Origin of the sequence: Variovorax sp. PvP013 (assembly GCF_050435945.1) — a bacterium.
In the GTDB taxonomy this organism is placed as follows: Bacteria; Pseudomonadota; Gammaproteobacteria; order Burkholderiales; family Burkholderiaceae_C; genus Variovorax.
Genome location: NZ_JBNDLF010000013.1, coordinates 57,672 through 98,725, shown reverse-complemented (window position 1 = coordinate 98,725; position 41,054 = coordinate 57,672). Strand labels below are relative to the sequence as shown.

Genomic DNA, 41,054 nt, shown 5'->3' with positions numbered 1-41,054 from the left:
GGCGTGGCGACGATGGCCCCGGGGGTGGCGGGGGTGGACGCGCTGCTCCAGCGCGCCGACGCGGCCATGTACGCGGCCAAGGCCGCCGGGCGCGATCGCGTCGAGCGCTGGGCGCCGGGCCTGCGCGACGGCCGGGCGACGCGCGGCTGAAGACCGCGCGCACCGCGCACGCCTCGCCCACTCCCATCGCCATGCCCGACACCGCCGCCACCGCCACCGCGTACGAAGCACTGATCCAGTTCCTCTACCGCGCCCCGATCGGCCTGGTGCAGACCTCGCTCGCGGGCGACATCGCCATGATCAATCCCATGGCGGCGCAGCTGCTCATGCCGCTGGTCCCCGACGGCAACCTGTTCAACCTGTTCGACGTGCTGGCGCCGCTCGCGCCCCAGCTGCGCGAACTGGCGCGGCAGCCGGTCGAGGCCGGCGGGACGATCTGCGACGCGCTGCACCTCACGATGCCCGCGTCCGCCGCCCCGGCCTTCGACACCGCGCCGCGCACGCTGGCGCTGCAGCTGCTGCGGCTGGACGACACGACGCTCATGGGCACCCTGAGCGACGCCACGGCCGCCGTCCAGCGCGAGCAGCAGCGCCTCGCCGCCCGCGTGCACGCCGCCACCCGCACCGACGGCCTGACCGCCCTGCCCAACCGCCTGGCGTTGCTCGAGGCCGTCGACGCCGCGCTGGAGCGCCGGACGCACGACCCCGGCGCCCGCTGGGCCGTGCTGCTCGTCGACGCCGACCGCTTCGAACGCATCAACGTCACGCTGGGACCGGCCATGGGCGACGCCGTGCTGCGGATCATGGCCGAGCGCATCCGCGCGGTCGCCGGCGAGCGGTCCACCCCGACATCCCCGCCCACGCCCGGCGGCGCGGAGACCGTCAAGGCGCCCGGCGGCATCGTCGCGCGCTTCGGCAGCGACGAGTTCGCCGTGCTGCTGCGGCTGGATTCCGATGCCGCCCGGGACGACACGGGCGACGGCGACCACGACCGCGAAGGCGCATCGCGGATCGCCGACCTCGTCGCCTGCGAGGCGCTGGCCCGGCGGCTTGTCGAGGCCCTGGGCGCGCCCTGCGCCGTCGGCGGTACCGACGTGCATGCGAGCGCCAGCGTCGGCGTGGTGCGCATCGACGACTCGCACGCGCACGCCGTGGCCGTGATGCAGGACGCCGACCTGGCCCTGCGCGAGGCCAAGCGCGAAGGCGGCGCCCGCCACGGCGTGTTCACCCCCGTGCTGCGGGACCGGGCCTGGCAGCGCGGCAGCCTGGAGGCCGACCTGCGCCGCGCGCTGGACGACGGGACGCAGCTCTTCGTCGTCTACCAGCCGATCGTCGCGCTCGCCGACGGCGCGATCGCCGGCATGGAGGCGCTGGTGCGCTGGCGGCATCCGCTGCACGGCGTCGTGCCGCCGGATCGCTTCATCGGCATCGCCGAGGAGACCGGCCTGATCGTGGCGCTGGGCGAGTGGGTGCTGCGCCAGGCCTGCGACCGGCTGGCCGACTGGCGGCGCGCGCTGGGGCCGCTCGCGCCGCGCTCGATGTCGGTCAACCTCTCGCGCGCGCAGGTCCTGGAGCCCTCGATCGTCGGCACCGTGGCGCGCGCGCTGGCCGCGAGCGGCCTGCCCGCCGACGCGCTGCAGCTGGAGGTCACCGAGAGCCTGGCGGCCCAGGACGCCATCGTCGGCCAGCGCCTGGGCGACCTCAAGGCCCTGGGCCTGAGTCTGGCGCTCGACGACTTCGGCACCGGCTACTCCTCGCTGGCGAGCCTGCACCTGCTGCCGGTGGACGTCGTGAAGATCGACCGCTCCTTCGTCGGCCAGTCGGTCACCAGCGCCCACCACCGCGTGCTGATCGAGGCCGTCGTCAAGGTCGCGCGCAGCCTGGGCATGACCACCGTCGCCGAAGGCGTGGAGACCGCCGCCCAGGACGCGTTGCTGGCCGTGCTGGACTGCGACAAGGTGCAGGGGTACTTCCATGCGCGGCCGATGGCGGCGGACGACGCGTCGGCCTGGTTGAGGGCGCGGTCTCGCGCTCCCGCGAAGGCCGGTCGGCCCATGGCCGCGCGGGAGGAAGACGCCCCGGGCCGGACAGCAATGCCGACGGGCCGCGACCCCCATCGGACAGGTTCTTGAATTCCATCCTCGCTTCGAGCGCCGGCGCACGGTAGCGCGCGGCGTCGACGACCGGGCACCGTGACCGTGTCTCGCGCATCGGCGCGCGCGAAGACCGCTCGGAGACGGTCTCCGCGAACCCGCTTCTTGGAAGATCGGGACGCGACGACGGCGCCGCACATGGATCGCCGGGTGCCGAAACGGTCGGCCCGGAAGATCCGACGTCGTCAGTCCGACATCGGCCCGCGCCAGGCCGCCAGCACGGCCGGCAGTTCGGCCATGTCCGCGAAGATCCGCGCGACGCCGACGGCGCGCAAGGCCTCGGCCCCGCTGTGGCCCGGGCCGCCCGGGCTGTAGCCGAACACGGTGGCGCCGGCGGCGACGCCGGCCGTGGCGCCGGTCACGGTGTCCTCGATCACGGCGCAGCGCGCCGGGTCGACGCCCAGGGCCGCCGCCGCCGCCAGGTAGACGTCGGGAAAGGGCTTGGAGCGCGGCGTCTCGTGGCCGCTGAAGATGCGGCCCTCGAAGGCGTCGAGGATGCCGATCTTGGCCAGCTGCAGTTCGATCTTGCCGCGGTCGGCGCCCGAGGCGCAGGCGATGCGTCCCCCCAGCGCCGCGTGCAGGGCGCGCACCGCCGACGGCGCGCCGGGCACCTCGACGAGTTCGCGCTCGAGCGCCTCGTTGCGCCGGGCCCAGAAGCCGCGCAGCCACTCGGGCGTGACCGGCCGGCCGGTGCGCGACGCGATCAGCGCGGCCTCGTCCTTGACGGCCTTGCCGACGAAGATGCGCATGCACTCGGCCTTGGTCAGCGTCCAGCCGGCCTCCTCGAGCATGTCGCGCAACACGCCGTTGGTGATGGGCTCGGAGTCGACCAGCACGCCGTCGCAGTCGAACAGCACGGCGTCGAAGGGGAGCGTCGGGGCGGCGGGGGCGTCGGGAGAAGGGGTGGACAGGGTCATGCGGCCATCGTAGCAAGCGACCTGCGGACGCCCCGCCCCGCCCCCCTCCCCCGTTCAGGGCCGTTCGCTGCGGATCGGGATGTACATCTCGCCGCCGGCGGCGCGGAACTCGGCGGACTTGCCGGCCATGCCGTCGGAGACGGCCGCCGCCTCGTCGATCCCGCGCTGGGCGGCGTACTCGCGCACCTCCTGCGTGATCTTCATGGAGCAGAACTTCGGCCCGCACATGGAGCAGAAGTGCGCGCTCTTGCTGGCGTCCTTGGGCAGGGTCTCGTCGTGGAAGTCGCGCGCGGTGTCGGGGTCGAGGCCGAGGTTGAACTGGTCCTGCCAGCGGAACTCGAAGCGCGCCTTGCTCAACGCGTCGTCGCGCGAGCGCGCGCCCGGATGGCCCTTGGCGACGTCGGCGGCGTGCGCCGCGATCTTGTACGCGACGATGCCCTGCTTGACGTCGTCGCGGTCGGGCAGGCCCAGGTGCTCCTTGGGCGTGACGTAGCACAGCATGGCGGTGCCGGCCCAGCCGATCATGGCCGCGCCGATGGCGCTGGAGATGTGGTCGTAGCCCGGCGCGATGTCGATGGTCAGGGGCCCCAGCGTGTAGAACGGCGCCTCGTGGCAGTGCTTCAACTGCTCGTCCATGTTGGCCTGGATCATGTGCATGGGCACGTGGCCGGGGCCCTCGATCATGGTCTGCACGTCGTGCTTCCAGGCCACCTTCGTGAGCTCGCCCAGGGTGCGCAGCTCGGCGAACTGGGCCTCGTCGTTGGCGTCGGCGCCGCTGCCCGGGCGCAGGCCGTCGCCGAGCGAGAAGCTGACGTCGTAGGCCTTCATGATGTCGCAGATGTCCTCGAAGCGCTCGTACAGGAAGCTCTCCCTGTGGTGGGCGATGCACCATTTGGCCATGATCGAGCCGCCGCGCGAGACGATGCCCGTCATGCGGTCGGCCGTCAGGTGGATGAAGGGCAGGCGCACGCCGGCGTGGATGGTGAAGTAGTCGACGCCCTGCTCGGCCTGCTCGATCAACGTGTCGCGGTAGATCTCCCAGGTCAGGTCCTCGGCCACGCCGCCGACCTTCTCCAGCGCCTGGTAGATCGGCACCGTGCCGATGGGCACGGGCGCGTTGCGCACGATCCAGTCGCGCGTGGTGTGGATGTTGCGGCCGGTGGACAGGTCCATCACGTTGTCGGCGCCCCAGCGGATCGCCCATACCAGCTTCTCCACCTCCTCCTCGATGCTCGAGGTGACGGCCGAGTTGCCGATGTTGGCGTTGATCTTGACCTTGAAGTTGCGTCCGATGGCCATCGGTTCGACCTCGGGGTGGTTGATGTTGGCCGGGATGATGGCGCGCCCGCGCGCCACCTCGTCGCGCACGAACTCGGGCGTGACGATGCGCGGGATCGAGGCGCCCATCGGGTCGCCCCTCACGCGCTTCGCGCGGGCCTCGTCGGCGAGGTACTCGGCCATCCATTCGCGCCTGCCGTTCTCGCGCAGGGCGACGTACTCCATCTCGGGCGTGACGATGCCGCGCCGGGCGTAGTGCATCTGCGTGACATTGGCGCCGGATCGGGCGCGGCGCGGCGTGCGCTGCAGGCCGGCGGCGTCGCCGCGCAGGCGCTCGATGCGCTCGCGCTCCTGGCGCGTCTGGGCGTCGCCGTCGTGGCGGGCGCCGTCGTCGAGCGCGCGGTGCGCCCGGCCCTCGTAGGACTCGGTGTCGCCGCGCTCGGCGATCCAGGCGCCGCGCACGTCGGGCAGGCCCCGGCGCACGTCGATGTCGGCGGTCGGGTCGGTGTAGGGGCCGGAGGTGTCGTAGAGCGAGACGACCTCGCCGTTGGTCAGCGCCACGTCGCGCACGGGCACGCGCAGGTCGGCGCGGCTGCCGACGATGGCGGACTTGGTGGAGGCGGGAAAGGGCTCGCGGGTCAGCGCGAGCAGCGGGGCGAACTTGTCGATGGCGTTCATGGGGCGGGGCACTCCGTCGTCCGGTTGGATGGGGTGCTCCGCGATCGCTCGACGGACCCGCGGCCCCGCGCAAAACAGGGGGACCACCGGATCAGGGGAACTGCAGCTCTTCTTCCGCCGGTACTAACCGGTTCAAGTTCGCGGGTTCGGCGTCGTCTGTCGCCATCTCAGCACGCTGTTCGCGCGTGCACCCCGGAGCGCTGCGGATTCTAGGGGGCGACCGGCGCCCGGCCAAGCATTTCGACCCCCGGGGAAGCCCCGAGGCGCAGGACGTGCGTGCCCACCGCGTCGGCGAGGTCGTCGTCGTGCGTGACCAGCAGCAGCGCCGTGGCGCCGCCGGGGCCGCCGTCGGCCGCGTCCTCCTCCAGCGCGTCGAGCAGCACCGCCAGCGCCTCCTGCTGCGTCACCGGGTCGAGCCGCGAGGTCGGCTCGTCGGCGAACAGCAGCGCCGGACGGGCGATCAGCACGCGCGCCAGGGCGATGCGCTGCAGCTCGCCGCCCGAGACCGCCGCCGGCCGGCGCGCCAGCAGGTCCTCCGGCACGCCCAGGCGCCGCAGCCGCTCCACCACCGACGGCCACGGCCGGCCGTGGCGCCGCGCCGCGTCGCGCAATGCGCATTCCAGGCTGACGCGGGGCGCGAACGAGGCGACCGGGTCCTGGTAGAGCTTCTGCAGCGCGGTCGGCGCCAGCCCGTCGGCGCGCCGCACCGTGCCCCGGTCGGGCGGCAGCAGGCCGAGCAGCACGTTGCCCAGCGTGCTCTTGCCGCTGCCGCTGGCGCCGCGCACCGTCCAGCGCTCGCCGCGCCGGATGTCGAGGTCGAGCCCGTCGAAGAGCGCGCCGCCGCCCCCGGCACCGGCACCCGCGTCGCCGAAGCCCTTGGCCAGCCCGCGCGCGCTCAGCACCGGGGCGCCGACGGCCGGCGCAGTGCGGCGCGGCCAGCGCGCCGGATCGGCCTCGACCAGCCGGCGCGTGAACGCGTGGGCCGGCCGCGCCAGCACGGCGTGCGTGTCGCCCTGCTCCACCACCTCGCCCGCGCGCAGCACGATCAGCCGGCCGCCGAGCGCGCGCGCCACGCGCAGGTCGTGCGTGATGACGACGACGCAGCCACCGGCGCGCTGGATCGCGCGCATCAGTTCCACCGTGCGGTCGCGCGAGTGCGCGTCGAGGCCCTTGGTCGGCTCGTCGGCCAGCAGCACCGGCGCGCCGCCGGCCAATGCCACGGCGGCGGCGGCGCGCTGCGCCATGCCGCCGGAGAGCTGCCACGGATGGCGCCGCGCCGACGCCGCCAGCCCGGCGGCCGCGAGGTCGCGCCGGGCCGCCTCGACCGCCTCGCGCGCGCCGGCGCCGCGCACCAGCGCGTGGGATTCGGCCAGCTGCGGCAGCACGCGCATGAGCGGGTCGAGCGCCAGCGACGGCTCCTGCGGCAGCAGCGCCAGCGTGCGGCCCCACAGCGGCCGGCGCGCGCGCGCGTCCTCGGCCCGGGTGCGCGCGCCGGCCACCGTGACCATGCCGCCGGCGCGCAAGGCGGCCGGCAGGTTGCCCATCACGGCCTGCGCCAGCAGCGACTTGCCCGCGCCGCTCTCGCCCAGCAGCGTCAGCGCCTCGCCGGGGCGCAATGCGAAGGAGACGCCCTGCACCAGCGCGCGCGCGCCGACGCGCACCGTCAGGTCGTCGACGCCCAGCAGGACGGGATCGGTGGTGCTCATGCGCCCTCCCCGTCGCCGGCCAGCAGCATCATCCCCAGCACCAGCAGCATCAGCAGCGCCACGGGCGCGCCGACGAGCCACGGCGCCTCCTCGTAGTGCGGCAGGGACTCGGTCATCATCGATCCGAGCTCGGGCGTGGGCGGCGGCAGGCCGACGCCGACGAAGCCCAGGGCGGCCAGCGCCAGCACCGCCTGCGCCGCGCTGAAGGCCAGCAGCGTGCCCAGCACCGGCGCCAGCGCCGGCAGCAGGTGGCGCCGCAGCACGTACCCCGGCCCGAAGCCCAGCAGGCGCGAGGCCTGCACGGCGTCGCCGGCCAGCACCGGCCGGCTGGCGGCGCGGGCGACGCGGAAGTACTCGACCCACAGCGACAGCGCCAGGCCGACGTAGAGCGCCTCGCCGCGCCCCGGCGCCAGCGCGGAGAACAGCAGCACCAGCAGCAGGCCGGGCAGCGCCAGCACGGTGTCGGCCAGCATCACCAGCGCGCGCTCCAGGCGCCCGCCGTGCCAGCTCGCGGCGATGCCCAGCAGGACGCCGGGCACCGCCGCCGTCGCGGCCGCCACCAGCGCCAGGCCGAGCGACAGCCGCGCCGCGTGCGCCAGGCGCGCGAGCACGTCGCGCCCGAGCACGTCGGTGCCCAGCCAGTGCGCGGCGCCGGGCGCGGCCAGGCTGTCGGCCAGCACCTGCCGCGCCGGGTCGACGCCCGGCAGCAGCGGGCCGAGCAGCGCGAACGCCGCCACCGCCGCCAGCACGCCCAGTCCGGCCCGGCGGCGCCGGGCGGCACGGCGCGACGCCAGCGCCGCCAGCGCGGGAATCCCGAAGGCGCCGCCGCTCATCGCGCACCTCCCGCCCGCCGGCGCGGATCGAGCGCCAGGCAGGCCGCGTCGACGCCCAGGTTGAACACCACGAACAGCACGCCCATGCACAGCGCCGCGCCCTGGATCATCGGCACGTCGCGCCCGAAGACCGCGTGCACCAGCTCGTGGCCGATGCCGGGCCAGGCGAACAGGGTCTCGACCACCAGCGCGCCCTCGGCCAGGAACACCGCCTGCACGCCCAGGTAGGTGACCACCGGCACCGCCGCCTGACGCAGGCCGTGGCGCACCAGCGCCTGCCCGTCCGACAGCCCCTTGGTGCGCGCGAACTCGTACGACGGCGACAGCGCCACCTCGCGCATGGCGCCGCGCACGACGCGCGCCAGGCCCGCCGCCAGCCCCAGGCCGAGCGTGAGCGCCGGCAGCGCCAGACTGCCCGCCTCGTGGCCGCCGGCCACCGGCAGCGCGCCCAGGCGCACCGCCACGCCCACCATCAGCAGCACGGCCAGCAGGAACGGCGGCAATGCCCGCAGCACCACCGCCACGGCCAGCGTGAAGCGGTCGACCCAGCCGCCCGCGTGCAGGCCCGACCACAGGCCCAGCGGCAATCCCAGCGCCGCGCCGATGGCCAGCGCCGCCGCCGCCAGCGCCAGCGTGCCGCCGAGCGCGTGCGCGATCTCCGCCCACACCGGCTCGCCGGTGACCAGCGACACGCCCAGGTCCAGCCGCGCGAGGTCGCCCCACCAGTGCAGCAGGGCCAGGCCGACCGGGCGGTCGAGCCCGAGCTCGGCGCGCACGGCCGCCGCCGCCGCGTTGCTGACCATGTCGTAGCCATAGCGGCCGGCGGCGATGCGCATGGCCATGTCGCCGGGCAGTGCGCGCGCCATGAAGAAGCACAGCGTGCCCACCCCCAGCGCCAGTGCGACGACCTGGAAGGCGCGGCGCAGCAGCAGGCCGGCCCAGGGGGAGCGGCGCGTCGTCGTCGAAGTCGTCGGGGTCGTCGGATTCATCGGGGTCGGTGTCGGGGAAGTCGTCGGTGTCGCCGTCATGCGCGCCACCTCATGCGCGTGAGCCGGTAGGAGCGCTCCAGCGGATCGAGGCTCACGCCGTCGAGGCGATCGCCCACCGCCACCTGCTGGCGGTACCAGGCGACCGGGATCACCGGCAGGCCGTCCTGCAGCGTCGCGGCCACCCGCGCGCGCAGCGCGGCCGCGCGCGCGGGCGTCGGCGTGCCGCGCTGCAGTTCGGCCAGCGCCGCCACCAGGGCGTCGTCGTGCCAGCCCATGGCGCCCCAGTCGCCGCCGCGCGGGCCGAAGTCCTGCGCCAGCGTGCCGGTCGGATCGGGCACGGTGGCGTAGTTGCGTGCCGCCAGCGCCAACCGCAGGCTGCCGTCGCGGTGGCCGATCGGCACGTCGCCGGAGTTGCCGATCACCACCCGCACGGCGATGCCGGCCTCGCGCCACTGGGCCTGCAGGGCGGTCGCGATGACGGGCAGTTCCGGCCGGTCGACGAAGGTGCGCAGCGACAGGCCCAGCGGCCGGCCGTCGGGGTCGCGCAGGCCGTCGCTCGCCGCGCGCCAGCCGGCCTCGGCCAGCAGGCGCGCGGCGGCGGCGGGGTCGTGGCCGAGCGGCGCCAGCGCCGGGTCGTGCCACAGCCCGAGCGTCGGCGGGAAGAGCTGCGTGGCCGCCAGCTCGGGATCGCGCAGCAGGGCTTTGGCGATGCCGGCGCGGTCGATCGCCAGGCTCAGCGCGCGCCGCACCCGCACGTCGGCGAGCGGCCCCGGGCCGGCATTGACCTTCACGATCACGGTGCGCGGCAGGGTGACCGAGGCGATGCGCAACGCGCCGCGCCGGCGCAGCCGCGCGAGGCTGACCGGGTCGAGCCCGTAGGCCAGGTCGGCCTGGCCGCCCTCGGCCATCAGGGCGCGCGTCTCGGGCCGGCTCGCGCACAGGTAGGCAACGCGCTCGACGGCCGGGCGCGGACCGTCCCAGGACTCCGACAGCGCCGTCTCCACGCGCTGCGGCGCCTCGACCGCCACCGCGCGGTACGGCCCGCTGCCGACGATGGCGCGCACGGCGCCGTCGGCGGCGTAGCTCGACGGCGCCAGCACCATCGTGCTGCTGTGGGCGAGCAATGCGGGCAGTCCGGCGTACGGCGCGGACAGGCGGATCGTCACGGCACCGGCGCCGTCGTCGGGCTCGATCGCCGCGACCGGCGCCAGGCTCAGCAGCGCCGGCGGCGTGCGCGCCGCGCGCAGGCCATGCGCGACGGCCCCGGCCGTGACCGGCGTGCCGTCGTGGAAGCGCGCGCCGGGGCGCAGCTCGAAATGCCACGTCAGGCGATCGTCCGACACGCGCCAGCGCACAGCCAGGCCGGGCAGCGGCGTGCCGTCGTCGTGCGCGTCCATCAGGGTCTCGGCGACCTGCAGGCGCGTGAAGACGAAGCCGCTGCTCGCGGGCGCGAGGCCGGCGATCTCCCACGGGCCGACGATGCGCAGCGGCGCGCGATCGGCCTGGGCGAAGGCGTCCGGCGGCACGGCCGCGACCGCGCCGGCGGCCAGCGAGAGCCGCAGCGCCGCGCGCCGCGTGAGCGCCGGGGCCGTGTCCGGACCGGCGTCGGCGGCCGCACCGGCGCCCACGGGCATGTCCACGCGCGCGGGCTCGGCGCCGACGGCGCGGGGGGGTCCGTTCGCCATCCTCAGAACCTCGCCTGCACGCCGAGCGTGACGGTGCGCGGCGTGCCGGGCGTGACCCAGACGCGGCTGAAGGCGCTGGTGTAGTAGGTGCGGTCGAACACGTTGTCGACGTCCAGCGTCAGGCGCAGCGTCGGGTTGATGCGCCAGTAGCCCACCAGCTTGGCCGTGGTGTAGGCCGGCAGGTCGAAGGCGGGCGTGCCGGCGTCGGCCTCGGCCTGGGTGCGCGCCTGGCCCAGGCGCCGGCCGGTGTGCGTGAGGCCGCCGCCGACGCCGTAGCGCTGGCCGTTGGCCAGGGCGTCCTCGTACATCGCCAGCACGCTGCCGTTGACCCTGGGCACGTTGAGCAGGCGGCCGCCGGTCTCCAGCGTGTTGTCGCGCACGACCTCGACGTCGTTGAGCGACAGGCTGGCGTTGACGCGCCAGTGGCGGTTCAGCTGGCCCGCGAGGTCGAACTCCGCGCCCCGGCTGCGGACCTCGCCCGCCGCCACCGAGAAGCCGGCGTTGGCCGCGTCGGCGGTCAGCACGTTGCGCTTGGTGATCTCGAACAGCGCCGCCGTCGCGCCCATGCGCCGGTCCGCGCTCTCCCACTTGGCGCCCAGCTCCAGCGCCCGGCCGGACTCCGGCGCGAAGGCCCGCGAGGCGACGTCCGAACCGGTGTTGGGCCGGAACGAGCGCCCGGTGTTGGCGTACACCGTCCATTGCGCGTCGGGCAGCCAGCTCAGGCCGATGCGCGGCGAGGTCGACGACGGGGTCTGCGCCGTCGTCGCGCCGGTGCGCCGATTGAGCAGCGACTGGTCGTAGGCGTCGGTGCGCAGGCCGGCGACCAGGCGCCACTGCGGCGCGAGGCGGATCGCGTCCTGCACGTACAGCGCCGTGTTGCGCTGGCGCTCCCGCGTGTCGGTGTTGGGCAGCGGCGTCGGCCGGGCCTGGCCGTAGACCGGGTCGTAGATGTTGATGGCGTAGGGCGCGGCGGCCGTCGGATTCGCGCGCAGCAGCAGCGTGTCCATGTCGAAGCGGTAGCTCTCCAGGCCCAGCAGCAGCTCGTGCTCGACGGCGCCGGTCTTCACCACGCCCTGCAGCTCGGCCTGCAGCGCGACGTCGTCGGAGGTGTAGTCGCGGAAACGCCGCTGGCGCGTGAGGCTGCCGTCGGCGCGCAGCGCGGTCGCCTCGGTCGAGAAGCCCTCGATCGACGACGCGCGGTACGACAGGCCGACGCGGCTGCGCCACGCCGGGCTCCATTCGTGCGAGAGCACGAACTGGTGCGTCTGGTTGGTCACCGTCGTGGGGCCGTCGCCCGGCTCGCCCAGGAAGGTGCGGCGCGAGATGGCGCCCAGCCGGCCGTTCACCGCCACCACGCCGCGGTCGAGCGGCGTCTCGTGGCGCAGGTACTCGCCGACGTAGTCGAGCACGGTGTCGCGCCCGAGCTTCCAGGTGAAGGCCGGCGCGACCACCTGGCGCCGGGCGGTGACGGTGTCGCGGAAGCTGTCGCGGTCCTCCACCGCCACGTTCAGGCGGTAGGCGAAGCGCTCGCCCAGCGGGCCGGTGCTGTCGAAGGCGCCGCGCTTGAGCCCGTAACTGCCGAGGTAGCCCTCGACGGCGTGGGCGGGCGTCCACTGCGGCCGCTTGGAGACGATGTTGAGCGTGCCGCCGGGCTCGCTGCTGCCGTAGAGCGCGGCGGCCGGGCCCTTGAGGAACTCGATGCGCTCGACGCCCGCCAGGTCGCGCGGCGCGTTGAAGCCCCGGTTGGACGAGAAGCCGTTGAACAGCGTCGCCATGCCGGTGCTGTCGTTGCCCGGCAGGCCGCGGATGGCGACGTTGTCCCAGAGCCCGCCGAAGTTGTTCTGGCGCGAGACGCCGCCGACGTAGTCGAGCACGTCGTCGAGCTTGGTCGCGCCCAGGTCGTCGATGGCTTGGCGGGTGACGACGCGCACCGACTGCGGCAGCTCGCGCAACGGCAGGTCGGTCTTGGCGCCGGCCGCCTCGTCGGCCTGGTAGGCGCCGGACTCGGTGCGGCCGACGACCTCGACGGTGGAGAGGTCGGCGGTGGCTTCGGTGGCGGGATCGGCGGCGGCGGGCACGCCGGCCGGCGCGGCGGCGGTCTGGGCCGTCGCCGGCAGCGCGAACAGCGCCGCGACGGCCAGCGCGAGCGGCGTCGCGCGGGCGCGCAGGGAGATTCCCGGAAGTTGGATGGAAGTCATGGAAACGGGCACTCGAAGGGTCGGGTGCCGGCCGTGCGACGGACGCGGCCGGCACCCCGGGAAACGGACGGGCCGCTCCGCGCGAGACGGTCGGCGGGCGGCGGGACGGGACGTGCGGACACGTCCGGGATCGTTCGACGGAACGACCGGCTGCGTCGCGCCGCGCATGTCACTTCAGGACGATGGCGGCGACGACGACGGCCGGTCGGCGGGTGCCCGGGGCGGATCGCGCGAAGCGAAGCGCCAGCGCTCGGGCCGGGGGACGAAGGCGGCGGCGGGCCGTGGGAACGCGGGACCGGCGGCATCGGCGGTCGCCAGCGGCGCGGGCGGGGGCGACGCGAGCGCCGACGCCAGCTGGCCGAAGGCCGCGCACCAGGCGCACAGGGTGTCGAGCGCCGCGCCGCCATGGCCACCGCCGGTGGCCGGGACGTCGGCCTCGCCGTCGACGGCGTCCAGGAGGCCGGGCCGCGCCTCGGCGTCGAAGAAGAAGGCGGCCGGGACGCCGAGGGCCGTCGCCACCGATCCCGGCACGGGCCCCCGCGCGCCGTCGGCCAGCGCCGCCGCCGCCCGCGCGACGCGCTGCTGGATGTGCGACGCCTCGTGCGCGGGCAGGCCCACCACCGTGTGGAAGCACACGGCGAGCAGCAGGAGACGGATCAGGGCGCGGCGCAGGAACATGGGGAGGGGGCGAATCTTACGGGCACGACATGTCGGGCGCGGGTCACGGCCCGGCGCTGCGGCATTCCGGGCGGGCGATCGGAGCGGCCGGGGCCGTGTCTTCCCCAGCTTGAACGCGAGCGCCACGGGCACAAGAATTGCTCGCTGGCGAGGGCCGGTCTTCCCGCTCGCGCTTTCCCATGCCATCGGCGCCTCTGGCCTCGTCCACGCGCCCGGAATCGCCCGCCGACCCGCCCCTCTCCCCGTCGCCCTTCCTCTTTCCTGCTTGCCCTCACGCCTTTTTGGAGCCACCGACATGACGACCACGACCATCACCACCACGACGACCCCGACGCGGGCGACCCGCCGCCGCCTCGCGACCCTGGCCCTGGGCACGCTGCTGACGGCGAGCACGGTCGCGCTGCTGAATGCTCCGGCCCGCGCCGCCGATGTCAAGTACCCCGACCACCCCGTGAAGGTCATGGTGGCGCTGCCCGCCGGCGGCGGCGTCGACATGATCGCGCGCCTGGTCGGCCAGAAGCTGGCGGCCGAGACCGGCCAGCCCTTCGTGGTCGACAACCGCGCCGGCGCCTCGGGCCGCATCGGCCTGCCGGTGGTGGCCAAGGCGCCGCCGGACGGCTACACGCTGATGGCCTCGCCGGCCTCCTTCCTGACCACCAACGTCAGCATCTTCAAGGCGCTGCCCTACGACCCGCAGACCGACTTCGCCCCCATCACCAAGCTGGCCGACCAGTCGATGGTGCTGGTCATCAAGGACCGCCTGAAGTTCCCGACCGCCGGCGCCGTGCTCGCCGCCGCCAAGGCCAAGCCCGAAGCGCTGACGTACGCGTCGTCCGGCGACGGCAGCCCGCAGCACCTCGCCGGCCTCATGTTCGAGTCGCGCCAGAAGGTCAAGATGGTCCACGTCCCCTACAAGGGCGGCGCGCTGGCCATCAACGACCTGCTCGGCGGCAACGTCGACCTGCTCTTCGCCCCCCTGCCCGAGGCCCTGCCGCACATCAAGTCCGGCAAGCTGACCGCGCTGGCGATCATGAACGACAAGCGCTCGCCCCTCATCGCCGAGACGCCCACCATGAAGGAGGCCGGCATCGACAACATGACCATGGTCACCTGGATCGGCCTGCTCGCCCCCGCCAAGACGCCCAAGCCGCTGATCGACCAGCTCAACCGCCAGGTCCACGCCATCCTGAAGAGCCCCGAGGTCACGGCCCAGCTGCGCGACGCCGGCATGGACGTCATGCCCACCACGCCCGAGCAGTTCCAGAAGACGATCGCGCAGGAGATCAAGCTGCACGCGGAGCTGGTGAAGGCGTCGGGGCTGGTGCCGCAGTGAGGGGCGTCGGCTTCGGCTTTTGAGAAAACCCGGTGCGACATCGACCGCCGCCGTTCGCGCCTTGCACACCCCGATCGAAAGGAAACCCACCATGCCCGCTCCCACCTCGCCACCGCCACGCCCGGCCTCGCGCCGAACCTTGCTCACGGTGATCTGCACCGTCTGCGCGCTGCTGCCCGGCCTGGCCGCCGCACAAGGCAGCACCGCCTCGGCCGCGAACCGGTACATCGTGCTGATCAATCCGAACTCGAACGCGACCACCACGCAGTCGATGGCCGAGATCGCCTCGACGAAGACCGATGGCATCCAGGTCAAGGGCAAGAGCAACGAGGGCGTCCCGCCGCTGCTGACGACGCCGAAGGACCTGGCCGATGCGCTGCCGGGCGTCGTCAGGATCGGCGTCGAGGCCGCCCGGGATCCGAAGGTCGGCGCGATCATCGTCTCCGCCTTCGGCGATCCGGGATTGCCGGAGCTGCGTGCCAAGGTCGGCGTGCCGGTGTTCGGCATCCGCGAGCAGGCTTTCCACGAGGCCGCCAAGGGGGGTCGCCCGTTCGGCGTCGCCACGACGACGCCCGATCCGGGCCTGCTCGAAGGATTCCGCCAGACGGCGGCGGCGCTCGGCTACGGCGCGCAGTTCCGCGGCACGCGCGCGACGCCCGGCGACCCGAACGCGCTGATGAGCAAGTCGCCCGAGGAACTTGACGCCGCGCTGGCCGAGGCCGTGCGCGCGTCGGTCGCGGACGGCGCGAAAGCGGTGATCATCGGCGGCGGGCCGCTGACGGCTTCGGCGCTCCGGCTTCAGCCGAAGTTCGACATACCGCTCGTGGTGCCGGTGATCGCGGCCGCGCAGGCTGCGGCGGACAGCATCCGCAAGGGCAGGTAGGCAGCGCTCGCGTCCGCTGGCGCGGTCGCGCTGCGTGCCGTCGCATGGACGTCATGCCCACCACGTCCGAGCCGTTCCAGAAGACGATCGCGCAGGAGATCAAGCTGCACGCGGAGCTGGTGAAGGCGTCGGGGCTGGTGCCGCAGTGAAGGGACGGAGCAGTCTCCGGGCGGGTGTCCGGCCCTGGAAATTTGCCGTTTCTGGATAACGAGCCCATGGCGGCGGGTGCTTCAATCCGATGAACACAGGAGCACCGATGACCGACCCCGCATCCTCCCTCGGCGATGAAACCACCGTTCTCGGGGCCTGTCCCCACGATTGCCCGGACACCTGCTCGATGCGGGTCAAGGTCAGGGCCGGCAAGGTCGTGTCGGTCCAGGGCAACCCGGACCATCCGTTCACCCAGGGCCGGTTGTGCGCCAAGACCAACCACTACCAGGAACGGGTCTACCACCCGGACCGGGTGCTCCACCCGATGCGCCGCAGCGGCCCCAAGGGCTCGGGCCGGTTCGAGCGCATCACCTGGGACGAGGCGCTGCGGGAGATCACCGGACGCTGGCGCGCGACCATCGCCGCGTCGGGGCCGCGCGCAATCCTGCCCTACAGCTACCTGGGCACCCAGGGCCTGATCAACGGCCTCACCGTGGGCGACCCGTTCTTCAACAAGCTGGGCGCCACGGTGTCGGAGCGCACCTTCTGCGACTCGGGCGCCAGCACCGCCTACATCATGACCGTCGGCCCCACGCCCGGCATGGACCCGGAGAGCTTCCAGCACTCGAAGCTCATCATCCTGTGGGCCTGCAACATGCTCAGCACGAACGCCCACATGTGGCCCTTCGTGGAGAAGGCGCAGCGCAACGGCGCCAAGCTGATCGTGATCGATCCGGTGCGCACCCGCGGCGCGCAGCAGGCCGACCAGCACATCCGCATCCGGCCCGGCACCGACACCGCGCTGGCCCTGGCGATGATGAACGTCATCATCGGCGAGGACCTGATCGACCGCGACTACGTCGAGCGCCACACCGTCGGCTTCGACGAGCTCGCGGCGCACGTGCGCGCCTGCACGCCCGAGTTCGCGGCCGAGGTGACCGGCGTGGACGCCGAGGTGATCCGCACGCTGGCGCGCGAGTACGCCTCGATCCGCCCCGCCGCCATCCGCATCGGCGTGGGCATCGAGCGCTCGGCCGGAGGCGGCCAGCTGGTGCGCGCCCTCGCCAGCCTGCCCGCGCTGGTGGGCGCCTGGCGCCAGCCGGGCGGCGGGCTGCTGCAGCTGCCGCTGTGGGCCTTCCCGATCAACTGGACGGGGCTGCACCGCGCCGACCTGATCCCCGAAGGCACGCCGGTCGTCAACCAGTGGCACCTGGGCCGCGCGCTGACGGGCGACCTGCCGCTGGAGACGCCCATCGAGTCCCTGTTCATCTACAACAGCAACCCGCTGGTGGTCGCGCCCGACCAGGTCCGGCTGATCGAAGGGCTGTCGCGCGAGGACCTGTTCACCGTGGTGAGCGAGCATTTCATGACCGACACGGCCCGCTACGCCGACATCCTGCTGCCGGCCACCACGCAGGTCGAGCAGGCCGACCTGATGTTCTCCTGGGGCCATTTCTACCTGACCTACAACCACGCGTCGGTCGCCCCCGTCGGCGAGGCGGTGAGCAACTCGGAGCTGTTCCGCCGGCTCGCCCGCGCCATGGATTTCGACGATCCCTTCTTCCATCGCGACGACGCGCAGTTGATCCAGGACGCGATGCTGTGGAACGACCCGGCCATGCAGGGCATCACGCTGGAGGGCCTGCGCGCCACCGGCTACGCGCGGCTCAACCTGCCCGCCGCCGACGTCTACGCGCCGCATGCCGAGGGCGGCTTCCCCACGCCCTCGGGCAAGGTCGAGCTCAAGGCCTCGATGGCGGCGGGCGGCAACTTCGTGCTGCCGGTGTTCCGCCAGGGCTACGACGGCTTCCAGGACGGCGGCACGGTCGACGCCCTGCCGACGTTCAAGCCGCGCCACGAATCGCCCGCCCGCGGCGGCGCGACGGCGGACCGCTTCCCGCTCTCGATGATGTCGCCCAAGAGCCACGCCTTCCTCAACTCCAACTACGGCAACATGCGCCGGCAGGTGGCGCACCAGGGCGAGCAGTACGTGCTCATCAACCCGGCCGACGCCTCGGCGCGCGGCATCGCGCAGGATGCGGTCGTCACCGTGCGCAACGGGCGCGGCGCCTTCAAGGCCCTGGCACGCGTCACCGACGACGCCATGGCCGGCGTGGTGGTCACGCCATTGGGCTACTGGGTCGACCGGTCGATCGCCGGCGCGACACCCGCGGCCCTCAACCCCACGGCGTTCGCCGACCTCGGCCGGGCGCCGACCTTCTCCGACAACCTGGTCGAAGTCACCCTCGACTGACCGTCCTTCCTCCACGACAAGAAACATCCCGCCATGACCCATGTCGTCACCGAGAACTGCGAGCTCTGCCGCTACACCGAATGCGTCACGGTCTGTCCAGTCGCCTGCTTCCGGGGCGACGGCCAGCGGCTCTTCATCGACCCCGACCTGTGCGTGGACTGCGGCGCCTGCGTGCCGATGTGTCCGGTGCATGCCATCGCCGACAGCTTCGACCTGGCGGACGACCAGCAGATCTGGATCGACGTGAACGAGCGGCGCGCCAAGGAACTGCCCGTCGTGCGCGAGCGCGGCGCCGCGCTGCCCACGGCCGCCGTACGCCGCGCCGCCCTCGGCCACTGACGCCATGGCCCTGGACGACATCGCCGCGCCGGCGGCGCCGGTCATCGCCGTCGTCGGCGCCGGCCCGGCGGGCTTCTATGCCGCCGAGGCCCTGCTGCAGGCGCTGCCCGACGCGCGGGTGCATCTGTTCGAACGCACCGCCGCGCCGCACGGCCTGGTGCGCTACGGCGTCGCGCCCGACCACCAGAAACTCAAGCAGGTCGCCGCCGTCTTCAGGACATCGCCAGCCATCCGCGCGTGCGGCTGCATGCCGGCGTCGACATCGGCCGCGACCTGGACATCGCGCAGCTGCATGCGCGCAGCCATGCCGTCGTGTTGACGCATGGCGCCGCCCTGGGACGCAGCCTGGGCGTGCCGGGCGAGTCGCTCGCGCAGGTGTGGAGCTCCGCCTCCTTCGTCGGCTGGTACAACGGCCATGCCGACCACGCCGGCGCCGCGCCGGACCTGGCGGTGGACGATGCCGTCATCGTCGGCAACGGCAACGTCGCGCTCGACGTGGCCCGGCTGCTGGCGCGCGACTTCGACGACCTCGCGGCCACGGACATTCCCCAGGCCATGCTGGCGCACTTCCGGCGGCGCGGCATCCGGCAGGTCCACCTGCTGGGGCGGGGCGCGCCGGGCCGCGTCAAGTTCACCTTCAGGGAGTTCCGGCAGCTGGCCGACCTGCCCGGCGTGCGGATCCGGCTGCCGCAGGCCGGGCAGTTCACCGAGGCGACGTGGAGCGCGGCCGCCACGCCCGACGCCGCGCGCACGCTGGCCTGGCTGCGCGCCGATCAGGCACGGCCCCATGACGCCACGGACGACGGGGTGACGGTGAACCTGTGGTTCGACCTGACGCCGACGGCCTTCGTCGGCGAGCCGGCCCTGCGCGCGGTGCGCGTCCGTCCGGCGGCGGGCGAGCCGTTCGAACTGCCCTGCGGCATCGCCGTGACCTGCGTCGGCTACGCGTGCCGTCCGATCGCGGGCGGACCCGGGCTCGGCCCCGCGGGCACCCTGCGCCACCGCGCCGGACAGGTGCTCGACGAAGAGGGGCACGAGATCGACGGTCTGTTCGTCGCCGGCTGGGCCAAGCGTGGCCCCTCCGGCATCGTCGGCACCAACCGCGCCTGCGCCGGCGAGACCGTGGCGACGCTGACGGCGGCCTGGCCCGGCCTCCTGGACCGGACGCTGGCGGGCGACATCGATGCGCTGCTGCGATCGCGCGGCATCGACCCCCTGGACGATGCCGACTGGAAGCTGCTCGACGCCCACGAGAAAGCGCGTGGCGCAGCCCTGGGCAAGCCGCGCGAGAAGCTGTTGTCGATGGCCCAGGCCCGGGAGGCCCTGGCCAGGCTGAGGGCCGCATGAGCGTCGACGCCGACGCCGACGCCGACGCCTCGATCCGAGCCCTCTGCGATTCGCCGACCGCGCGCCCCGAACCGATCCTGCCCGACGTGCTCGCGCCGTGGCTGGGGCGCCGCTCGGTGGGTCCGCGCCGGCTCGTGGCACCGGGCCCGGACGCGCGCGACATCGCCCGGCTGCTGGCGGCCGCGCGCAACGTGTCCGACCACGGCCGCCTGCGGCCCTGCCGCATCGTCGTGGCGGACCTGGCGCAACGCGAGCGGTATGCGACTGCTTTCCTGGCCCATGCCGCCGCATCGCGCGGCCTGCCGTCGCCGGAGGCGCTGGACGAGGCGACGCGCGAGCGGGAGCGCGCCAAGGCCTTCGCCGCGCCCTGCATGCTGACCCTGGCCGCGCGCATCGTGCCCGACCGGCCCGACGTGCCCGTGCACGAGCAATGGATGAGCGTGGGCGCCTCGCTGGGCGCGCTGCTGGGCGCGGCGACGGCGCTGGGTCTGGCGGGCAAGGCCCTCAGCGGCGACCGCGTGCGCCATCCCGCGGTGCGTTCGGTGGTCTGCCGCGACGATGAACTGCTGGCCTGTTTCGTCTATCTGGGCACCCGACCCGCAAGTTGCTGAATCGGGATAACGCTCCGATACCGACGGAAAACAGAATTTCTCCATTGCGCATCGTCGCGTGCAACAGGAGAAATCGATTGAACACATCACGTCGTCCCGTCGGCTTGCGCCGCTCATCGACCGTCATGGCGACGGCCATCGCCGCCTGCGGGGTCCTCGGCCCGATCACGGCGTCGGCCATCGACGTCGAGGCGGGCGACTACACCGCATTGCCCGACGGCACCCGGGCCTTCGTGCTCTACGGCCAGTATGCGAGACGCGACGCCGCCTACGCGGACGGCGAGCGGCTCGCCATCTCGCCCCGTCTGCGCAGCGAAGTGGGCATCGCACGCTATCTGCAGGTCGTGCGCATCGACGAGCGCTGGACGGTCGATCCGCAGGTGCTGCTGCCCTTCGGGCATCTGAGGGCGTCGCAGGATCTGGGTCCGCTGGGCAGCGCCTCGGGCGTGGGCGACGCGATCCTCGCCACCGCGTTCAAGTACAAGATCGATCCGGCCTCGGGCGAGGTCTTCGGCTTCACGCCCTATCTCTACGTGCCGACCGGCCACCACGATGCCGACAAGGCATTGAATCTCGGCGAGCACCGCTGGAAGCTCGCCCTGCAGGCCGCCTACACCCGGGCCCTCGCGCCGAACTGGCGCATGGACGCCATCGGCGACGTCACCTTCAACGGCCGCAACGACGCGTGCCGTGCCGCCTGCGGCTCGACGACCGATGCCACGCGCCGCCAGGACGCCCTGTATTCCGGCCAGTTCTACCTGCGCTACGACCCGGCCCCGGGCTGGTCCACCGCGCTGGGCGTGAGCCGCAGCTGGGGCGGACGCAGCCGCGTCGACGGCGTCGCGCTCGACGACCGCATCGGCACCACCACCGTCAAGCTGACGGCGAGCACCTTCGTGACGCCACGGCTGCAATTGCTGGCCACCCTGGCGCGCGACGTCGAGGTGTCGAACGGCCTGCGCGAGGCCGCACGGCTCAACCTGCGCGCGTTCTATCTCTTCTAGGCACCCGACATCCGGCGCCGCGCCGCCAGCGACTCGGACGGCCGTTCGCCGAACATGCGCGCGTAGTCCTGCGCGAAGCGCGGCAGGTGGGTGAAGCCCACGGCCGCCGCGACGTCCTGCACGGTGGTGCCGGAGCGGCCGCTGGTGAGCCGGCGGCGCGCCTCGCCCAGGCGCAGGTTGCGCAGGTAGGCGACCGGACCGAGGTCGTAGACGCTCTCGAACGCATATTGCAGCGAACGCCGCGAGCAGCCCAGCCCGGCACACAGGTCGGTGATCGACAGCGGATCGGCCAGCCGTTCGAGCATGACGGCGCGCGCGCGCCGGGCGATGCGCGGATAGCTGTCGGCGCGCAGCTTGTGTCCCGCCGCCGCACCGCGCTCGACCACGTGACCCAGGTAGTCGACGGCCAGTTCGCGCAGGTCGAGCAGGTCGGCCATGCGATCGGCCTCGGGCGCCGTCACCCAGGCCTCGCTCAGCACGCCGGCGATGCGCGACTGCAGGCCGGACTTCAGGCCCCCGACGTCGGACCAGCAGTCATGGCTGGCGAAGCGCTTCTCCCAGTAGTCGACCGGATGGTCGGGCGACAGCGAGCGCAACGCCGTCGGTGCCAGCGAGACACCCAGGCAGACCGAGTGATGCGGGGTGCGCAACTCGAACTCCCGCCCGGGCGCGAAGGCGACCACCGCGTCCTGGTCGATGTGCCGGCCGTTCCAGTACGCCTGCTCCGACAGCTCGCACGCCACGGCGATCGTGAGGTGGCCGGCGTCCGCCACCCCGGTCTGGAACACGCTCTGGTCCAGCGTCTCCCTGAACACCGTGATGTCGTTCGCGCTCACGGCACGCAGGCTGCCCGAGAACGTGCCGGTGGAGAGCTGCTCGTAGGACTGGTGCAGCGACCCCAGGCTGCAGGCCTGCTCCTGCGCATCGTGCGGATGCACGAGCACCTGTGACGTGACGGTGCGGTTCTTCATTGCTTGGATCGTGAGTGTCGGGAAGCCGTGGAAGCCGGCGTGCAAGATTGATGCCCGGAGGCATGGCCGTTGCGGCGGCGAGTCGGTCGCCCGCACCTGCGCGTGCCCTCGCGTCCCACCCGGGTTTCCTCACCGCGACAGCACCCACGCCCCCAGCACCTTCGCCTCGGCCTCCGTCACCTGCCCCTGTCTCGGCATGATCACCCGCCCCCACGTGCCGACGCTGCCGTTGCGGATCTTCTGCGGGATGCGTTCGTCGGCTTCCGGATCGGCGCGGTAGCGCGCGGCGATCTGCGCGAAGCCGGGGCCGACGCGCTTGCCGTCCGGGGCGTGGCAGGCGGTGCAGCCGCGTTCCTTGGTCAAGGCCAGGCCACGGGCGTCAAGTTCGGGGGTGGTCGGGCGCTTGACGGGCATGGGCGTCGCCGCCGGCGCTGCCGTAGGTGATGCAGGCGACATGGCGAGGCCGGGTGCCGGTGTGGTCTGCGCAGCGACGGGTGCCGACGTGGCGGCAACCAGGGACGCGGTAGCAACGAGGGCTGTGACGGCGACGGCCATGCAAGCTCCAGCGCGCGATCCACGCCCCGGCCTCACTTCATCTCCCCATCCACATAGAACCACCGCGCCACCTCCCCCGCGTCCTCGTCCCCCTCGCGCACGAAGCGGCTGCGCTCGTGCAGGCGGGCGGCGACGCCGGTGGCGTCGCGGTGGCGGGCGACGAACTCGACCTCGGCGTGGTCGGCGTCCAGCACGGAGCGGCTGCGCACGTCCAGGCCCAGCCACTTGATGCCGGGCTCGAAGTCGATCGACGCCGGCCGCGTGCTGGCGTGCCAGGTGGCCAGCAGGTAGTCGGCGCGCTCGCGCACGAAGGCGGTGTAGCGCGAGCGCATGAGCGATTCGGCATCCGGCGCGGGCGCGAAGCCGGCCCGGGCCGGGGCGTCCGGGGACCCGGATGCGTCGGCGAGGGCGACCGGCGCCGCGGCCGCGCCGTCGAGGTAGCGCCCGCAGCACATCGCGTAGGCCACCGGGAAGTCGCGCCGGTCGCGCCGCCCGCACGGGCAGGGCTCGGGCTTGCCGTTGCCGCCGTTGCCGCCCGTCATGCCGCCAACGCCCGCTGGATCAGCAGCTTCTGGATGTCCGAGGTGCCCTCGTAGATCTGGCAGACCCGCACGTCGCGGTAGATGCGCTCCAGCGGGAAGTCGTTGACGTAGCCGTAGCCGCCGAGCGTCTGGATGGCCGCGCTGCAGACCTGCTCGGCCATCTCGCTGGCGAAGAGCTTGGCCATGGCCGCCTCCTTCAGACAGGGCCGGCCGGCGTCGCGCAGGCTCGCCGCGTGCCAGGTCAGCTGCCGCGCGGCCTCGATGCGCGTGGCGCATTCGGCCAGCCGGAAGCCCACGGCCTGCTGGTCGAAGATGGCGCCGCCGAAGGCCTGGCGCTCCTTGGCGTAGGCCAGCGCCACCTCGAAGGCGCTGCGCGCCATGCCGATGCTCTGCGCGGCGATGCCGATGCGCCCGCCCTCCAGCGCGCCCAGGGCGATGCGGTAGCCCTCGCCCTCGGCACCCAGCAGGTTGGCCGCCGGCACCCGGCAGCCGTCGAAGTTGATCTGCGCGGTGTCGCTGCTGTGCTGGCCGAGCTTGTCCTCCAGCCGCGCGACGTGGTAGCCGGGCGCGTCGGTGGGCACCAGGAAGGCGCTCATGCCGCGCTTGCCGGCGGCCTTGTCGGTCATGGCGACGACGATGGCGACCTGGCCGTGCTTGCCGCTGGTGATGAACTGCTTGACGCCGTCGATCACGTAGTGGTCGCCGTCGCGCCGCGCCGTGGTGCGCAGGCTCGACGCATCGCTGCCGGCCTGCGGCTCGGTCAGGCAGAAGGCGCCGAGCATGCGGCCCTGGGCCAGCGGCCAGAGCCAGTCCTTCTTCTGCTGCGCGTTGCCGTGGCGCATGAGGATGGCGTTGACCGGGCAGTTGGTCACGCTGATGGCGGTGCTGGTGCCGCCGTCGCCGGCGGCGATCTCCTCCAGCACCAGCGCCAGCGTCACGTAGTCGAGGCCGGCGCCGCCGTCGGCCTCGGGCACGCAGATGCCGTAGGCGCCGAGTTCGGCCAGGCCCCGGTGGGCGTCGGCGGGAAAGGAATGCTCGCGGTCCCAGCGCGCGGCGTTCGGCCAGAGTTCGGCCTGGCAGAAATCGCGCACCGCGTCGCGGATGGCTTCCTGGTCGGATGTCAGCAGCATGTGGAAGTCTTCCTTATTTGGTGCCGAGGTCCATGATCAGCCGCGTCGCCATGTAGAGGCGGCGCGGGATGGCGTCGATCATCACGTACTCGGCCTTGTCGCTGTGATAGCCGAAACCCGGGAGTCCCAGGCTCTCGATCACCGGCTTGCCCGACAGCGCGGCATAGGCCGCGTCGGTGCCGCCACCGGTGCGTTCCTCGATCTCGATCGTGCCGCCGGCCTCGCGGTAGAAGGCCACGGCCTTGTCGACCAGCCGGCGTCCGCCCTCGCCGGCGTTGAAGGCCGGCCGGCCGCGCGTGATGGCGACGGCGACCTCGGCGCCGGGCAGCTTCTTCGCCTGGGCGCGCTCCTCCAGGGCCTTGAACGCGGCCTCCAGGTCCTCGGGCCGGGCGTAGCGCACGTCGGCGTTGAGCGTGGCGCTCTCGGGGATGACGTTGGACGCCGTGCCGGCGCGCGCCAGGGTCCAGTTGAAGCGCAGGCCGCGCGCCTTGTCGTCGAGGTCCTGGGTGCGCGCCACCAGGTCGGCGGCCTCGACCAGCGCGTTGACGCCGGCCTCCGGCGCCACGCCGGCGTGCGCGGCGCGGCCCTTGACGTCGGCCTGCACGTAGGCGATGCCGGAGGTGCCCAGCACGAAGGTCTCGCGCTCGGCGGCGGTCGGCTCGAAGGACAGCACGTAGTCGGCCTTGGCGGCCTCCTCCTGGATCAGCTCGCGCGAGCCGAAGGAGCCCTTCTCCTCGTCGGTGTTGAACAGCACCGTGATGCTGCCGAAGTCGCGGAAGCCGTAGGTGGTGAGCAGCCGCAGCGCGTGCAGGATGACCGCCGCGCCGCCCTTGTCGTCGGCGATGCCGGGGCCGTAGGCGCGCGGGCCCTCGATGCGGAACGGCGTCTTCGCCAGCGTGCCGCGCGGGTGCACGGTGTCCATGTGCGAGAGCAGCAGCAGGTGCTTGCCGCCCTTGCCGTCGAGCCGGCCCGCGAGCCGGCCGACGAGGTTGTCGCCCACGGCCGGCGCCACCGCCTTGTGGCGCGCGACCGCGAAGCCCAGCGCCTTGAGTTCGGCCTCCAGCAGCTGGCCGGCGGCGGCCATGCCGGCGGCGTCGCCGGTCGGCGTCTCGATGGCGACCAGCCGCTCCAGCGTGCGCACCACCGCCGGCTGCTCGGCCGTGGCGGCGTCGAACAGCGCGCTGTCGCGCTTCTGCGCCCAGGTCGCCGTCGTCGTGGCGCCAACCCATGCGACCGCCAGCGCGATCGCCCATTGCTTGGATCGCATGGTCACATCAGCTCCACGGCCACGGCCGTGCCCTCGCCGCCGCCGATGCACAGCGTCGCCACGCCGCGCTTGAGGCCCCGCGCGCGCAGCGCGTGGATCAGCGTGACCATGATGCGCGCGCCGCTGGCGCCGATCGGGTGCCCCAGCGCGCAGGCGCCGCCGTGCACGTTGACGATGTCGTGCGACACGCCCAGCTCGGTCATCAGCGCCATCGGCACCACGGCGAAGGCCTCGTTGACCTCCCACAGGTCGACGTCCTTCACGGTCCAGCCGATCCTGGCGAACAGCTTGTTCACCGCGCCGACCGGCGCGGTGGAGAACCACTCGGGCTGCTGCGCGTGCGTGGCGTGGCCGACGAGGCGGGCGATCGGCGCGGCGCCGATCTTCTCGGCGTGCGACGCGGTGGTCATCACCAGCGCGGCGGCGCCGTCGTTGATCGACGAGCTCGACGCGGCGGTGATGGTGCCGCCGTCCTTCTTGAAGGCCGGGCGCAGCGTGGCGATCTTGTCGAGCTTGGCCTTGCCGGGGCCCTCGTCGATGGAGACCACCGTGTCGCCGTTGCGGCCCTTGACGGTGACCGGCGCGATCTCGGCCGCGAACAGCCCGTCGGCGATGGCGTGGCGGGCGCGTTCGACGCTGGCCGTGGCGAAGGCGTCCTGCTGCGCGCGCGTGAAGCCGTACTTCGCCGCGCAGTCCTCGCCGAAGGTGCCCATGGAGCGGCCGGGCTGGTAGGCGTCCTCCAGGCCGTCGAGCATCATGTGGTCGAAGATGCGGTCGTGGCCCATGCGGTAGCCGCCGCGGCCCTTGAGCATCAGGTAGGGCGCGTTGGTCATGCTCTCCATGCCGCCGGCGACGATGACCTCGTGCGTGCCGGCCAGCAGCAGGTCGTGCGCGAGCATCGCCGCCTTCATGGCCGAGCCGCACATCTTGCTCAGCGTGACGGCGCCGGCGCCGTCGGGCAGACCGCCCTTGTAGGCGGCCTGGCGCGCCGGCGCCTGGCCCTGGCCGGCCATCAGGCAGTTGCCGAACAGCACCTCGCCGACGGCCTCCGGCGCGATGCCCGAGCGCTCGACGGCCGCGCGGATCGCCGCGCCGCCCAGATCGTGCGCGGCCAGCGAGGCGAAGTCGCCCTGGAAGCCGCCCATGGGGGTGCGGGCGGCGCCGGCGATGACGATGGATTCGGTGGTCATGGGTCAGGTCTCCTGTCGGTGGTGGGTGGGTCGATCGATGGGAATGGGTTCAACCGGCCGACGCGGCGGCGGCCTCCTCGCGCGGGAAGCGCCGCGCCTCGTCGTAGGGGAACACGTCGGGCATCTGGCCGGCCTGGATGCGGGCCTTGTGGTGCTGCCAGAAGGCGGCGTCGAGCAGGTCGGCATGGTGCGCCATGAAGGTCTCGCGCACCCGGTCGTTGCCCAGCAGGAAGGGGCCGAAGGTCTCGGGGAAGACGTCCTTCGGGCCGACCGAGTACCAGATCTCGCCGCTCATCTCGTCCTCCTCGTTGCGCGGCTGGGGCACCTTCCTGAAGTTGCAGTCGGTGAGGTATTCGATCTCGTCGTAGTCGTAGAACACGACCTTGCCGTTGAGCGTGACGCCGAAGTTCTTCCACAGCATGTCGCCGGGGAAGATGTTGGCCGCGACCATGTCCTTGATGGCGTTGCCGTACTCGACCACCGCGTGCGCGAGCTGCGACTGCGCGCGCTGGGCCTGCGCCGGGCTCTCCGGCCGGGCGATGGTGTCGAACATCTCCTGCAGGTAGAGGTTCAGCGGGATCATGCGGCGCTCGATGTAGACGTGGCGCAGCACCAGCTCCAGCTCGCCGTTGCCGTCGCGGTCGGCGATCTCCAGCTGGCTGGGCGCGAAGGCCTCGATCTCGGCCACGAGCGCGGGGTCGAAGCGCGACAGCGGGAAGCCCACGTCGCTGTACTCCAGCGTGTCGGCCATGCGGCCGACGCGGTCGTGGTGCTTGACCAGCTGGTACTTGCCCTCGATCTGCTCGCGCGAGGTGTCCTTCTGCGGCGGGTAGTGGTCCTTGATGACCTTGAAGACGTAGGGGAACGAGGGCAGGTCGAACACCAGCATCACCATGCCCTTGATGCCCGGCGCGATGCGGAAGCGGTCGCTGCTGTAGTTCAGGTGCGAGAGGAAGTCGCGGTAGAACAGCGTCTTGCCCTGCTTGGCCAGGCCCAGCGCGGCGTAGATCTCCGCGCGCGGCTTGCGCGGCATGAGCGCGCGCAGGAAGCGCACGTAGGCCGAGGGCACCTCCATGTCGACCATGAAGTAGGCGCGCGCGAAGCTGAAGAGCATCTGCAGCTCGTCCTCGCCGAAGAGCGCGGCGTCGATGCGGAAGCGCCCGGCCTCGTCGTGCAGGATCGGCAGCGCGAAGGGCAGCTCCATGAAGCCGTTGAGGATGCGCCCGACAAGGTAGGCGCCCTTGTTGCGATAGAACAGGCCGGCGAGCACCTGCAGCTGGAAGTTGGCGCGCAGCCGCACCTGGTGGAAGCGCCCGCGCACGGCGGCGGCCACGCGCTCGGCGTCGCGCCGGCGGTCGGCGAAGCGGCCCTGCAGGGCGTGGTCGTCGAGCATCCGCTCCACGGTGTCGGCCAGGGTCTCGTGGGTCGGGTAGTAGGCGCGGTAGGTGGGCGCGCCGCGCGGCTCGATGTACTCGGTGCTGATGGCCGGGCGCACGAAGATGAAGTCGTTCTGGAAGTACGCGCGGTGCAGGATCTTGGTGGTGACGGAGTTGAAGAAGCTCTCGCCCAGCTCGGGCTGGCGGTGGTCCACCAGCAGGCCGATGAAGTGCAGCTTGACCTGCTGCCAGACCTCCATCGGCTGCTCGCCGGCGCCGAACTCCTTGGTCAGCCGCGCCACCGCCTCGGCCACGCGCAGGTCGTAGAACTCGATGCGCTCGCGCTGGGCGCGCCGCTGGCCGTGCCAGTCGGCGGTCTCGAAGCGGTGCTTGGCGCGCGCCGACTCGGCGCGGAACAGCCGGTAGTGCCGGTCGAAGCCGTCGATCAGCGCCTTGGCGATGTCGTAGGCGAGCGGCGAGTCAAGGCGCTGGGGAAACATGGTCGGCGGTGCCGAAGGCGGCCGGGGCCTCGAGCGTGGGCTGCGACGTCGGCGCGGGCGGCGGCGCCTGCACTGCGGCCTCGGCGCGCGGACGCGGCGTGATCACCAGGGGCTCGCCCGGCTTGCTCCACTTGTGGCGGATGCGCTGCACGGCGGCCTTGTAGATGGCGTCGAGCGGCTTGCTGCCGTCCACCGACAGCCGCAGGTCCTGCAGCAGGCCGTCGTGCACGCCGTAGCACCAGCCGTGGATGCGCACCTTCTGGCCCCGGCTCCAGGCGTCCACCATGACGGTGCTGACCGCCACGTTGACCACCTGCTCGGCCACGTTGAGCTCGCACAGCGCGTCCACGCGCACCGGCTCGGGCAGGCTGTCGATCATCACGCCGTGGCGGTCGCGCACGTCCTGGATGTGGCGGATCCAGTTGTCGGCCAGGCCGATGCGCGTGCCGTTGAGCGCCGCCTTCACGCCGGCGCAGCCGTAGTGGCCCACGACCATGATGTGCTCGACCTTCAGGTGCTCGACCGCGAACTGGATCGCCGAGAGCGCGTTGAGGTCGGAGTGCACCACGATGTTGGCGACGTTGCGGTGCACGAACACCTCGCCCGGCTCCAGGCCGGTGATCTGGTTGGCCGGCACGCGGCTGTCGGAGCAGCCGATCCACATGTAGCGCGGCGTCTGCTGCTTGACCAGGCCGGTGAAGAAGCCGGGGCGGTCGCGTTCCATCTGGGCCGCCCAGGCGCGGTTGTGGGCGAACAGGTCGTCGAGGGTGTCTTCGGAGTCGGACATGGTCAAGGGCTCGGGGAAGGGGTGGATCGAAAGGGTCGGACGGCGGCGTGACGGACGCGTGTCAGTGCGGCGGCGCGGCGGCCTTGGCCGGTGTCGCGCGGGGCGACTTGGGAGCGGGCTTGGCGGTGGATCGGGGGGTGGCCTTGGACGATCGGGCGGCAGGCCCGTCGGCGCTCCGTCGCGCGCGCTCGAGCGCGGCGCGGGCCTGGTCCTCCTGCGCCCGCACGTCGTCGAGGTTGCCCTGCACCTCGGCGAGCTGGGCCTCCAGCTGCGCGCGGTGCGTGCCCAGCACGCCGAGGAACTTCTCCAGCTGCGCGACGGTGTCGCGCGGGCTGTCGTACATGTCGAGGATGTCCTTCACCTCGTTCAGGCTCAGGCCCAGGCGCTTGGCGCGCAGGGTCAGCGCGAGCCGGGTGCGGTCGCGCGCGCCGTAGACGCGCTGGCGCCCGCCGGGACCGGTGCGCGCCGGCGCGAGCAGGCCCTTGTCCTCGTAGAAGCGCATGGCCCGGGTCGTGAGCTCGAACTCGCGGGCGAGCTCGCCGATGGTGAAGGTCTGTGCGGACATGAAGGCGGCGAAGGGGTTGCGGGAGCGACAGGGCGTGGGGAAGGCGCGTGCCTACAATGAAAACCCCGTCGCCTGACGTTGACGTCAACGTCAACCTCCATCCTATCCCATGAACCTCCTCGAACGAGAACTCCACTACCCGATGGGCGATCGCCTGCCGGCCCCCGGCGAGGCCATCGAGGTGGCGCCGGGCATCCGCTGGGTCCGCATGGGCCTGCCCTTCGCGCTCGACCACGTCAACATCTGGCTGCTGCGCGACGAGCGCGACGGCCCCGAGGGGCGCGTCGAGGGCTGGACCGTGGTCGACTGCTGCATCGCCGCCGACGCCTCGCGCGCCCAGTGGGAGCAGGTCTTCGCGACGCAACTCGACGGCCTGCCGGTGCTGCGCGTGATCGTCACCCACATGCACCCCGACCACATCGGCCTGGCCGACTGGCTCTGCACCCGCTGGAACGCGCCGCTGTGGATCAGCGCCACCGACTTCCACGTCGCGCGCGGCCTCACGGCCCCCGGCGCGGCCGACAACACCGCCGGCGGCGACGAGGCGGCCGACTTCTTCGCCAGCCACGGCCTGGTCGCCGGCGAGGCCCTGCAGCGCATCCGCGACCGCACCGGCTACTACCGCAACCTCGTGCCGTCGGTGCCGCGCAGCTTCGTGCGCCTGCTCGACGGCGGCACCGTGACCATCGGCGGCCGCGCCTGGCGCTGCATCGACGGCCACGGCCACGCGCCCGAGCACATCGCCCTGTACTGCGAGGAGATCAATCTGCTGATCGCCGGCGACATGATGCTGCCGCGCATCTCGACCAACGTGAGCGTGCATTCGGACGAGCCCGAGGCCGATTCGCTGCGGCTCTTCCTGGAGAGCATCGTCAGGTTCCGCGACCTGCCGGCCGACGTGCTGGCCCTGCCCTCGCACGGCAAGCCCTTCACCGGCGTGCACCGCCGCATCGAGCAGCTGCAGGAGCACCACCGCGACCGCCTGGCCGACCTGTTCGCCGCCTGCGCCGAGCGGCCGCTGTCGGCCGCCGAGGCCCTGCCGGTGCTGTTCAAGCGCGAGCTCGACGTGCACCAGCTCACCTTCGCGATGGGCGAGACGGTGGCGCACCTGAACCTGCTGTGGCACGCCGGCCAGCTGCAGCGCCGTCGGGGCGAGGACGGCATCCTGCGCTTCGGCATCCGCGCCGCATGAGCGGCGTCGACGAGGCCCTGCGCCCCCTGCGCGCGGGCGAACTCGCGGGCGCGACCCGCGTCGCGCTGGCCTGCGGCCTGACCGAGTTCCCGCGCGAGCTCTTCGCGCTGGCCGATTCGCTGGAGATCCTCGACCTCTCCGGCAACGCGCTCGACGCCCTGCCCGAGGACCTGCACCGGCTGCACCGCCTGCGCGTGCTGTTCTGCTCCAGCAACCGCTTCACCACCCTGCCCGCGAGCCTGGGCGCCTGCGCGCGGCTGGAGATGATCGGCTTCAAGGCCAACCGCATCGCCCGCGTGCCGGCCGAGGCGCTGCCGCCGCGCCTGCGCTGGCTGATCCTGACGGACAACGACATCGCCGAGCTGCCCGACGCCCTGGGCGAGCGGCCCCGGCTGCAGAAGCTGATGCTGGCGGGCAACCGGCTCGACCGCCTGCCCGACACCCTGGCCGGCGCCGGCCACCTGGAACTGCTGCGCATCGCAGCCAACCGCTTCGAACGCCTGCCGCCGTGGCTCGCGACGCTGCCGCGCCTGGCGTGGCTGGCCTTCGGCGGCAACCCGCTCGGCCGCGCGCGCGAGGACGCGGCGCTCGACGCCCACGCCCTGCCGCGCATCGACGCGGCCGACCTGGCGCTGCGGGAGCGGCTGGGCGAAGGCGCCTCGGGTGTGATCCGGCGCGCGCTGTGGTCGCGGGGCGACGGCGCCACCGATGGCGCGCCGCTCGCCATCGCCGTCAAGCATTTCAAGGGCGCAATGACCAGCGACGGCACGCCGCGCAGCGAGCGGGCCGCCTGCATCGCGGCGGGCGACCATCCCGGCCTGATCGGCGCGCTGGCCACGGTCGAGGCCGACGCCGCCGGCGAGGGCCTGGCCCTGCGGCTGATCGACCCGGCCTTCGGCGTGCTGGCCGGGCCGCCGAGCCTGGACTCCTGCACGCGCGACGTCTACGCCGCCGACCTGCGCCTCGCGCCCGCCCAGGCGCTGGGCATCGCGCGCGACATCGCCGCGGCGGCGGCGCACCTGCACGCGCGCGGGCTGCTGCATGGCGACCTCTACGCGCACAACATCCTGTGGCGGCGCGACGCGCCGGACGCCGGCATCGCGTCGGCCGGCGGAATCGCCCTGCTCGGCGACTTCGGCGCCGCCTCGTTCGTCGCCGACGCCGCCGACGCCGCCGCGCTGGAACGCATCGAGGTCCGGGCCTTCGGCTGCCTGCTGGAGGAGTTGGCCGGGCATTGCGACGCGGATGCCGGTGCCGTGCCGGCATTGACCGCGATGCGGATGCTGCAGGCACGCTGTCTCCGTGGCGATGCCGCGATGCGCCCCGGCTTCGCGGAGATCGACGCCGCGCTGCGGGCGCTGCGCATCGGTTGACGTCCGGCGGCGGGCGGGGACCGATCGCGAACGCGACTCTGGCGCCTGCGTGACGCCCGGCGTCGCGTCCGCCTCTTAAGCTGCCCCGGCCCGGCCATCGCGGCACGCGGCGCATCACGGAGACACCCTTTCGCCATGAACACCACCGACCTCTTCTCCCTCCGGGGCCGCAGCGCGCTCGTCACCGGCGGCTCGCGCGGCATCGGCCGCATGATCGCCGAGGGCTTTCTCGCGCAGGGCGCGCGCGTCTACATCTCGGCGCGCAAGGCCGAGGCCTGCGACCGGGCCGCCGCCGAGATGTCGGCGCTGGGCCCGTGCGTCTCGCTGCCGGCCGACGTCGCCACGCCCGAGGGCGTCCGCGACCTGGTCGCCGCCTACGCCAGGCACGAGTCCACGCTCGACATCCTGGTCAACAACGCCGGCGCCGCGTGGGGCGCGCCCTTCGACGAGTTCCCGGAGAGCGGCTGGGACAAGGTGGTCGACCTGAACCTGAAGGCGCCCTTCTTCCTCACGCAGGCGCTGGCGCCGATGCTGCGCGCCGCCGCCACCGACCACCTGGCCAAGGTGATCCACATCGCCTCGATCGACGGCCTGTCGGTCAATCCGCTGGAGACCTACTCCTATGCGGCGAGCAAGGCCGGGCTGGTGCACCTGACGCGCCGCATGGCGCTGCGCCTGGCGCCCGACCGCATCGCGGTCAGCGCCATCGCGCCGGGCGCCTTCGCCTCGGACATGAACCGCACCGCGCGCGACCACGCCGACGCGGTGACGCCGCGCATTCCCGGCGGGCGCATCGGCAAGCCCGAGGACATGGCCGGCGCGGCGATCTACCTGGCCTCGCGCGCCGGCGACTACGTCGTGGGCGCGACGCTCACAGTGGACGGCGGCTCGTCGCTGGTGCGGCCGGCGTAGCGCCCGGCATCGCCGAGGCCGGGGCCTGGGCGACGTTGCGGCCACCCTTGCCGATGGAGGCGTCGTTGGGGTCGCCGGGCACGAAGGGGTCGCCCGGCACGAAGGGCGCGGCCGGTGCGGCGGGCTCGCGCTCGGCGCCGAAGACCTCGGCGAACATCGGTGCCAGCAGCTTGTTGCCGTACTCGCTCATGTGGTCGTCGTCGAAGTAGAGCGGCCGGCCCTCGCGCGTGCCGCGGCACACGCTGTCGGCGCACAGGTAGGGCAGCGGATCGAGGATCTTCACGCCGCACTGGTCGCGCGCGGCGTCCTGCGCGGCCCAGATGAAGTCGTGGCGGCGGTGGTAGCTCGCCAGGGTGACGGCGACGTCCGGCCGCTCGCCCCAGACCATGGCGCGCGCAGTGCTCGGCACGTCGCGGCCCATCTCCGGCACCGGGCGCACGAGGTAGACCGGGTGGTCCTTGGCCAGGCGGCAGGCCATGGCGGTCAGGCGCTCGGTGTATTCCTTCTTGAACGCCGGCTCCGGCGTGGCGTAGCGCTTCGTGAAGTAGATCCACGGCTTGGCGGGATGGTCCTCGTCCTCGCCGTCGCCGAAGACGTACTGGCCGTGGCGGTTGATGACGACCACCGGCGTCGTCGCCGGCACGTCCTTCAGATGCTGCAGCGTCCAGTCGACGAACTCGCTGCACTTGCGCGCCGACGGTTCCTGCAGGTGCGCGCCCTCGAGCGTCGGGCAGGCGCTGTAGGACCACTCCATGACGCCCTCGGCGGCCGTCGGCAGCGCGGCGGCCACCGCCGTCACCAGGGCGTTGGCATGGCTGTCGCCGATCACCAGGGCGCTGACCCGCTGGCCGCCGTAGACGCACGAGGGCGACGCCGAGCCGGTGTTGAGGTTGCATTCCTCGCGGCGCGGATTGAAGTTGCGCGCCTCGGCCGACACCGCCTCGATCTCCGGCGAGAAGCGCCCGGCGACGCCCTCCTTCGCGACCACGCCCAGGCCCGGCGCCACCACGGCGGCGGCGGCACCGGCCAGGGCCACGGCGCCCCAGCCGCGCGGCAGGCGGCCCAGACCGACCCGGGCCGGCGTCTCGACCAGGCGGTAGGAGAGTTCGCCCAGCGCCAGCGTCAGCACCAGGCCGGCGGCGATGGCCACGGGCTGGGCCAGCCAGCCGGCATAGCTCAGCGCCACCACCAGCGGCCAGTGCCACAGGTAGATCGAGTAGGAGCGCGTGCCGAGCCACTGGGCCACCGGGTTGCCGGTCCAGGGCGAGGCCGTGCGCGCGGCCAGCAGCACCGCCACCGCGCCGGCCACCGGCACCAGCGCGCGCCAGCCCGGCCAGGCCGAGGAAGCGTCGAAGGCGACCAGCGAGGCGACGATCAGGGCCAGGCCGCCGCCTTCGATCACCGTGCGCTGACGCGCCGTGAAGGCCAGGCGGTGGGCCAGCATCCAGGTCAAGCCGCCGGCGAGCATCTCCCAGGCCCGCGTGGGCAGCATGAAGAAGGCGCCGATCGGCTTGAGCGGCGTGCCCACCACGGACAGGGCCAGCGAGCCCGCCAGGCCCAGGCCCATCGCCCACAGTAGCGCGGCGCGGCCGGGGCGCAGCTTCCACACGGCCAGCAGCACCAGCGGCAGCACCAGGTAGAACTGCCACTCCACCGCCAGCGACCAGGTGTGCAGCAGCCACTTGTCGTGCGAGCCGGCGTCGAAGTAGCCGGCCTCGCGCCAGTACTTGAAGTTGGACATGAAGGCCACGCTCGACCAGGCGTGCGTGCCCAGCGCCTTGTAGTCGCTCGGCAGCAGCCAGCGCCAGCCCAGCGCCATCAGCGTGGCGCACAGCACCACCAGCGCCGGCACGATGCGGCGCGCCCGCGCCAGGTAGAACTGCCAGACCGAGAAGCGACCGCGCTCCAGCGCCTGGACCACGATGCCGGTCATCAGGAAGCCCGAGATGGCGAAGAACACGTCAACGCCGACGAAGCCGCCGCGCAGCCCCGGAATGCCGAAGTGGTAGAGCACCACCGCGACGACCGCCCAGGCGCGCAGACCGTTGATGTCGCCTCTGAAACCGGAGGCGCCGGGATTGTGTGGAGTCACGAGACCGTCCTGCTTTGTTGTTACAGCAGGTAGTCTTGTGTATCTCAGTAATACTTAAAAGCTACTTTTATCACCGAAATACGGTCGATCGATCTTCTGTGAAAAAGTACCAAAAAGTTTTCATTTGCTTCGATGCCGGGGTTTCACTCCCTTCTCAGGCACTTTTCCGCAGTTTGCCGAACACCTTCCAGAACGTCGCGTCCTGCGCCGTCGCGAAGTTGATCCGCATCAGCGTGCCGGGCGTGCGGGCGGCGTGGAACAGCGAGCCCGGCGCCAGCAGGTAGCCCTGGTCGAGCATGCGCTGGGTCAGGGCGTCGGTGTCGACGCCGGTGTCGACCCAGCCGAACAGGCCGGCGGGCTCGGACGCGAAGCGGCAACCGTGCGCCAGCGCCAGCTTGACCGTGCGGGCGCGCGCGCCGTCGAGCCGCGCGCGCACGCGCTCGACGTGCCGGCGCAGCTGGCCCTGGTCGATGCACGAGGCCAGGGCGCGCTCGAACAGCGCCGGCGTGGTGAGCGTCGTCAGCAGCTTGGTCTCCAGCAGCCGGCCGCACAGCGCGGGGGCCGCCGCCATGAAGCCGACGCGCCAGTTGGGCGCCAGGATCTTGGCGAAGCCGCCGACGTAGATCGTGCGCCGCAGGCCGTCGAGCGCGCACAGGCGCGTGGCGTGCTCGGGCGCGAGGTGGCCGTAGGTGTCGTCCTCGACGATGTGGAAGTCGTATTGGCCGGCGAGCTGCAGCACGCGGTGCGCGCTGCCCGGCGTGAGGCTGTGGCCGGTCGGGTTGTGCAGCACGCTGACGCTGACGAAGAGCTTGGGCGCGTGGGTCTCGCAGTAGCGCGCCATCACGGCCAGGTCGGGACCGTCGGCGCGCCGGGGCACCGGCAGCACGCGCATGCCCAGCGACTCCAGCCGCGCGAACTCGATCGCCCAGCCGGGCTCCTCCACCATCACCGGATCGCCCGGGCGCAGCAGGGTGCGGCTGACGACGTCGAGCGCGTGGGTGGCGCCCACGGTGGTGACGATCTGCTCCGGCGCGGCCGGCACGCCGATGCCCGCGAGCTTCTGCGACAGGCTGCGCCGCAGCGCCGTGTCGCCGGCCGGCTCGCCGTACTGCAGCGACAGTTCCTGCAGCGCGCGCGTGCCGGTCAGGCGCCGCAGCGCCGTCGGCATGAAGGTCGAGTCCATCCAGTCGGGCGGGAACACGCCCATGCCGGGCTGCGGCTTGTCGCTCTGGCGGTGGAACATGCCGCGGATGAGCGAGCTGGCGTCGGCCGGCAGGCGCGCGGGGATCGTGGCGGCGGCGGCGGCAGCGCGGGCGCTTTCGCCGGACGCGCGCGCGGGCTCGCGCACCGTGTCGCGCACGTAGAAGCCGCGCTGGCGCCGCGCCTCGACCAGCCCCTGCGCGAGCAACTGGTCGTAGGCCGCGACCACCGTGTGCGGGCTCACGCCCTGCTGGCGCGCGCACTCGCGCACCGAGGGCAGCCGCGCGCCGGGCGCGAGCAGGTGCGTGCGGATGCGCTCGGCGAAGCGTTCGGCCAATTGGGAGGTAAGCGACTGGCTGGCGGTGCGGGTGAGCATGGAAGCGGCGATCTGTGTCTGGCGACGGACCCATACAGTTCACGCCTGTGTGCCGCGAACTGTACCGGTACTGTAATGGTCGAGAGTCTAGAGTGCGGGGCATGGACTGGCAAGAATTCACCGCGCTGCTGGTGCTGGCCACGGCGATGAGTTTCTCGCCCGGACCCAACACCACGCTCTCCACCGCCCTGGCCGCGAACGGCGGCCTGCCGCGCGCCATGCGCTTCGTGCTGGCCGTGCCGCTGGGCTGGACGCTGCTGCTGGCGCTGTGCGCGATGGGCCTGGGTTCGCTGCTGGTCGCCGTGCCCGCGCTGCGCTGGACGGTCAAGGCGGTCGGCATCGGCTACCTGCTGTGGCTGGCGGCCAGGCTCTCGCGCGGCGGCGCGCTCGGTGCCGTCGACGCCGCCCGGCTCGACGTCGGCTTCGCGCAGGGCGTGATGCTGCAGTTCCTCAACATCAAGGCCTGGCTGCTGTCGCTCACGCTGGTGGCCGGCTGGATCGCCGGGCAGGCCGACGCGCTGCACCGCTTCGCCGTCGTCGCGCCGGTGATGGCGGCCTATGCCTTCGCCAGCAACTTCGCCTATGCGCTGGTCGGCGCCCTGCTGCGCGGCTGGCTGGCGCGGGGCCGACGCCTGCTGTGGTTCAACCGCGCGATGGCGTCGCTGCTGGTGCTCACGGCGGCCTGGATGGTGCGCGCATGACCACCGGAGAGCTCCTCACCACGCCCGCCCTGCCCCTCGGCATGAAGCGCGAGACCCTCGGCCTGTGGCTGGGCTTGCTCGGCGTGGCGATCTTCGCGGTCACGCTGCCGATGACGCGGCTGGCCACCGGCACGCAGGCCGCGCCGCAGCTCTCGCCGTGGTTCGTGACCTTCGGCCGCGCCGCGCTGGCCGGCGTCCTGTCGATCGCCGTGCTGGTCGCCCTGCGCGCGCCGCGCCCGCGACGCCACGAGTGGGCGCCGCTGGCCTGGGCGGTGCTGGGCAACGCCATCGGCTACCCGCTGCTGCTGGGCCTGGCGTTGCGCGTGGTCACGGCCAGCCACGCGGCGGTGGTGACGGCGCTGCTGCCGCTGGCGACGGCGGCGATCGCGGCACTGGTGCTGCGCCAGCGCGCGCGGCCGGGCTTCTGGGTCTGCGCCGTGGCCGGCAGCATGCTGGTGGTCGCGTTCTCGGTGCTGCGCGCCCGCAGCCACGGCAACGGCTTCGGCTTCGAATGGGCCGACCTGCTGCTGGTGGGCGCCGTGCTGGCGGCGTCGCTCGGCTACATCCAGGGCGCGCGGGTCACGCCGTCGCTGGGCGCCGAGCGCGTGATCTGCTGGGTCTGCGTGCTGGCCCTGCCCGTCACGCTGCCGGGCACGCTGCTGACCTGGCCGGCGCGGCCGGTGGCCGCCTCGGCCTGGGCCGGTCTGGTCTACGTCGGCGTGTTCTCGATGTGGATGGGCTTCTTCGCCTGGTACCGCGGCCTGGCCATGGGCGGCGCGTTGCGCGTGAGCCAGGTGCAGCTGCTGCAGCCGTTCCTGTCCATACTGGCGGCCGTGCCGTTGCTGGGCGAACCGCTGGAACCGGTCACGCTCGGCTTCGCGCTCGCGGTGGTCGCCACCGTGGTCGCCGGCCGGAAACTGGCATCGCCCCGAACCGCCCCTTCGAATCCCCGTTCCCGATCCTCCAAGGACCCTTCGCCATGACAAACTGGAAACTGGCCGCCCGCGCCGACAAGATGAACCCCTCGGTCCTGCGCGAGATCCTCAAGGTCGCCGAGCGCCCGGGCGTGATCAGCCTGGCCGGCGGCCTGCCCTCGCCCGCGACCTTCCCGGTCGCCGCCTTCGCCGCCGCCTGCGCGACCGTGCTCGCCAACGACGGCGCGGCCGCCCTGCAGTACGCCGCCAGCGAGGGCTACGGCCCGCTGCGCCAGGCGGTGGCCGACATGCTGCCGTGGGAGGTCGACCCGGCGCAGGTGCTCATCACCACCGGCTCGCAGCAGGGCCTGGACCTGGTGGCCAAGGTGCTGCTGGACGCCGGCAGCCGCGTGCTGGTGGAGACGCCGACCTACCTCGGCGCGCTGCAGGCCTTCTCGCCGATGGAGCCGCAGGCCGTGGCGGTGGCCAGCGACGACGGCGGCGTGATGGTCGAGGACATGGTCGCCCGGGCCCGCGGCGCGGCCGGCGAGGAGGCCGCGCGCTTCATCTACCTGCTGCCCAACTTCCAGAACCCGACCGGCCGCACCATGGACGAGGCGCGCCGCGCCGCCGTCTCGGCCGCCGCCGCGGCGGCGAACCTGCCGATCGTCGAGGACAACCCCTACGGCGAGCTGTGGTTCGACGAGGCCCCGCCGCTGCCGCTGACCGCCCGCAACCCCGAGGGCTGCATCTACCTCGGCTCGTTCTCCAAGGTGCTGGCACCGGGCCTGCGCCTGGGCTTCCTGGTGGCGCCCAGGGCGATCTACCCGAAGCTGCTGCAGGCCAAGCAGGCGGTCGACCTGCACACGCCGATCTTCACGCAGCGCATGGTCGCCGAGGTCATCAAGGACGGTTTCCTGGAACGCCACGTGCCCACCATCCGCGCGCTCTACAAGCGCCAGCGCGACGCCATGGTGGCGGCCCTGGAGCGCGAGATGGCCGGACTGGACGTGACGTTCGACGCGCCCGTGGGCGGCATGTTCCTGTGGGCGCGCCTGCCCGAGGGCATCGACACCACGGCGCTGCTGCCGCTGGCGGTCGAGCGCAACGTGGCCTTCGTGCCCGGCGCGCCCTTCTACGCCGACGGCCACGGCGACACGCGCACCCTGCGCCTGTCGTTCGTGACGGCCACCGTCGAGCAGATCGACGTCGCCATCGCCGCCCTGGCCGAGACCCTGCGCGAGCAGCTGGCGCACCTCGCCGCCGCGCGGGTGCGGCGCGAGCTGGCCGACAGCGTCGCCTGAGCCGTCGGGACAGCGACGCCATGCTCAACATCTGGGGCCGCATCAGCTCGATCAACGTGCGCAAGGTGGTCTGGTGCGCGCAGGAGCTGGGGCTCGACTTCCAGCGCACCGAGGCCGGCGGGCGCTTCGGCATCGTGCGCACGCCCGAGTACCTGGCGCTCAACCCCAACGCCCTGGTGCCGTGCATCGACGACGGCGAAGGCGCGGCGCGCCGGGTGCTGTGGGAGTCGAACGTGATCGTGCGCTACCTCTGCGCCACGCACGCGTCCGGCACGCTCTACCCCGAGCCGCTGGACGCGCGCTTCGATGCCGAGCGCTGGATGGACTGGCAGCAGACTACGCTGAACCCGGCGAGCGGCGGCGCCTTCAAGCAATGGATCCGTACGCCGGCGGCCGAGCGCGACGCCGCCGCGATCGAGCGCTCGGTCACGGCCACCGAGCCGCTGTTCGCGTTGCTCGACGCCCACCTCGCCACGCGGCCCTTCATGACCGGCGACGCCTTCACCATGGCCGACATCCCGCTGGGCTGCGAGGCCCATCGCTGGTTCGGCCTGCCACCGGCCGCCTACACCCGGCCGTCGTGGCCGCACGTCGAGCGCTGGTTCGCCGACCTGAAGGCGCGCTCGGGCGCGCGCGGCGTGCTCGACCTGGCGCTCGAATGACGAGAAAAGACGAAAGATGACCCCCTCGACAGCCTCCCGCCCCTTCCAGCAGATCGACGTCTTCACCGCCGTGCCCGGCCACGGCAACCCGCTCGCGGTGGTGCTCGACGGCGCCGGCCTCGACGACGCGCGGATGCAGCGCTTCGCCAACTGGACCCACCTCTCGGAGACCACCTTCCTGCTGCCGCCGACCGATCCGGCGGCCGACTACCGGGTGCGCATCTTCACGCCCGGCGCCGAGCTGCCCTTCGCCGGCCACCCGACCCTGGGCAGCTGCCACGCCTGGCTGGCCGCCGGCGGCGTGCCGAAGTCGCCGGGGCGCATCGTCCAGCAGTGCGGCGTCGGCCTGGTGACGCTGCGCCGCGAGGCGGTCGATGGCGTCGATGGCGCCGGCCGGCTGGCCTTCGCC

General features: G+C 73.1%; 36 protein-coding genes and 1 riboswitch (1 of these 37 only partly in view). Of the genes, 17 read left to right on the top strand and 19 right to left on the bottom strand.

The window, feature by feature from the left end:
* Positions 1 to 191: 191 nt before the first annotated feature.
* A complete protein-coding gene (locus ABID77_RS21385) occupies positions 192 to 2,132 on the top strand; it encodes a putative bifunctional diguanylate cyclase/phosphodiesterase (RefSeq protein ID WP_429600343.1) in 1,941 nt (646 codons plus the stop codon).
* Positions 2,133 to 2,338: 206 nt separating this feature from the next.
* Here ABID77_RS21385 and ABID77_RS21380 read toward each other — a convergent pair whose 3' ends face one another.
* The 8 genes from ABID77_RS21380 to ABID77_RS21345 form a co-directional block, all read right to left on the bottom strand.
* A complete protein-coding gene (locus ABID77_RS21380; protein ID WP_429600340.1) occupies positions 2,339 to 3,070 on the bottom strand; it encodes an HAD family hydrolase in 732 nt (243 codons plus the stop codon).
* Between the two features lie 54 nt (positions 3,071 to 3,124).
* Positions 3,125 to 5,026 (bottom strand): phosphomethylpyrimidine synthase ThiC, encoded by a 1,902-nt coding sequence (gene thiC / locus ABID77_RS21375; RefSeq protein ID WP_429600337.1) that lies wholly within the window; start codon positions 5,024 to 5,026, stop codon positions 3,125 to 3,127.
* A gap of 92 nt (positions 5,027 to 5,118) precedes the next feature.
* Positions 5,119 to 5,231: riboswitch (TPP riboswitch) on the bottom strand.
* Positions 5,232 to 5,235: 4 nt separating this feature from the next.
* Positions 5,236 to 6,732: an ABC transporter ATP-binding protein gene (locus ABID77_RS21370; RefSeq protein WP_429600335.1), complete on the bottom strand. Its 1,497-nt coding sequence runs from the start codon at positions 6,730 to 6,732 to the stop codon at positions 5,236 to 5,238.
* Positions 6,729 to 7,565, bottom strand: a complete 837-nt coding sequence (locus tag ABID77_RS21365; protein ID WP_429600332.1) for an ABC transporter permease — start codon at positions 7,563 to 7,565, stop codon at positions 6,729 to 6,731. Before ABID77_RS21365 ends, ABID77_RS21370 begins: the two co-directional genes overlap by 4 nt.
* Positions 7,562 to 8,554, bottom strand: a complete 993-nt coding sequence (locus tag ABID77_RS21360; protein WP_429600330.1) for an ABC transporter permease — start codon at positions 8,552 to 8,554, stop codon at positions 7,562 to 7,564. The genes ABID77_RS21365 and ABID77_RS21360 overlap by 4 nt, the downstream gene beginning before the upstream one ends.
* A 35-nt stretch (positions 8,555 to 8,589) precedes the next feature.
* Positions 8,590 to 10,188, bottom strand: coding sequence for an ABC transporter substrate-binding protein (locus ABID77_RS21355; RefSeq protein WP_429600349.1), 1,599 nt, complete (start codon positions 10,186 to 10,188; stop codon positions 8,590 to 8,592).
* A gap of 53 nt (positions 10,189 to 10,241) precedes the next feature.
* The gene (locus tag ABID77_RS21350) at positions 10,242 to 12,437 is read right to left on the bottom strand and encodes a TonB-dependent siderophore receptor (protein WP_429600327.1); all 2,196 of its coding nucleotides are present in this window, start codon (positions 12,435 to 12,437) and stop codon (positions 10,242 to 10,244) included.
* A gap of 174 nt (positions 12,438 to 12,611) precedes the next feature.
* On the bottom strand, positions 12,612 to 13,115 hold the full coding sequence (locus tag ABID77_RS21345) for a DUF2946 family protein (RefSeq protein ID WP_429600325.1): 504 nt from the start codon (positions 13,113 to 13,115) through the stop codon (positions 12,612 to 12,614).
* A 295-nt stretch (positions 13,116 to 13,410) separates the two neighbouring features.
* Here ABID77_RS21345 and ABID77_RS21340 point away from each other — a divergent pair, with 295 nt between their 5' ends.
* The 8 genes from ABID77_RS21340 to ABID77_RS21305 all read left to right on the top strand — a co-directional run bounded on the left by ABID77_RS21340 (position 13,411) and on the right by ABID77_RS21305 (position 21,036).
* Positions 13,411 to 14,448 carry a Bug family tripartite tricarboxylate transporter substrate binding protein gene (locus ABID77_RS21340; protein WP_429600322.1) on the top strand — a complete coding sequence of 346 codons (1,038 nt, stop codon included), beginning with the start codon at positions 13,411 to 13,413 and terminating at the stop codon, positions 14,446 to 14,448.
* A gap of 148 nt (positions 14,449 to 14,596) precedes the next feature.
* On the top strand, positions 14,597 to 15,331 hold the full coding sequence (locus ABID77_RS21335; protein ID WP_429600346.1) for an aspartate/glutamate racemase family protein: 735 nt from the start codon (positions 14,597 to 14,599) through the stop codon (positions 15,329 to 15,331).
* Between the two features lie 256 nt (positions 15,332 to 15,587).
* Complete coding sequence (locus tag ABID77_RS21330; RefSeq protein WP_429600319.1) at positions 15,588 to 17,735, top strand: molybdopterin-containing oxidoreductase family protein; 2,148 nt, start codon at positions 15,588 to 15,590, stop codon at positions 17,733 to 17,735.
* 33 nt (positions 17,736 to 17,768) lie between these two features.
* Positions 17,769 to 18,074 (top strand): indolepyruvate ferredoxin oxidoreductase subunit alpha, encoded by a 306-nt coding sequence (locus ABID77_RS21325; protein WP_429600316.1) that lies wholly within the window; start codon positions 17,769 to 17,771, stop codon positions 18,072 to 18,074.
* Between the two features lie 4 nt (positions 18,075 to 18,078).
* The gene (locus ABID77_RS21320; RefSeq protein WP_429600314.1) at positions 18,079 to 18,393 is read left to right on the top strand and encodes an NAD(P)-binding protein; all 315 of its coding nucleotides are present in this window, start codon (positions 18,079 to 18,081) and stop codon (positions 18,391 to 18,393) included.
* On the top strand, positions 18,312 to 19,421 hold the full coding sequence (locus tag ABID77_RS21315) for a hypothetical protein (protein WP_429600312.1): 1,110 nt from the start codon (positions 18,312 to 18,314) through the stop codon (positions 19,419 to 19,421). Before ABID77_RS21320 ends, ABID77_RS21315 begins: the two co-directional genes overlap by 82 nt.
* The gene (locus ABID77_RS21310) at positions 19,418 to 20,032 is read left to right on the top strand and encodes a nitroreductase family protein (protein ID WP_429600310.1); all 615 of its coding nucleotides are present in this window, start codon (positions 19,418 to 19,420) and stop codon (positions 20,030 to 20,032) included. Before ABID77_RS21315 ends, ABID77_RS21310 begins: the two co-directional genes overlap by 4 nt.
* Positions 20,033 to 20,109: 77 nt before the next feature.
* Entirely contained in the window at positions 20,110 to 21,036 is a 927-nt protein-coding gene (locus tag ABID77_RS21305) for a transporter (protein ID WP_429600308.1), read from the top strand.
* On the opposite strand, the gene ABID77_RS21300 is transcribed toward ABID77_RS21305, so the two are convergent.
* The 9 genes from ABID77_RS21300 to ABID77_RS21260 all read right to left on the bottom strand — a co-directional run bounded on the left by ABID77_RS21300 (position 21,033) and on the right by ABID77_RS21260 (position 29,919).
* A complete protein-coding gene (locus tag ABID77_RS21300) occupies positions 21,033 to 22,007 on the bottom strand; it encodes a helix-turn-helix domain-containing protein (protein ID WP_429600306.1) in 975 nt (324 codons plus the stop codon). The two genes, ABID77_RS21305 and ABID77_RS21300, sit on opposite strands and share 4 nt — an antisense overlap.
* Before the next feature lie 129 nt (positions 22,008 to 22,136).
* Positions 22,137 to 22,463, bottom strand: a complete 327-nt coding sequence (locus tag ABID77_RS21295; protein ID WP_429600303.1) for a c-type cytochrome — start codon at positions 22,461 to 22,463, stop codon at positions 22,137 to 22,139.
* 131 nt (positions 22,464 to 22,594) lie between these two features.
* Positions 22,595 to 23,104, bottom strand: coding sequence for a YchJ family protein (locus ABID77_RS21290; protein WP_429600300.1), 510 nt, complete (start codon positions 23,102 to 23,104; stop codon positions 22,595 to 22,597).
* Positions 23,101 to 24,234: an acyl-CoA dehydrogenase family protein gene (locus ABID77_RS21285; RefSeq protein ID WP_429600298.1), complete on the bottom strand. Its 1,134-nt coding sequence runs from the start codon at positions 24,232 to 24,234 to the stop codon at positions 23,101 to 23,103. The genes ABID77_RS21290 and ABID77_RS21285 overlap by 4 nt, the downstream gene beginning before the upstream one ends.
* A 13-nt stretch (positions 24,235 to 24,247) precedes the next feature.
* The gene (locus ABID77_RS21280) at positions 24,248 to 25,501 is read right to left on the bottom strand and encodes a glutamate carboxypeptidase (protein WP_429600296.1); all 1,254 of its coding nucleotides are present in this window, start codon (positions 25,499 to 25,501) and stop codon (positions 24,248 to 24,250) included.
* 2 nt (positions 25,502 to 25,503) lie between these two features.
* Entirely contained in the window at positions 25,504 to 26,691 is a 1,188-nt protein-coding gene (locus ABID77_RS21275; protein WP_429600294.1) for an acetyl-CoA C-acyltransferase, read from the bottom strand.
* A gap of 49 nt (positions 26,692 to 26,740) precedes the next feature.
* Positions 26,741 to 28,567 (bottom strand): bifunctional isocitrate dehydrogenase kinase/phosphatase, encoded by a 1,827-nt coding sequence (gene aceK / locus ABID77_RS21270; protein ID WP_429600291.1) that lies wholly within the window; start codon positions 28,565 to 28,567, stop codon positions 26,741 to 26,743.
* Positions 28,548 to 29,354, bottom strand: a complete 807-nt coding sequence (gene can / locus ABID77_RS21265; protein ID WP_429600289.1) for a carbonate dehydratase — start codon at positions 29,352 to 29,354, stop codon at positions 28,548 to 28,550. Before can ends, aceK begins: the two co-directional genes overlap by 20 nt.
* 61 nt (positions 29,355 to 29,415) lie before the next feature.
* Complete coding sequence (locus tag ABID77_RS21260) at positions 29,416 to 29,919, bottom strand: MerR family transcriptional regulator (RefSeq protein WP_429600287.1); 504 nt, start codon at positions 29,917 to 29,919, stop codon at positions 29,416 to 29,418.
* A gap of 109 nt (positions 29,920 to 30,028) precedes the next feature.
* On the opposite strand from ABID77_RS21260, the gene ABID77_RS21255 reads away from it, so the two are divergent.
* From ABID77_RS21255 to ABID77_RS21245, 3 genes are all read left to right on the top strand, one after another.
* A complete protein-coding gene (locus ABID77_RS21255; RefSeq protein ID WP_429600284.1) occupies positions 30,029 to 31,111 on the top strand; it encodes an MBL fold metallo-hydrolase in 1,083 nt (360 codons plus the stop codon).
* Positions 31,108 to 32,484 carry a leucine-rich repeat domain-containing protein gene (locus tag ABID77_RS21250; protein ID WP_429600281.1) on the top strand — a complete coding sequence of 459 codons (1,377 nt, stop codon included), beginning with the start codon at positions 31,108 to 31,110 and terminating at the stop codon, positions 32,482 to 32,484. The genes ABID77_RS21255 and ABID77_RS21250 overlap by 4 nt, the downstream gene beginning before the upstream one ends.
* A 135-nt stretch (positions 32,485 to 32,619) precedes the next feature.
* The gene (locus ABID77_RS21245; protein ID WP_429600278.1) at positions 32,620 to 33,396 is read left to right on the top strand and encodes an SDR family oxidoreductase; all 777 of its coding nucleotides are present in this window, start codon (positions 32,620 to 32,622) and stop codon (positions 33,394 to 33,396) included.
* Here ABID77_RS21245 and ABID77_RS21240 read toward each other — a convergent pair.
* Both ABID77_RS21240 and ABID77_RS21235 read right to left on the bottom strand, forming a co-directional pair.
* On the bottom strand, positions 33,356 to 35,488 hold the full coding sequence (locus tag ABID77_RS21240; RefSeq protein ID WP_429600276.1) for an acyltransferase family protein: 2,133 nt from the start codon (positions 35,486 to 35,488) through the stop codon (positions 33,356 to 33,358). The genes ABID77_RS21245 and ABID77_RS21240 overlap by 41 nt on opposite strands.
* Positions 35,489 to 35,642: 154 nt before the next feature.
* A complete protein-coding gene (locus ABID77_RS21235) occupies positions 35,643 to 37,064 on the bottom strand; it encodes a PLP-dependent aminotransferase family protein (RefSeq protein WP_429600274.1) in 1,422 nt (473 codons plus the stop codon).
* A gap of 101 nt (positions 37,065 to 37,165) precedes the next feature.
* Between ABID77_RS21235 and ABID77_RS21230 the strand changes: the two genes are divergently transcribed.
* The 5 genes in view from ABID77_RS21230 to ABID77_RS21210 are tightly spaced (at most 20 nt apart) and all read left to right on the top strand, a layout consistent with a single transcriptional unit that may run on beyond the window.
* Positions 37,166 to 37,765, top strand: coding sequence for a LysE family translocator (locus ABID77_RS21230; protein WP_429600271.1), 600 nt, complete (start codon positions 37,166 to 37,168; stop codon positions 37,763 to 37,765).
* Positions 37,762 to 38,748 carry a DMT family transporter gene (locus ABID77_RS21225; protein ID WP_429600268.1) on the top strand — a complete coding sequence of 329 codons (987 nt, stop codon included), beginning with the start codon at positions 37,762 to 37,764 and terminating at the stop codon, positions 38,746 to 38,748. Before ABID77_RS21230 ends, ABID77_RS21225 begins: the two co-directional genes overlap by 4 nt.
* Positions 38,745 to 39,983: a PLP-dependent aminotransferase family protein gene (locus ABID77_RS21220; protein WP_429600266.1), complete on the top strand. Its 1,239-nt coding sequence runs from the start codon at positions 38,745 to 38,747 to the stop codon at positions 39,981 to 39,983. The genes ABID77_RS21225 and ABID77_RS21220 overlap by 4 nt, the downstream gene beginning before the upstream one ends.
* A 20-nt stretch (positions 39,984 to 40,003) precedes the next feature.
* A complete protein-coding gene (locus ABID77_RS21215) occupies positions 40,004 to 40,645 on the top strand; it encodes a glutathione S-transferase family protein (RefSeq protein WP_429600264.1) in 642 nt (213 codons plus the stop codon).
* A gap of 16 nt (positions 40,646 to 40,661) precedes the next feature.
* Positions 40,662 to 41,054: the 5' portion of a PhzF family phenazine biosynthesis protein gene (locus ABID77_RS21210; protein WP_429600261.1), read on the top strand. It continues 588 nt past the right edge of the window; the window shows 393 of its 981 coding nt (coding positions 1-393); the start codon lies at positions 40,662 to 40,664; its stop codon lies off the right edge, out of view.

What these genes read in the sequence shown, in the direction of transcription:
- ABID77_RS21290 (WP_429600300.1), bottom strand. Translation starts at nt 23,104, where the DNA reads ATGACGGGCGGCAACGGCGGCAACGGCAAGCCCGAGCCCTGCCCGTGC.
- ABID77_RS21225 (WP_429600268.1), top strand. Translation starts at nt 37,762, where the DNA reads ATGACCACCGGAGAGCTCCTCACCACGCCCGCCCTGCCCCTCGGCATG.
- ABID77_RS21325 (WP_429600316.1), top strand. Translation starts at nt 17,769, where the DNA reads ATGACCCATGTCGTCACCGAGAACTGCGAGCTCTGCCGCTACACCGAA.
- ABID77_RS21280 (WP_429600296.1), bottom strand. Translation starts at nt 25,501, where the DNA reads ATGCGATCCAAGCAATGGGCGATCGCGCTGGCGGTCGCATGGGTTGGC.
- ABID77_RS21380 (WP_429600340.1), bottom strand. Translation starts at nt 3,070, where the DNA reads ATGACCCTGTCCACCCCTTCTCCCGACGCCCCCGCCGCCCCGACGCTC.
- ABID77_RS21370 (WP_429600335.1), bottom strand. Translation starts at nt 6,732, where the DNA reads ATGAGCACCACCGATCCCGTCCTGCTGGGCGTCGACGACCTGACGGTG.
- ABID77_RS21340 (WP_429600322.1), top strand. Translation starts at nt 13,411, where the DNA reads ATGACGACCACGACCATCACCACCACGACGACCCCGACGCGGGCGACC.
- ABID77_RS21215 (WP_429600264.1), top strand. Translation starts at nt 40,004, where the DNA reads ATGCTCAACATCTGGGGCCGCATCAGCTCGATCAACGTGCGCAAGGTG.
- ABID77_RS21330 (WP_429600319.1), top strand. Translation starts at nt 15,588, where the DNA reads ATGACCGACCCCGCATCCTCCCTCGGCGATGAAACCACCGTTCTCGGG.
- ABID77_RS21230 (WP_429600271.1), top strand. Translation starts at nt 37,166, where the DNA reads ATGGACTGGCAAGAATTCACCGCGCTGCTGGTGCTGGCCACGGCGATG.
- ABID77_RS21275 (WP_429600294.1), bottom strand. Translation starts at nt 26,691, where the DNA reads ATGACCACCGAATCCATCGTCATCGCCGGCGCCGCCCGCACCCCCATG.
- ABID77_RS21235 (WP_429600274.1), bottom strand. Translation starts at nt 37,064, where the DNA reads ATGCTCACCCGCACCGCCAGCCAGTCGCTTACCTCCCAATTGGCCGAA.
- ABID77_RS21345 (WP_429600325.1), bottom strand. Translation starts at nt 13,115, where the DNA reads ATGTTCCTGCGCCGCGCCCTGATCCGTCTCCTGCTGCTCGCCGTGTGC.
- ABID77_RS21365 (WP_429600332.1), bottom strand. Translation starts at nt 7,565, where the DNA reads ATGAGCGGCGGCGCCTTCGGGATTCCCGCGCTGGCGGCGCTGGCGTCG.
- ABID77_RS21285 (WP_429600298.1), bottom strand. Translation starts at nt 24,234, where the DNA reads ATGCTGCTGACATCCGACCAGGAAGCCATCCGCGACGCGGTGCGCGAT.
- ABID77_RS21360 (WP_429600330.1), bottom strand. Translation starts at nt 8,554, where the DNA reads ATGAATCCGACGACCCCGACGACTTCGACGACGACGCGCCGCTCCCCC.
- ABID77_RS21250 (WP_429600281.1), top strand. Translation starts at nt 31,108, where the DNA reads ATGAGCGGCGTCGACGAGGCCCTGCGCCCCCTGCGCGCGGGCGAACTC.
- ABID77_RS21310 (WP_429600310.1), top strand. Translation starts at nt 19,418, where the DNA reads ATGAGCGTCGACGCCGACGCCGACGCCGACGCCTCGATCCGAGCCCTC.
- can (WP_429600289.1), bottom strand. Translation starts at nt 29,354, where the DNA reads ATGTCCGACTCCGAAGACACCCTCGACGACCTGTTCGCCCACAACCGC.
- ABID77_RS21385 (WP_429600343.1), top strand. Translation starts at nt 192, where the DNA reads ATGCCCGACACCGCCGCCACCGCCACCGCGTACGAAGCACTGATCCAG.
- ABID77_RS21220 (WP_429600266.1), top strand. Translation starts at nt 38,745, where the DNA reads ATGACAAACTGGAAACTGGCCGCCCGCGCCGACAAGATGAACCCCTCG.
- ABID77_RS21320 (WP_429600314.1), top strand. Translation starts at nt 18,079, where the DNA reads ATGGCCCTGGACGACATCGCCGCGCCGGCGGCGCCGGTCATCGCCGTC.
- ABID77_RS21245 (WP_429600278.1), top strand. Translation starts at nt 32,620, where the DNA reads ATGAACACCACCGACCTCTTCTCCCTCCGGGGCCGCAGCGCGCTCGTC.
- ABID77_RS21350 (WP_429600327.1), bottom strand. Translation starts at nt 12,437, where the DNA reads ATGACTTCCATCCAACTTCCGGGAATCTCCCTGCGCGCCCGCGCGACG.
- thiC (WP_429600337.1), bottom strand. Translation starts at nt 5,026, where the DNA reads ATGAACGCCATCGACAAGTTCGCCCCGCTGCTCGCGCTGACCCGCGAG.
- ABID77_RS21300 (WP_429600306.1), bottom strand. Translation starts at nt 22,007, where the DNA reads ATGAAGAACCGCACCGTCACGTCACAGGTGCTCGTGCATCCGCACGAT.
- ABID77_RS21355 (WP_429600349.1), bottom strand. Translation starts at nt 10,188, where the DNA reads ATGCCCGTGGGCGCCGGTGCGGCCGCCGACGCCGGTCCGGACACGGCC.
- ABID77_RS21255 (WP_429600284.1), top strand. Translation starts at nt 30,029, where the DNA reads ATGAACCTCCTCGAACGAGAACTCCACTACCCGATGGGCGATCGCCTG.
- aceK (WP_429600291.1), bottom strand. Translation starts at nt 28,567, where the DNA reads ATGTTTCCCCAGCGCCTTGACTCGCCGCTCGCCTACGACATCGCCAAG.
- ABID77_RS21295 (WP_429600303.1), bottom strand. Translation starts at nt 22,463, where the DNA reads ATGTCGCCTGCATCACCTACGGCAGCGCCGGCGGCGACGCCCATGCCC.
- ABID77_RS21260 (WP_429600287.1), bottom strand. Translation starts at nt 29,919, where the DNA reads ATGTCCGCACAGACCTTCACCATCGGCGAGCTCGCCCGCGAGTTCGAG.